Source organism: Acidovorax radicis N35 (assembly GCF_000204195.1).
GTDB lineage: Bacteria > Pseudomonadota > Gammaproteobacteria > Burkholderiales > Burkholderiaceae_C > Acidovorax > Acidovorax radicis.
Genome location: NZ_AFBG01000018.1, coordinates 1 through 56,233 on the forward strand (window position 1 = coordinate 1; position 56,233 = coordinate 56,233).

At 65.2% G+C, this 56,233-nt stretch carries 51 protein-coding genes; 25 read left to right on the forward strand and 26 right to left on the reverse strand.

The annotated features are described in order from the left end of the window. The 3 genes from ARADN35_RS25945 to ARADN35_RS0105555 all read left to right on the forward strand — a co-directional run. Window positions 1-545, forward strand: a 545-nt coding sequence (locus tag ARADN35_RS25945; RefSeq protein ID WP_010459918.1) for an EAL domain-containing protein, incomplete at its 5' end; no start/stop codon positions are given. Between the two features lie 42 nt (window positions 546-587). After that, the gene (locus tag ARADN35_RS0105550) at window positions 588-5,474 is read left to right on the forward strand and encodes a PAS domain S-box protein (RefSeq protein WP_010459920.1); all 4,887 of its coding nucleotides are present in this window, start codon (window positions 588-590) and stop codon (window positions 5,472-5,474) included. A 24-nt stretch (window positions 5,475-5,498) separates the two neighbouring features. After that, the gene (locus ARADN35_RS0105555) at window positions 5,499-6,629 is read left to right on the forward strand and encodes a response regulator (protein ID WP_010459922.1); all 1,131 of its coding nucleotides are present in this window, start codon (window positions 5,499-5,501) and stop codon (window positions 6,627-6,629) included. 36 nt (window positions 6,630-6,665) lie between these two features. Here the strand turns inward: ARADN35_RS0105555 and ARADN35_RS0105560 are convergent, their stop codons facing one another. Beyond that, window positions 6,666-7,622, reverse strand: a complete 957-nt coding sequence (locus ARADN35_RS0105560; protein ID WP_010459924.1) for an inositol monophosphatase family protein — start codon at window positions 7,620-7,622, stop codon at window positions 6,666-6,668. A gap of 174 nt (window positions 7,623-7,796) precedes the next feature. On the opposite strand from ARADN35_RS0105560, the gene ARADN35_RS0105565 reads away from it, so the two are divergent. Then, the gene (locus ARADN35_RS0105565; protein WP_010459926.1) at window positions 7,797-8,609 is read left to right on the forward strand and encodes an RNA methyltransferase; all 813 of its coding nucleotides are present in this window, start codon (window positions 7,797-7,799) and stop codon (window positions 8,607-8,609) included. Between the two features lie 36 nt (window positions 8,610-8,645). After that, complete coding sequence (gene cysE, locus ARADN35_RS0105570; RefSeq protein ID WP_010459928.1) at window positions 8,646-9,425, forward strand: serine O-acetyltransferase; 780 nt, start codon at window positions 8,646-8,648, stop codon at window positions 9,423-9,425. 105 nt (window positions 9,426-9,530) lie between these two features. On the opposite strand, the gene mog is transcribed toward cysE, so the two are convergent. Continuing rightward, entirely contained in the window at window positions 9,531-10,151 is a 621-nt protein-coding gene (mog, locus tag ARADN35_RS0105575; RefSeq protein WP_081474573.1) for a molybdopterin adenylyltransferase, read from the reverse strand. Further along, entirely contained in the window at window positions 10,144-10,815 is a 672-nt protein-coding gene (gene yjgA / locus ARADN35_RS0105580) for a ribosome biogenesis factor YjgA (RefSeq protein ID WP_029413408.1), read from the reverse strand. The genes mog and yjgA overlap by 8 nt, the downstream gene beginning before the upstream one ends. Before the next feature lie 64 nt (window positions 10,816-10,879). Here yjgA and pmbA point away from each other — a divergent pair, with 64 nt between their 5' ends. After that, window positions 10,880-12,322 (forward strand): metalloprotease PmbA, encoded by a 1,443-nt coding sequence (pmbA, locus tag ARADN35_RS0105585; protein WP_010459934.1) that lies wholly within the window; start codon window positions 10,880-10,882, stop codon window positions 12,320-12,322. Between the two features lie 110 nt (window positions 12,323-12,432). Here pmbA and ARADN35_RS0105590 read toward each other — a convergent pair whose 3' ends face one another. Further along, window positions 12,433-13,194, reverse strand: a complete 762-nt coding sequence (locus ARADN35_RS0105590; protein ID WP_010459936.1) for an NAD(P)-dependent oxidoreductase — start codon at window positions 13,192-13,194, stop codon at window positions 12,433-12,435. Between the two features lie 261 nt (window positions 13,195-13,455). Here ARADN35_RS0105590 and ARADN35_RS0105595 point away from each other — a divergent pair, with 261 nt between their 5' ends. Genes ARADN35_RS0105595 through ARADN35_RS0105605 form a run of 3 tightly spaced genes read left to right on the forward strand, consistent with a single transcriptional unit; the run spans window position 13,456 to window position 14,677 of the window. Then, entirely contained in the window at window positions 13,456-14,010 is a 555-nt protein-coding gene (locus ARADN35_RS0105595; RefSeq protein ID WP_010459938.1) for a helix-turn-helix domain-containing protein, read from the forward strand. Further along, window positions 14,010-14,435 (forward strand): VOC family protein, encoded by a 426-nt coding sequence (locus ARADN35_RS0105600; protein ID WP_010459940.1) that lies wholly within the window; start codon window positions 14,010-14,012, stop codon window positions 14,433-14,435. The genes ARADN35_RS0105595 and ARADN35_RS0105600 overlap by 1 nt, the downstream gene beginning before the upstream one ends. Then, on the forward strand, window positions 14,432-14,677 hold the full coding sequence (locus ARADN35_RS0105605; RefSeq protein ID WP_010459941.1) for a hypothetical protein: 246 nt from the start codon (window positions 14,432-14,434) through the stop codon (window positions 14,675-14,677). The genes ARADN35_RS0105600 and ARADN35_RS0105605 overlap by 4 nt, the downstream gene beginning before the upstream one ends. Before the next feature lie 23 nt (window positions 14,678-14,700). Here the strand turns inward: ARADN35_RS0105605 and ARADN35_RS0105610 are convergent, their stop codons facing one another. After that, window positions 14,701-15,588, reverse strand: coding sequence for a LysR family transcriptional regulator (locus tag ARADN35_RS0105610; RefSeq protein ID WP_010459943.1), 888 nt, complete (start codon window positions 15,586-15,588; stop codon window positions 14,701-14,703). Window positions 15,589-15,659: 71 nt separating this feature from the next. Between ARADN35_RS0105610 and ARADN35_RS27835 the strand changes: the two genes are divergently transcribed. The 3 genes from ARADN35_RS27835 to ARADN35_RS25950 all read left to right on the forward strand — a co-directional run bounded on the left by ARADN35_RS27835 (window position 15,660) and on the right by ARADN35_RS25950 (window position 17,128). Next, window positions 15,660-15,884 carry a hypothetical protein gene (locus tag ARADN35_RS27835; RefSeq protein WP_139019172.1) on the forward strand — a complete coding sequence of 75 codons (225 nt, stop codon included), beginning with the start codon at window positions 15,660-15,662 and terminating at the stop codon, window positions 15,882-15,884. A gap of 151 nt (window positions 15,885-16,035) precedes the next feature. Further along, window positions 16,036-16,422 (forward strand): VOC family protein, encoded by a 387-nt coding sequence (locus tag ARADN35_RS0105615; protein WP_010459945.1) that lies wholly within the window; start codon window positions 16,036-16,038, stop codon window positions 16,420-16,422. Window positions 16,423-16,846: 424 nt separating this feature from the next. Continuing rightward, window positions 16,847-17,128, forward strand: coding sequence for a hypothetical protein (locus ARADN35_RS25950; RefSeq protein ID WP_010459949.1), 282 nt, complete (start codon window positions 16,847-16,849; stop codon window positions 17,126-17,128). A 50-nt stretch (window positions 17,129-17,178) separates the two neighbouring features. On the opposite strand, the gene ARADN35_RS0105630 is transcribed toward ARADN35_RS25950, so the two are convergent. Together ARADN35_RS0105630 and ARADN35_RS0105635 are read right to left on the reverse strand one after the other, a co-directional pair. Next, entirely contained in the window at window positions 17,179-17,670 is a 492-nt protein-coding gene (locus ARADN35_RS0105630) for a hypothetical protein (protein WP_100199432.1), read from the reverse strand. Window positions 17,671-17,771: 101 nt separating this feature from the next. After that, on the reverse strand, window positions 17,772-18,869 hold the full coding sequence (locus ARADN35_RS0105635) for a tartrate dehydrogenase (protein WP_010459952.1): 1,098 nt from the start codon (window positions 18,867-18,869) through the stop codon (window positions 17,772-17,774). Between the two features lie 118 nt (window positions 18,870-18,987). Between ARADN35_RS0105635 and ARADN35_RS25955 the strand changes: the two genes are divergently transcribed. After that, entirely contained in the window at window positions 18,988-19,935 is a 948-nt protein-coding gene (locus ARADN35_RS25955; protein WP_050812457.1) for a LysR substrate-binding domain-containing protein, read from the forward strand. Between the two features lie 123 nt (window positions 19,936-20,058). Here ARADN35_RS25955 and ARADN35_RS0105645 read toward each other — a convergent pair whose 3' ends face one another. Next, entirely contained in the window at window positions 20,059-20,505 is a 447-nt protein-coding gene (locus tag ARADN35_RS0105645; protein ID WP_010459956.1) for a GatB/YqeY domain-containing protein, read from the reverse strand. Between the two features lie 211 nt (window positions 20,506-20,716). Beyond that, window positions 20,717-20,929, reverse strand: a complete 213-nt coding sequence (rpsU, locus tag ARADN35_RS0105650; protein WP_005799779.1) for a 30S ribosomal protein S21 — start codon at window positions 20,927-20,929, stop codon at window positions 20,717-20,719. Window positions 20,930-21,357: 428 nt separating this feature from the next. Here rpsU and ARADN35_RS0105655 point away from each other — a divergent pair, with 428 nt between their 5' ends. Further along, window positions 21,358-24,630 (forward strand): EAL domain-containing protein, encoded by a 3,273-nt coding sequence (locus ARADN35_RS0105655; protein WP_010459973.1) that lies wholly within the window; start codon window positions 21,358-21,360, stop codon window positions 24,628-24,630. Between the two features lie 28 nt (window positions 24,631-24,658). On the opposite strand, the gene ARADN35_RS0105660 is transcribed toward ARADN35_RS0105655, so the two are convergent. The 3 genes from ARADN35_RS0105660 to ARADN35_RS0105670 form a co-directional block, all read right to left on the reverse strand. Next, complete coding sequence (locus tag ARADN35_RS0105660; RefSeq protein WP_010459975.1) at window positions 24,659-24,973, reverse strand: hypothetical protein; 315 nt, start codon at window positions 24,971-24,973, stop codon at window positions 24,659-24,661. Between the two features lie 89 nt (window positions 24,974-25,062). Further along, window positions 25,063-26,316, reverse strand: coding sequence for a BaiN/RdsA family NAD(P)/FAD-dependent oxidoreductase (locus tag ARADN35_RS0105665; RefSeq protein WP_010459978.1), 1,254 nt, complete (start codon window positions 26,314-26,316; stop codon window positions 25,063-25,065). A gap of 68 nt (window positions 26,317-26,384) precedes the next feature. Beyond that, complete coding sequence (locus ARADN35_RS0105670; protein WP_010459980.1) at window positions 26,385-27,560, reverse strand: ABC transporter substrate-binding protein; 1,176 nt, start codon at window positions 27,558-27,560, stop codon at window positions 26,385-26,387. A 292-nt stretch (window positions 27,561-27,852) separates the two neighbouring features. Between ARADN35_RS0105670 and ARADN35_RS0105675 the strand changes: the two genes are divergently transcribed. Continuing rightward, a complete protein-coding gene (locus ARADN35_RS0105675) occupies window positions 27,853-28,338 on the forward strand; it encodes a DUF4124 domain-containing protein (protein WP_010459982.1) in 486 nt (161 codons plus the stop codon). 19 nt (window positions 28,339-28,357) lie between these two features. On the opposite strand, the gene ARADN35_RS0105680 is transcribed toward ARADN35_RS0105675, so the two are convergent. After that, window positions 28,358-29,491, reverse strand: coding sequence for a sterol desaturase family protein (locus tag ARADN35_RS0105680; RefSeq protein WP_010459984.1), 1,134 nt, complete (start codon window positions 29,489-29,491; stop codon window positions 28,358-28,360). A gap of 123 nt (window positions 29,492-29,614) precedes the next feature. Between ARADN35_RS0105680 and ARADN35_RS0105685 the strand changes: the two genes are divergently transcribed. Beyond that, entirely contained in the window at window positions 29,615-30,103 is a 489-nt protein-coding gene (locus tag ARADN35_RS0105685; protein ID WP_010459986.1) for an acyl-CoA thioesterase, read from the forward strand. A 69-nt stretch (window positions 30,104-30,172) separates the two neighbouring features. Here the strand turns inward: ARADN35_RS0105685 and ARADN35_RS0105690 are convergent, their stop codons facing one another. The 8 genes from ARADN35_RS0105690 to nirB form a co-directional block, all read right to left on the reverse strand. After that, window positions 30,173-31,612 (reverse strand): cellulase family glycosylhydrolase, encoded by a 1,440-nt coding sequence (locus ARADN35_RS0105690; RefSeq protein ID WP_010459988.1) that lies wholly within the window; start codon window positions 31,610-31,612, stop codon window positions 30,173-30,175. 158 nt (window positions 31,613-31,770) lie between these two features. Continuing rightward, a complete protein-coding gene (locus ARADN35_RS0105695; RefSeq protein ID WP_010459990.1) occupies window positions 31,771-32,484 on the reverse strand; it encodes a methyl-accepting chemotaxis domain-containing protein in 714 nt (237 codons plus the stop codon). Between the two features lie 273 nt (window positions 32,485-32,757). Continuing rightward, entirely contained in the window at window positions 32,758-33,591 is an 834-nt protein-coding gene (cobA, locus tag ARADN35_RS0105700) for a uroporphyrinogen-III C-methyltransferase (RefSeq protein WP_010459992.1), read from the reverse strand. Continuing rightward, window positions 33,588-34,511: a DNA-binding protein YbiB gene (gene ybiB / locus ARADN35_RS0105705; RefSeq protein ID WP_010459994.1), complete on the reverse strand. Its 924-nt coding sequence runs from the start codon at window positions 34,509-34,511 to the stop codon at window positions 33,588-33,590. Before ybiB ends, cobA begins: the two co-directional genes overlap by 4 nt. 166 nt (window positions 34,512-34,677) lie before the next feature. Next, window positions 34,678-37,515: a nitrate reductase gene (locus ARADN35_RS0105710; RefSeq protein ID WP_010459996.1), complete on the reverse strand. Its 2,838-nt coding sequence runs from the start codon at window positions 37,513-37,515 to the stop codon at window positions 34,678-34,680. A 124-nt stretch (window positions 37,516-37,639) separates the two neighbouring features. Continuing rightward, window positions 37,640-38,038 (reverse strand): nitrite reductase small subunit NirD, encoded by a 399-nt coding sequence (gene nirD, locus ARADN35_RS0105715; RefSeq protein WP_010459998.1) that lies wholly within the window; start codon window positions 38,036-38,038, stop codon window positions 37,640-37,642. Between the two features lie 93 nt (window positions 38,039-38,131). Beyond that, window positions 38,132-38,935 carry a type IV pili methyl-accepting chemotaxis transducer N-terminal domain-containing protein gene (locus tag ARADN35_RS0105720; protein ID WP_010460000.1) on the reverse strand — a complete coding sequence of 268 codons (804 nt, stop codon included), beginning with the start codon at window positions 38,933-38,935 and terminating at the stop codon, window positions 38,132-38,134. Between the two features lie 38 nt (window positions 38,936-38,973). Further along, window positions 38,974-41,418 carry a nitrite reductase large subunit NirB gene (gene nirB, locus ARADN35_RS0105725; RefSeq protein WP_010460002.1) on the reverse strand — a complete coding sequence of 815 codons (2,445 nt, stop codon included), beginning with the start codon at window positions 41,416-41,418 and terminating at the stop codon, window positions 38,974-38,976. Window positions 41,419-41,771: 353 nt separating this feature from the next. On the opposite strand from nirB, the gene ARADN35_RS0105730 reads away from it, so the two are divergent. Beyond that, window positions 41,772-43,535: a bifunctional protein-serine/threonine kinase/phosphatase gene (locus ARADN35_RS0105730; RefSeq protein ID WP_010460004.1), complete on the forward strand. Its 1,764-nt coding sequence runs from the start codon at window positions 41,772-41,774 to the stop codon at window positions 43,533-43,535. A gap of 168 nt (window positions 43,536-43,703) precedes the next feature. On the opposite strand, the gene ARADN35_RS0105735 is transcribed toward ARADN35_RS0105730, so the two are convergent. After that, the gene (locus tag ARADN35_RS0105735) at window positions 43,704-44,921 is read right to left on the reverse strand and encodes an MFS transporter (RefSeq protein ID WP_029413424.1); all 1,218 of its coding nucleotides are present in this window, start codon (window positions 44,919-44,921) and stop codon (window positions 43,704-43,706) included. A gap of 517 nt (window positions 44,922-45,438) precedes the next feature. On the opposite strand from ARADN35_RS0105735, the gene ARADN35_RS0105740 reads away from it, so the two are divergent. After that, the gene (locus ARADN35_RS0105740; RefSeq protein WP_010460009.1) at window positions 45,439-47,151 is read left to right on the forward strand and encodes a methyl-accepting chemotaxis protein; all 1,713 of its coding nucleotides are present in this window, start codon (window positions 45,439-45,441) and stop codon (window positions 47,149-47,151) included. Window positions 47,152-47,278: 127 nt separating this feature from the next. On the opposite strand, the gene ARADN35_RS0105745 is transcribed toward ARADN35_RS0105740, so the two are convergent. Continuing rightward, window positions 47,279-48,265, reverse strand: coding sequence for a GlxA family transcriptional regulator (locus ARADN35_RS0105745; protein ID WP_010460012.1), 987 nt, complete (start codon window positions 48,263-48,265; stop codon window positions 47,279-47,281). Window positions 48,266-48,366: 101 nt separating this feature from the next. Between ARADN35_RS0105745 and ARADN35_RS0105750 the strand changes: the two genes are divergently transcribed. From ARADN35_RS0105750 to ARADN35_RS0105760, 3 genes are all read left to right on the forward strand, one after another. Then, window positions 48,367-48,825 (forward strand): tautomerase family protein, encoded by a 459-nt coding sequence (locus ARADN35_RS0105750; protein ID WP_029413425.1) that lies wholly within the window; start codon window positions 48,367-48,369, stop codon window positions 48,823-48,825. Between the two features lie 227 nt (window positions 48,826-49,052). After that, window positions 49,053-49,430, forward strand: a complete 378-nt coding sequence (locus ARADN35_RS27840; protein ID WP_139019173.1) for a hypothetical protein — start codon at window positions 49,053-49,055, stop codon at window positions 49,428-49,430. Between the two features lie 109 nt (window positions 49,431-49,539). Beyond that, on the forward strand, window positions 49,540-49,923 hold the full coding sequence (locus ARADN35_RS0105760; RefSeq protein WP_139019174.1) for a hypothetical protein: 384 nt from the start codon (window positions 49,540-49,542) through the stop codon (window positions 49,921-49,923). A gap of 373 nt (window positions 49,924-50,296) precedes the next feature. On the opposite strand, the gene gntR is transcribed toward ARADN35_RS0105760, so the two are convergent. Continuing rightward, window positions 50,297-51,322, reverse strand: coding sequence for an HTH-type transcriptional regulator GntR (gene gntR, locus ARADN35_RS0105765; protein ID WP_010460021.1), 1,026 nt, complete (start codon window positions 51,320-51,322; stop codon window positions 50,297-50,299). Between the two features lie 204 nt (window positions 51,323-51,526). On the opposite strand from gntR, the gene ARADN35_RS0105770 reads away from it, so the two are divergent. The 4 genes from ARADN35_RS0105770 to ARADN35_RS0105790 are packed head-to-tail and all read left to right on the forward strand — an operon-like array spanning window position 51,527 to window position 54,913. Then, window positions 51,527-52,012 (forward strand): gluconokinase, encoded by a 486-nt coding sequence (locus tag ARADN35_RS0105770; RefSeq protein WP_010460024.1) that lies wholly within the window; start codon window positions 51,527-51,529, stop codon window positions 52,010-52,012. Further along, window positions 52,009-52,536, forward strand: coding sequence for a TRAP transporter small permease (locus ARADN35_RS0105780; RefSeq protein ID WP_010460026.1), 528 nt, complete (start codon window positions 52,009-52,011; stop codon window positions 52,534-52,536). Before ARADN35_RS0105770 ends, ARADN35_RS0105780 begins: the two co-directional genes overlap by 4 nt. A 5-nt stretch (window positions 52,537-52,541) precedes the next feature. Beyond that, on the forward strand, window positions 52,542-53,837 hold the full coding sequence (locus ARADN35_RS0105785) for a TRAP transporter large permease (RefSeq protein ID WP_029413435.1): 1,296 nt from the start codon (window positions 52,542-52,544) through the stop codon (window positions 53,835-53,837). A gap of 56 nt (window positions 53,838-53,893) precedes the next feature. Then, a complete protein-coding gene (locus tag ARADN35_RS0105790) occupies window positions 53,894-54,913 on the forward strand; it encodes a TRAP transporter substrate-binding protein (RefSeq protein WP_010460030.1) in 1,020 nt (339 codons plus the stop codon). Between the two features lie 154 nt (window positions 54,914-55,067). Here ARADN35_RS0105790 and ARADN35_RS0105795 read toward each other — a convergent pair whose 3' ends face one another. Then, the gene (locus tag ARADN35_RS0105795; protein WP_029413438.1) at window positions 55,068-55,361 is read right to left on the reverse strand and encodes a hypothetical protein; all 294 of its coding nucleotides are present in this window, start codon (window positions 55,359-55,361) and stop codon (window positions 55,068-55,070) included. An 80-nt stretch (window positions 55,362-55,441) separates the two neighbouring features. Then, a complete protein-coding gene (locus tag ARADN35_RS0105800; protein WP_010460034.1) occupies window positions 55,442-55,732 on the reverse strand; it encodes a hypothetical protein in 291 nt (96 codons plus the stop codon). Between the last annotated feature and the right edge of the window lie 501 nt (window positions 55,733-56,233).

Here is a 56,233-nt window from a genome sequence, read left to right on the forward strand (position 1 = left end):
GCGAACAACTGCAGCGCTGGGGCCAGCACGAAGCCACCGCCCACCTGTCCATCTCGGTCAACGTCAGCGCCCGGCAGTTCCGGCAACCGGGCTTCGTGGCAGAAGTGCTGCAGACCCTCAAGAGCCACAACGCCGACCCCCGCAAACTCAAGCTCGAACTCACCGAAAGCCTGCTGCTGGGAGACATCGAAGACACCATCGCCCGCATGGTGCAGCTCAAAAGCGAAGGCGTGGGGTTTGCGCTGGATGACTTCGGCACCGGCTACTCCAGCCTGAGCTACCTCAAGCGGCTGCCGCTGGACCAGGTCAAGATCGACCAGAGCTTCGTGCGGGACGTGCTCTCGGACCCGAACGACGCGGCGATCGTGAGGACGATCCTGGCGCTGGCCAAGAGCCTGGACCTGGAGGTGGTGGCCGAGGGGGTGGAGACGACGGGGCAGCTGAGTTTTCTGAGGCTGCATGGGTGCGAGGGGTTTCAGGGGTTTCTTTTTGGCCGGCCCGGGCCGGTGGGGGATATTGATGCCTTGTTGTACCCCACGCGTTAAGTTTTGCCAGATATGTTTCTTGGGCCTGGTCGGAGGTTCGGAGTGACGCGGGTGGGTGAGGGCGTAGGCGGGTTTCTGGACAAGGTGTTGGACCGCAATGCCCCTGGCGTGCGTGGCCTGGTGCTGGTAGTGGCCGCGGCGCTGGTGGGGGCGTGGCTGGTGGTGTTGGGGGCCATGCACTGGCAAGGCGCCGAGCGCGCGGCCGAGCGCGCCAAGTTGCTGCAGCAGACGGTGGACACCCTGCAAGCCCGGATCACGGGTGGTGGCATGCTGGGCGCGGTGTCGCTGCTCGGGCTGAGCGAACCGATGCTCAAGGCCATGGCCCTGGGTCAGCTGGCGCCGGATGACCCCGAAGCCCTTGCGCGGCTGGGGGTAGCGCGTGGGCGGTTTCTGGTCAACGGGGTTTATGTCATGTCCGCCGACGGCACCGTGGTGGCCCACGAGACGCCGGGCACCCGCTCCACCGGTCTCAACCTGGCGTTCCGCCCATATTTCCAGCAGGCCATCAAGGGGGCCATCAGCGTGTACGCCGCCATCGGCAGCAACTCGCAGGAGCGGGGGCTCTACTACGCTGCACCTCTGTATGAAAACGAGACGCCGTCCAGCTCCATCATCGGCGTGGTGATGTTCAAAGTGGGTTTCGAGTTGTTTGACGAGGTGCTCAAGCGTACCGAGATGCCCACCGTGCTGCTGTCTCCCCAAGGCGTGGTGTTTGCCTCCACGCGGCCCGAGTGGCTGTTTGCCGTGGCCCCGCCGCTCACCCAGGCGCGCATTGATTCGATCCGGGCGTCCCGCCAGTTTGGCAGCCACTTCGACAAGGGGCTGGCTTCTTCCCTGCCGTTTGCGCCGGATGCGGGCGAGGTCGTCCTCAACGGGGTGTCCTACGCGGTAGAGCGCCGCCACATCGACTGGGGTGACCCGGGAGGCCAGTGGCAACTGGCGATGCTGGACGATGTGAGTGTCCTGGTGCCTTGGTCTGAGCGCATGAAGGTGGGAGGGGTCGCCTTCGTGCTGTTGTTCCTGCTGGGCTTGCTGCTGCTGGATCTGCTGCGCAGCCGCGCCCGGATGGGTGCTGCGCTGGAGCGCTTCAGGGTTGTGGGCGCCGCGCTCGGGAGCAGCCCGGTCTCGGTGGTCATTACCGACGGAGAAGGCCGCATCGACTGGGTCAATCCGCAGTACGAGCGCAGCTCGGGCTACACGCTGGAAGAGGTGCGGGGCAAGAAGCCGTCGGTGGTGGCCAGTGGCCAGACCCCCGCGCAAACCTACCAGGAGATGTGGTCCACGCTGCTGTCAGGCCGCTCGTGGCAAGGGCAGTTTGTCAATCGCCGCAAGGATGGGGGCATCTACCACGATGAGGCCACGCTGTCGCCGGTGTTTGACGAGCGTGGCAACCGCATTGCCATTGTCGGCCTGCATGAAGATGTCTCCGGGCGCATCCAGGCCCAGAAGGAGCTGGAGCGGCGCGAACGACTGCTCAACGAGTTGCTGGAGCAGCAGACAGCCATCTTTGACAACGCGCCCCCCATCGCGCTGGTGGGAGATGGCAAGTTCCGGCAGTTCAATCCCGCGTTTGTGGAACTGATGGGAGGCTCCGCGGCAGACCTGCTCGGACTGAGCGTGGCGGCATTGCTCGGACGCGGTGAATTTGCAAAGCGTTTTTACGCCGATGTGGGCCCGGTGCTGACTGCAGGGCGGGCCGTGCGCCAAACCACAACGCTGTGCCGACTGGACGGAAGTCGGTTCGAAGCGCGGATGGCGGGCCGCAACCTGCAGATGGATGGTTTCCGGAGTGCATCCATCTGGGTGATCGAAGATGTCAGCGAGCAGCGGCGGGCAGAGATCGCCATGCAGCAGGCCAAGGACCGTCTGGAGCTGGCACAGGAGGCTGGCAAGATTGGCGTGTTCGACATTGATCTGGTCGCAGACGAGGTGCTGTGGAGCGAAAAACTGGTCGCCATGCTCGGCTTGCCGCCCCAGGCGCAGGGGCGCAGCAAGCGCGACTGGATGGAGTGCCTGCACCCGGACGACAGGGACCGCGCAGCGTCGTACTTTGATCAATGCCTTGCGAGCGGCGCCCCCGATCTGCGCGATTCCTGGCGCATCGTGCGGCCCGATGGCGAAGTGCGCTGGTTCCTGTCTGCCGCCCGAATCTTCCGCGACGATGCCGGCAAACCCGTGCGGGTGGTGGGTGTCAATGTGGACATCCACGACCAGAAGCTGCTGGAGGCCCGTGTGGCCGAGCAGCTTGATTTTCAGCAGGCACTCATTGACGCCATCCCCGTGCCGCTGTTTTACAAGGACGCAGATGGCCGCTACATCGGTTTCAACCGCGCCTATGAGCAGGCCTTTGGCGTACAGCGCGAGGCCTTGATCGGCAAGACCGTGCTGGACCTCAAGTTCCTCCCTGAGGCTGAGCGGGAACGCTTTGATGCAGATGCCCAGGAGGCCCTGCATGGGGTCCAGTCGGTGCACAAGGAGGTGGACCTGCCGTATGCGGACGGAAAGGTGCACCACACCTTGTTCTGGCTGCACGGTTTCTCGCGGCCCGATGGCTCGCCGGGTGGGGCCATCGGCACCTTTGTCGATATCACCGACCGGCAGCGCGCCGAGCAGGACCTGCGCCGCGCCAAGGAACTGGCGGAGGAGTCCACCGCACTCAAGTCGAATTTTCTGGCCAACATGAGCCATGAGATACGCACGCCCATGAACGCGATCATCGGCATGTCGCACCTGGCGCTCAAGTCTGGCCTGACAGAGCGCCAGCACGACTACGTGAGCAAGATCCAGCAGGCCGGCCAGCACCTGCTGGGCGTGATCAACGACATCCTGGATTTCTCCAAGATCGAGGCGGGCAAGCTCATGGTGGAGAAGCAGCCCTTCGTGCTCGACCGCATGCTGGAGAGTGTGTCCGACGTGGTGGGCTACAAGGCCGGTGCCAAAGGCCTGGAGCTGGTTTGCGATGTGGCGGCCGACGTGCCCCCCAATCTGGTGGGCGATTCGCTGCGCCTGGGCCAGATCCTCATCAATTTTGCCAACAACGCCATCAAGTTCACTGAGACGGGCGAGATCAGCATCGCCGTGCGGGTGCTGGAGGCCGCGGGCAATCGGTTGATGCTGCGTTTTGAAGTGCGCGACACCGGCATCGGGCTCACGCCGGAACAGATGGGGCGGCTGTTCCAGAGCTTCCAGCAGGCAGACACCTCCACCACGCGCCGCTATGGCGGCACGGGCCTGGGGCTGGCCATCTGCAAGAGCCTTGCGGAGTTGATGGGGGGCGAGGTCGGTGTGGAGAGCACCTATGGCCAGGGCTCCACGTTCTGGGTGGCCGTGCCGCTTGAACGCGGGGCGCCCGCGCGCGTGCTGCTGCCACCCCCTGACCTGCGGGGCCGCCGAGTGCTCGTGGTGGACGACAACCAGACGGCGGCCACCGTGCTGTCCGACATGCTGCTGGCCATGGGCTTTGAGGTGGAGCAGGCCCATTCGGGCCTGGAAGCCCTTGAGCGCCTGCGCGAATCCATGGCACGGCACCAGCCGTTTGGCCTGCTGCTGCTCGACTGGCACATGCCGGGCATGGACGGCATCCAGCTGGCGGGCCACATCCGGGGCCTGGGCATGGCGCAGGTGCCCAAGATGCTCATGGTGACAGCCTACGGGCGGGAGGACGTGATGCGCGCCGCCCGCGCGCAGGGCATCGACACGGTGCTGATCAAGCCCGTCAACGCCTCGCTGCTGTTCGACACGCTGATGCAGCCGCTGGAACACTCCACCTACAGCCCACGCCGCGTGGTCACCCCCGCGCCTGCGGCAGACGAGCTGCCGCTGGCAATCCGGGGTGCGTCGGTGCTGCTGGTGGAGGACAACGAGCTCAACCAGATGGTGGCGGTTGAACTCTTGCTCGAAGCCGGTTTTGCCGTCGATGTGGCCGAGAACGGCCAGATCGCCCTTGATCGCATTGAGCGCAAGGCCTACGACGTGGTGCTTATGGACATGCAGATGCCTGTCATGGACGGCGAAACCGCCACGCGGCAACTGCGCCGCGACCCGCGCCATGTTCACCTGCCCATCGTGGCCATGACCGCCAACGCCATGGAGGCTGATCGCCAGCGCTGCTTTGCCGCCGGCATGAACGACCATGTGGCCAAACCCATCGAGCCTGCGGCGCTATGGGCCGCATTGGGCCGATGGATTCGGCCCCGGCCGGGATTGGGCCAGGCGTTGGTGGGCGGTGCGGTCCGCACCGGCGCAGGCACGGAGGCTGACGCCATGGCTCCGGCCACCGCCAACGCTGCCCCGGCGCCGTCCTTCCCCACCGTGGCGGGCCTGGACACGTCGCTGGGCCTGGAGCGCGCCCTGGGCAGGCCGGGGCTCTATGCCGAGATGCTGCGGCGGTTTGTGCAAGGGCAGTCGCCGGTGCTTGCGGACCTGGAGCAAGCCGTCGCCAACGGAGACACGGTGCTGGCAGAGCGCCTGGCCCACACCCTGCGCTCGGTGGCGGCCAACATTGGCGCGCAGGAGGTGTCGGCCCACGCGCAAGCGCTGGAACAGGGCCTCCGCAGCGGGGCCCCTGTGGATGTGATCGTCGGACTCGGGGCCAACCTGGGCGCCGCGTTGCGGCCCGTGCTGGCGGGATTGCAGGCGTGGATGCATGGGCCGCAAGCCGGGCAGCCGCACGGGCCGGACGCCTCTGCAGCGGCGGGGCTGAAAGCGCTGGATTCCGAAGGGGCCCTGCAACAGTTGCGCGGCCTGCTGGAGCAGGACGACCCAGCGGCCTCCGAGTTTTTCCAACACAATGTCCAGGTGCTCAAGCCCGCGTTGGGGCACACCTTTGCGGTGGTCGAGATGCACACCCTGAATTTTGATTTTGAGCAGGCACTGGAGGCGATGGCCGCCGTGTCAGGCCCCGAATACCCTGCCGTTCATACCCCTTGAGCGGCACCACACCCAGGAACTTCCATGGATAACGCGCCCTTTGCCTCCCCGCAGGCCGTTCTTGTTGACAAGCCGATCGCCACGGTGCTGGTGGTGGACGACACGCCCGACAACCTCACCCTCATGGGCAGCCTGCTGCGCGAGCATTTCCTGGTGAAGGTGGCCAACCATGGCGAGAAGGCCCTGAAGATTGCGCAGTCGGGCACACCTCCCGACCTGATCCTGCTGGACATCATGATGCCGGAGATGGATGGCTACGAGGTCTGCCGGCGCCTGAAGGCAGCACCGGCTACGCGCGACATCCCGGTGATCTTCCTCACGGCGCGCTCCGATCCCGATGACGAACGCATGGGCCTGGCCCTGGGCGCGGTGGACTACATCACCAAGCCCATCAGCCCGCCCATCCTGCTGGCGCGGGTCAATACCCATCTGGCGCTCAAGGCCACGGCGGATTTCCTGCGCGACAAGAGCTCCTACCTGGAGCGCGAAGTGGCCATGCGCACGCTGGAAGTGCAGGCCATCCAGGACGTGACCATCATGGCCATGACCTCGCTGGCCGAGACCCGCGACAACGAAACCGGCAACCATATCCGCCGCACCCAGCTGTACGTGAAGACGCTGGCCGAGCGGCTGCGCCACCACCCGCGTTTCGAGCCGGTGCTCAACGACCGCATGATCGAGCTGCTGTACAAGTCCGCTCCGTTGCACGACATCGGCAAGATCGGCATCCCCGACAGCATCTTGCTGAAACCCGGCAAGCTCACGGTGGAAGAGTTCGAGATCATGAAAACCCACACCACGCTGGGCCGCAACGCCATTGATGAAGCCGAGCGGCGCCTGGGCATGCGCGTGGCGTTTTTGAGCGTGTCCAAGGAGATCGCCTACAGCCACCAGGAAAAGTGGGATGGCTCAGGCTATCCGCAAGGCCTGGCGGGGGATGCCATTCCGGTGTCGGCGCGCCTGATGGCCGTGGCCGATGTGTACGACGCGCTCATCAGCAAGCGTGTCTACAAACCTGCGTTTTCGCACGACCAGGCCTGCAACACCATCGTGCGGGGCAAGGGCACGCACTTTGACCCCGACATGGTGGATGCGTTTGTGGACATTGCGGAAGATTTCCGCAGCATTGCCCAGAAATATCCCGACCCGAACTGAGCACAGTCCCGATAGGGGACGGTGCTCAGGCATACATCAGAACGGCGCGTCTTCGCTCTTGGGGGTGTCGGCCTGTGGGGCGGCACCCGTGGTGTCGGACTCCACATCGGCTGCAGCCTCAGCTTCAGCGCTGGCGGGTGCGTCTGCGGCAGCGGCCTGGCGCACGGCCGCCTTGTCGCCAGCGCTCGCAAACTTGCTGTACTTGCCCAAAATCGGCACCAGCTGGCCGTAGATGCGGGGGTTGCCCGCCAGGCATTCGCGCTGCTCCAGAAAGTCGGCCTCGCCCGTGAAGTTGCCCACCAAGCCACCGGCCTCGGTCACCAGCAGCGAACCCGCGGCCACGTCCCAGATCGACAGGCCGGTCTCGAAGAAACCATCGGTGAAACCAGCGGCGACATAGGCCAGGTCCAGCGCGGCGGCGCCGGGGCGGCGCAGGCCAGCCGTGCGCTGCATCACGTCGCTCATCATGTTGAGGTAGCTCTTGAAGTTGTCGCCCGGGCGGAACGGGAAGCCGGTGGAGACCAGGCAGTCCTTGAGCTGGGTGCGCTTGCTCACGCGGATGCGGCGTTCGTTCAGGTAGGCGCCACGGCCCTTGGTCGATGTGAACAGGTCGTTGCGCGAGGGGTCATAGATGACGGCCTGCTCGACCTTGCCTTTGACGGCCAGGGCGATGCTCACGCAGTACACGGGGAAGCCGTGGATGAAGTTGGTGGTGCCGTCCAGCGGGTCGATGATCCAGACGAATTCCGAATCCTTGGCGCCGTATTCGGTGCCCGACTCTTCGGCCAGGATGCCGTGGCCGGGGTAGGCCGTGAGCAGCGTCTCGATGATGATTTTTTCGGACGCGTGGTCCACTTCGGTCACAAAGTCGTTGATCTGCTTTTGCGAGATCCGCACCGATTCCACGTCAAGGGCCGCGCGGTTGATGATGGCGCCGGCGGCGCGTGCGGCCTTGATGGCCACGTTAAGCATGGGGTGCAGATTGGACGACATAAATTGTGGTGGTGAGCAGGGTGCCCGCATGCAACGGTGGCATGGGCAGCCTGCGAATCAGGAGCGGTGCGATCCGACCCGGCGATGCGGGCGGCGACAATGAGGGCAGAATTTTACCCGCAGTGTCCCTTTTCGCCTAACCGCCCGCCCTTTGCCCTCGTCCTGCCTTTGCCCATGAAGACCCGTTTTGTCCTGATCAACACCAGCCACGCCGGCAATGTGGGCGCTGCCGCCCGCGCCATGAAAACCATGGGTTTTGACGACCTGGTGCTGGTGGCCCCGCGCTGGCCCAACGTGTTGCGGCGTGAGGAGACCATCCAGCGCGCCAGCGGCGCCCTGGACGTGCTGGAGAACGCCCGCATCGTGGCCACGCTGGACGAGGCGCTGGACGGCATCAGCCACCTGTGCGCCACAGCGATGACCCCGCGCGACTTCGGGCCACCCACGGCAGCGCCGCGTGCCCATTTCGAAATGCTATTAAAACAAGAGCTATTAGCGATTGAAGGACAAGCGCTAGAGGCCAAAAACACTCAAAATTCTGAGGAACCAGCACCCAACCCATCGGTGGCAGCCCGCCAGGCGGGTGTGGCCTTCCTGTTTGGCTCCGAGCGTTTTGGCATGACCAACGAAGACGTTTACCGCTGCCACGTGGCGCTGTCCATTCCCACCAATCCCGGCTTTGGGTCCCTCAATCTGGGCGCCGCCATCCAGGTGATTGCCTACGAATGGCGCATGGCGCTGGGCGGGTTCCCGGTGTTGGATGCCACGCCCGCGCGCGCCCTGGCCGACGCCGCCCAGGTGGCGGGCATGCTGGGCCATTGGGAGCAGGCGCTCACCACCATCGGCTTTCTGGACCCCGCCGCGCCCAAGAAGCTCATGCCCCGCCTTAACCAGCTTTTCAACCGCGCGCAGCTCAGCCCTGAGGAAATCCACATCTTGAGAGGTGTCGCCAAAGCCATGATCGAGACGGCGCAGGCGAAACGATAGACTGTGCAGCCCATTTACAAATAACCATAACAACCAATGTTCGCCCGCCTGCGCTCCGATATCCAGTGCATCCTCGACCGCGATCCTGCCGCGCGCAGCACGTGGGAGGTGATCACCTGTTATCCGGGCTTGCACGCGATCTGGCTGCACCGGCCGGCGCACTGGTGCTGGCACCACGGCCTGAAGTGGTTGGGGCGCTTCATCTCGCACTTTGCGCGCTGGTTCACGGGCATCGAGATCCATCCCGGCGCCAAGATCGGCGAGCGTGTGTTCTTCGACCATGCCATGGGCGTGGTGGTGGGCGAGACTGCCGAGATCGGCGACGGCTGTACCATCTACCAGGGTGTCACGCTGGGCGGCACATCGCTCTACAAGGGCAGCAAGCGCCATCCCACGCTGGGTAAAAACGTGGTGGTGAGCGCGGGCGCCAAGGTGCTTGGCGGCTTTGAAGTGGGCGACGGCGCCAAGATCGGCAGCAACGCGGTGGTCATCAAACCCGTGCCTGCAGGCGCTACGGCGGTGGGCATTCCGGCACGCATCATCCCGTCCAAAGAAGGCCAGAGCGCCGACGTGACGGAGCCCCAGCAGACCCCCAAGTTCACGGCCTATGGCATCACACAAGAGGACGATCCGCTCTCGCAGGCCATGCGCGGGCTGATCGACAACGCCTCGTCGCAGGAGCACCAGATTGCACTGCTGTGGCAGGCCATCGAGAAACTGTCCACCAACCCGCAGAACAAGGACTGCGTGCCGTGCGATGCGGCGCTCAAGGAGCAGTTCGAGGCGGGCAAGCTCAACGAGCTGGTGGGCAAGTAGCGGCTTGCCGGCGCTGTATTCAAAAATCAGATTGCTATAAAAAATATAGCTGCTAGCGCTTGTGAGACAAGCACTAGCAGCTATTTTTCTTTGAATCTTGAGAAATCAGGCCGGGCGGGGCGCTCGCACCGCGTTCTTGGGCCGGAACGCCTTGCAGACTTCGTCGCGCGTTTCCAGATACGGGCCGCCAATCAGGTCCACGCAGTACGGCACGGCGGCAAAGATGCCGGGCACGATCTGCTTGCCGTCGGCGTCCTTCAGGCCTTCTAGCGTTTCGGCAATCGCCTTGGGCTGGCCGGGCAGGTTGATGATGAGGCTCTGGTCGCGCACCACGGCCACCTGGCGTGACAGGATGGCGGTGGGCACAAACTTCAGGCTGATCTGGCGCATCTGCTCGCCAAAGCCCGGCATCTCCTTGTGCGCCACGGCCAGCGTGGCCTCGGGCGTCACGTCGCGCAGGGCGGGGCCGGTGCCACCGGTGGTCAGCACCAGGCAACAGCCTGCGTTGACCAGCTCGACCAGCGCGGCGCTGATGCCATCCTGTTCATCGGGGATCAGGCGTGATTCGAACGCGATGGGGTTGTGCAGTGCGCGCGTGAGCCAGTCCTGCAGCGCAGGCAGGCCCTTGTCTTCATAGACACCGGAGCTGGCGCGGTCGCTGATGGACACGATGCCGATCTTCACGGCGTCGTGGTGGGGCGCAGGGCTGCCCATGGGCTCACTCATCGCCGTTTTCCCCGCCGATGTCGCTGGCATCGTCCGTGCCCGTGCCGCCCAGGTGCTCACGCACCAGCTGGAACAGCTCTCGGTAGGCGCGGCCCTTGCGGGGGGCCAGGCCTTGCGAGACCTGGACATTGGCCTCCTTGCCGGCGGGCTGTGCGTCCTTGCGGGCCTGGCGGATCAGGGCGCGCAGCTGCTGGGTGTCGGTGCCGGGGTGTTCGGCCATCCAGGGTGCGAGGGCCTCGTCATCCACAATCAGGCGGTCGCGCCAGTGTTCGGCCAGGTGCAGCTGCATCTTTTCGGTGGCCGAGCCCTTGTGCTGCTCCTCCAGCGCCTGGCGGGCTGCTTGCACCAGCTCGGGTTCAAGCTTGCGCATGATCTTGCCCACGTACTGCATCTGGCGGCGCTTGCCTTCAAAGTTGGTGATGCGCTTGGCCTCGGCCAGCGCGTCCACCAGCTTGTCGGGCAGGCCCACCGCCTCGAACAGGTCGGCGCGCAGGCTCAGCAGCTCTTTGCCGAGATCCTGAAGTTCGTCGCTTTCGCGCTTGAGATCGGTGCGGCTGGCATCGGGCGTGCCTTTGAGTTCGGCCTTGAGCTGAATGTCCATTTCGCTGCCTTCGGCAACGAACTGGCCTCGCACAAAGTAGCCTTTTTTGGGTTTGCGTGACATGGGTGGGGGCAAAAAGAGAAGCGGCGCAGAGCGCGCCACAGCGGCAAGTATCATAGCTGCCGCTATGAATAAACCCTCCACCCGCGCCGCGCGCGCCCAAAGCGCGGCTTCCGCTGCGCCAGCGCCTGCCACCTCCCGCACCCCTGACAACGGCTTCAGCTACAGCCGCGCGTTCTTTGAAGACCTGGTGGACCGCGCCCTGGCCCATGCCAAAAAGCTCGGCGCCACCGACGCAGGCGCCGAGGCGTCCGAGGGCTGCGGCCTGTCGGTCAGCGTGCGCAAGGGCGAGCTGGAGAACGTGGAGCGCAACCGCGACAAATCCCTGGGCGTGACGGTCTACCTCGGCAACCGCCGTGGCAATGCCAGCACTTCCGATTTCTCCAACAAGGCCATCGAGCAGACCGTGCAGGCCGCGTACGACATCGCCCGCTTCACGGCCGAAGATCCCGTGGCGGGTTTGCCCGATGCCGATGACATCGCCCCTGCGGACACACACCGTGACCTAGATCTGTTCCACCCCTGGGCCATCACGAGCGAAGAGGCCGCTGAAATCGCCAAGGCCTGCGAGGCCGCCGCGCTCAAGACCCACCGCCGGATCACCAACAGCGAAGGTGCGGGTGTGTCGGCGCAGCAAAGCCATTTCTTCAGCGCCCACACGCGCGGCTTTCGCGGCGGCTATGCCAGCTCGCGCCACAGCTTTTCGGTGGCGCCCATCGCATCGCTGCCCGGCCGCAATGCCGAGATGCAGCGCGATGCCTGGTACAGCTCCATGCGCGATGCCACTGAACTGGCATCGCCCGAGGCCGTGGGCCGCTACGCCGCGCAGCGCGCGTTGAGCCGTCTCGGATCACGCAAGATCCCCACCACCCAATGTCCCGTGCTGTTCGAATCCACCCTGGCCGCTGGCCTGCTGGGCGGTTTTGTGCAAGCCGTCAGCGGTGGCTCGCTGTACCGAAAGAGCAGCTTCCTGCTCGACTCGCTGGGCAAGATGGTCTTCCCCAAGCACATCGACATTCTCGAAGACCCGTTTGTGCTGCGCGGCAAGGGCAGTTCGCCGTTTGACGAAGAAGGCGTGCGCGTGGCGCCGCGCAAGGTGGTGCAGGGCGGCCGTGTGCAGGGCTACTTCCTGTCGAGCTACTCGGCCCGCAAGCTGGGCATGAAGACCACGGGCAACGCCGGGGGCTCGCACAACCTGACCATGACTTCGCGCCTGACGCAGAGCGGTGACAACCTGGACGCCATGCTGCAAAAGCTGGGCACGGGCCTGTTTGTGGTGGAGTTGATGGGCCAGGGCGTGAACTACGTGACGGGCGACTACTCGCGCGGTGCGAGTGGCTTCTGGGTCGAGAACGGCAAGATTGCCTACCCGGTGCACGAGATCACCATCGCAGGCAACCTCAAGGACATGCTCAAGGGCATCGAAGCCGTGGGCGCCGATGCCTACAACTACGGTGCCAAGACGGTAGGGTCGATCCTGGTGAACCGCATGAAGGTGGCGGGGAGCTGACGCTCACAGAGACGGGACGCCGTCGTGTGGAGGCTGGAACGCAAGCCTTCCACCCCAAAAGGCCCTTGCCATGGCTGCCATGGCGAGGGCCTTTTTTTGTCCGCAAGGTGTCAGGCAGTGCTGCCGGGCCGGGCCGCCCAAGTGTCTTTTTTACCGCGCATGCCCACGGGCAGCGCGAGCCCCACCCGGTGGCGCGACATGGCGTCCCGGGGGGTGAGGTGCGCCAGCATCACGGCGGCCGCATCCGCATAGGGGATGATCATCTGCGGCACCTTCGACGCAAACAGCAGCAACATCAGCAGGCTCGGCAGCTTGCCGGCAAAAGCCGGGATGGGCATCGGCAGCTGGTCTGGCGCCATGCGCAGGTTGGCGGTGCCCAGTGCTGGCTGGTCCACCATCGGCCCGGGGCACAGCAGGCGCCAATCGAGCGACGAGGCGCTCAGGCGCTCGAAGTTTTTCAAGTGCGGCCAATAGGTGTCGCGGACCTTGGGCAGCTCGACGCCCCGCCGCCCTGTTGGGCCGATGTCCAGCACGGCGGCACCACCGAGAAACCAGCATGTGGGACGCTCGGCCGGGGCCAAAGATTCAACGCTGGAAACAATCCGGTCCACGAGGTCCACAAAAACCCGCCCTTCGGTGACCAGGCCGGCGCAGTTGATCAGTGCCTCGTGGCCACGGATGATGTCCGCCAGGGCGCCGATGGCCACGGTGCCGAGGTCCACCTGGTACACCGTAATGTGTGAACGCATGTCGGGGGGCAGCTTGGCGGGGTTGCGGACCAGCACCGACACCTGGTGGCCTGCCGCAACGGCCTGCTGCAGCACGTGGCGGCCCAGGGAGCCCGTGGCTCCGAGAATCAGAAGACGCTTCATGAGGAATCGCGAAGAAGAGAGGAGATGTTGCCTGCCGACGGCCCTATGGTCATCGATGGGTGGTGTGGCGATGATTCCATGCAACCGGTCAAGCGCCAAGGTCTGCGGGTGTGGCGGATCGGGCAGACGGTGACTTTGTTCACGGGCTGCTGGCTTGAACGAAGAAAAAGGGATCGTGGCCATTCATGGCGTGCTGGGGGCTGTCCGCCAGAGGGGGGAGGCGCCAAGGGATAGCGTGGATGGAGGCGATATGCTTTGCGCATGCCTTCTGTGCCCTCGAAGTCCCCGCCCCTTCGCGAAGCCACTCGCAATCCGAATCCTGCGCCGAGCGACCCCGTTGCCCCGCAGGACCCCGCCCTCCTGCGCCGCCTGCTGCGCGCCAAGGACCGCATGGACGCCGCGTCGCACGAGGCCTGGCCGGTGCAGCGACTGGCCGAGGTCAGCGGCGTGTCGGAGGCGCACTTCGCCCGCTCATTCCGGCAGGCGTTCGGCATTCCGCCCCACCGCTACCTGCTGACCCGCCGCATCGAGCAGGCCACCACGCTGCTGCGTGATACAGACTTGCCCGTCACCGAGATCGCCTTTGCCACCGGCTGGGAAAGCCTGGGCACCTTCGGGCGCATCTTTCGCGACATCACGGGGCAGAGCCCCAGTGCGGTACGGCTGGAGGCCCAGGCTACCGCCACGCCCCTGGACCAGGTGCCCGCCTGTGTGTTGAAAGCCGCACAGCGTCCCGACCTCACCACAGCAGTTTTGGAGAAGCGCCGCCGCCTGGCCCAAGGTACAAACCCGTCATCAGCAACCAAGGAGATCTGATGACGAAGAACCAGGGCATTGGTGTGGTGGGTGTGTATGTGGACGACCAGGACGAAGCGCTTGCGTTCTATGTTGGCAAGCTGGGGTTTCGTGTGCACACCGACGTGCGCAACGGGCCGTACCGTTGGCTGACGGTGCAGCACCCCGATCAGCCGGACTTTCAGCTGGGGCTGTTCACACCCGGTCCGCCCATCCACGATGCCGCCACGGCGCAGACGTTGCGCGCCATGGTGGCCAAGGGCGCCATGCCGCCGCTGGTGTTGCATGTGGCGGACTGCCGCGCTGCGTATGCCCGGCTGCGCGACCAGGGCGTGGAGTTCACGCAAGAGCCCGTGGACCGGTACGGCAACGTGGATGCGGGTTTTCGTGACCCGGCGGGCAATGGCTGGAAGATGATCCAGCTCGCCGCCGGAGATGCGCAATGAGCGCCGGCGTGGGCATTCGGCGCCTTCACCGCTGGGTGTCGATGGCGTTCACGCTGGCCGTCGTCGCCAACTTTGTGGCCCGTGCGCAGGGCTCGGGCAACCCGCCGGATTGGGTGACGTATGCACCCCTGCCGCCACTGGCACTGCTGCTGTTGACGGGGCTGTACCTGTTTGTGCAGCCCTATTTGCGGCGGTCTGCGGTGCGGCGTTCTCCCGACGCTCAGGGCTTACCGCCCGCGTGATGGCGGGCGGCGGCGCGCAGCCATTAGTCTGCGAAGACGGCCAGCAGTTGCAGCACGCCCTCCACCGCAGGCGAGGGCGGTGGCTGGTGGCGGTGCGCCACGGCCATGGGGCGCATGAGCGGCGGCTGCAGGTGACGGACCTGCACGTCGGCGGCGCCTTGCAGGTCCTCCACCTCTTCCAGCGGTAGCAACGCAGCGCACTGGCTGGCCACCGCCAGGCTCTTGAGCGCGCCGGGGTAGCTCAAGGCCAGGAAGGGGCGAGGGTGGTGGCCCGCCTGACCAAACCAGTTGGCAATCAGCCCATGCATCTGTGTGGCGGGCGCAAACGATGCCCAGCGGCGGCTGGCCAGCCAGTCAGGGGTCACGAACTCGGGCGCCTCCCACGCTGCGGGCAGCAGGGCCACCATGGGGTCGTTGCGCCAGGGGGCCTGTCGTACCTCGGCCAACGGCGGTTGCGGGCTGGCGACAATGGCAATGTCGAGCGTGCCCGCCTTGAGCCGCTGCATCGAATCGGCAGAGCCCACGGCCTCCAGACGGATCTCCACACCGGGGCAGCGTGCCGCCAGCGCCTCCAGCATGCGCGGCAGCAGCTGCGTGCTGACACCCGCCGATACCCCCACGCGCACGATGCCTTCGCGCCCCGAGGCGCGGCGGCGCACGCGCTCCATCAGGTCATCGCAAGCGAGCAGCAGCTGGCGTCCTTCCTGCACCAGCACCTCGCCGGCGGGGGTCAGCTCGGCCTGCCGCCGGCCCCGCACCACCAGGTCGGCCTGCAGGCGGGATTCCAGCTCCTTGATGTGCAGGCTGATGGTGGGTGGCGCCAGGTGCAGCGCCTGCGCGGCCGCTGCAAAGTTGCCCAGGTCGGCAATGGCGATCAGCGTCTGCAGGTGGTCCAGGTTGAAGTTGCGCATCAGTTTTTATGAATTGAGGCTTCATTGAATTCAACTTTACAGATGGTAAGCCAAGCCCGAGCATGCGGGCCATGTTGCATTCCCCCCGTTTGAACCCTCGTACTTCCGATGACGTCACGGCCCATTCGCCCGCAGACGCTGTGCCGAAGGCACCCCCCACCTCGGCAGGACAGGGCCGCTGGCTTCGGCGCGCACGCATCGTCTGCCAGCGGCGGCTGGCGGCGCTGGGCGCCGCCCTGGCGCGGGCTGAAAAACACATCACCGAGAACTTCAGGGTGCCACCCCATGGGGGGTGATGGAGGCGCGCATCTGCACTGTCTGCACTGGTGCTGCCGTGGGGATCGGCCTACACTGCAAAACCGGTCGGACGGCCTTGGACCGGAGCCTGGTGCCCACCAGGAGGCGCTAAGACCGAATGCAGGGCCGGATTGAGCGAAAGGACTTTGTATGTTGTCCGATTCCTCCGTAACCACCATGCTGCCGGTGATGGACATGGACCGCGCCCGTGCCTTCTACGAGGGTTGCCTGGGGCTGAAGCCCGGCGGGTTCCGGTCCGATGGCAAGTTCATCTATGCGGTAGGTGGCAGCACACTGGCGCTGTTCCCCAAGCCGGAAGGTACCAAGGCCGACCACACGGCCATCAGTTTCCAGGTGGCAGACATAGCGGCCACCATCGACGCGCTGAAACGCGCGAAGGTGGTCTTTGAGGACTACGATTTCCCCGGCCTCAAGACCGTGAATCACGTGTGCGTTCTCGGGGCCGAGAAGGCGGCGTGGTTCAAGGACACCGAGGGCAACTACCTCTGCCTCCACGAGGATATAGCGTCGGCTTGAGAGTACGCTGGTGGCGTCCCTGTGTTGGAGCGCCAGGTCTTTTTGGTTCAACCACCCCTGGGGCACCTTGGCATTGATCGTTCCCAGGAGTCCATATGTCTGTTTCCGGGGCGGAGATTCTGGAAGATGTGCTTTTCACCAGCCTTGAAGAAAGCAGAGAAGCTGCTTCCTGTCTGTGCTTCATTCATCGACCTTCATACCCAGCCTCTTGGTTCGCAAGAAATCGGGGCGCCACAATCCCCGGCCTTGTTGCGCCGCCTGCTCCGCGCGAAGGACCGCATGAATGCAACCCAGAACGAGGATTGGTCGGTGCAGCGGCTTGTGCAGGCCACTGGGTGTTACAAGCGCTTGTGCTTGTTCATTTCGCGAGACCTTTAGCATCCCGCCTCGCCGCTACCTGCTGACACGCCGCATCGAGCAGGCGATGACGCTGCTGGGTGCCACCGTCCTGTCCATCATCGAAATCGCCCATACCAGGGGCAGGGAAAGCTTGGATATGGGTATCTGCGGCCGTACGCTCCGGTATGTCTTCGGGAAAACCGCGAATACGCTGCAGGCCGATGCCCCGATCGACACGCGGCTGCTGGGCCTCGTCTCCGCCTGGGTTCTCAAAGCGGCGCAGTACCCAGCCATCACCGCTGCAGTTTCGGAAACGCGTCGCCGCATGTCCGAAGGTGTAGGCCAGCGTTCAACCAAGGAGATGTAGTGAACCGAGGTATCGGGGTGGTGCGGTTGTGTACTTGTTGGAGACTGACCCTATTGCAACTTGCGACTGATCCACAGGCCAGCGACACCGAGCGCCACCACAATCCAGCCCACCGTGTAGCCGCTACTGTTGGCCTCGACGAGTTTGTGTTTGTACGCAGCTGTATCGCGATAGTTGATCAATTGGCGGCTAGGCGTGCTGAGGCTGAACACCGCCTTTTCGTCTTTGGGGTCGAATTTGGCAGTCACGGTTTCACCGCTCAGGCCAGTCAGTACACGCTCGGAATTGGGCTCCCCCACACGCACGGTGACAATGCCCTCGGCACCCTTGATGTCGAGTTCGGTAAAGCGGCTTGCCAGCACGTTCTTTTTGCTCTTACGTTCAATGACGCGGGCGTTGATCGCCTTGCCGGAAACGGTGCTCAGCTCTGCTTCCGTAGGAACCGTCAGTCGCGAAGGCCGCTTGCGGTTCTCTGCGTACTCGGCGCCGAGCCAGACGAGGCCGCCAATGATCAACAAAAGAGGAATGGTTTTAAGGCTCAAAGCAACTCTCCTGGCAGGTGTTGGAATGGAGGCCCATAGTCTGCCATCGGATACGCGGAGCGCTCTCTTGAGCGTCTGGCCTTTCAGAAACAGGGCGGCGTTCAGTGGCGCCCAACCAACGCTGCGACCGCCTGTCCCACCTGCGTGGTGCTGGCCGCTCCCCCCAGGTCCGGCGTGCGCGGCCCGCTCTTGAGGGTGTCTTCAATCGCCGCCACGATGGCATCGTGCGCCAACCTGCCCGCCCCCTGGCCCTGGGTGAGGAAGTCCAGCATCAGCGCGCCGGACCAGATCATGGCAATCGGGTTGGCGATGTTCTTGCCGTAGATGTCCGGCGCCGAGCCATGCACGGGCTCGAACAGGCTGGGGAAGTGGCGCTCGGGGTTCAGGTTGGCCGAGGGGGCCAGGCCAATGGTGCCGGTGGTGGCCGGACCCAGGTCCGAGAGGATGTCGCCAAACAGGTTGGTGGCGGCCACCACGTCAAAACGGCCGGGCTGCAGCACAAAGCGCGCGGTGAGGATGTCGATGTGCTGCTTGTCCAGCGTGACCTCGGGGTAGTCCTGGGCCACATCGTCCGCCCTCTTATCCCACCAGGGCATGCTGATGGCGATGCCGTTGCTCTTGGTGGCCAGGGTCACGTGCTTCTTGGGGCGGCTCTGGGCCAGGTCGAAGGAGAACTTCAAGAGGCGGTTGGCACCGTGGCGCGAGTAGACCGACTCCTGGATCACGATCTCGCGGTCGGTGCCCTCGTACATGATGCCGCCCAGGGACGTGTACTCGCCCTCGGTGTTCTCGCGCACCACGTAGTAGTCGATGTCACCGGGCTTGCGGCCGGCCAGGGGGCAGGGCACGCCCTCGAACAGGCGCACGGGGCGCAGGTTGATGTACTGGTCGAACTCGCGGCGGAACTTGAGGAGAGACCCCCACAGGGAGATGTGGTCCGGCACGGTGGCAGGCCAGCCGACAGCGCCAAAGAAGATGGCGTCCATGCCCGAGAGCTGCGCCTTCCAGTCGTCGGGCATCATCTGGCCGTGGGTGGCGTAGTAGTCGCAGCTGGCCCATTCGAAGGTGTGGCATTCGAGTTCGAAGCCAAAGCGTGCTGCGGCGGCTTGCACCACGCGCAGGCCTTCGGGCATCACTTCCTTGCCTATGCCGTCTCCGGCGATCAGGGCAATCTGGTACTTTTTCTGCTGCTGGGTCACTGGGTAGGTCCTTCCGGGAGGGGTGGGCTGAAAAGGATTTTCGGCCTCAATGGTGTGATTGTTTCAAACGCCAGCGAAAACTACAATCTGGCAACTGTGGCTTCATTCTTCACGAATTGTGCATAAACATCCCGCCGCTGAGGACCTGCGCGTTTTTACGGCGGTGGTGCGCAAGTCCAGCTTTGGGGGTGCCGCCACCGAGCTGGGCACATCCCCCGCCTATGTGAGCAAGCGCATCCGCCTGCTGGAGCAGGATCTGCAGGTCAAGCTGCTGCACCGCACCACGCGGCGGGTGGCGGTGACGGAGGAGGGTGAGCGTGTCTTCCATTGGGCACAGCGCATCCTCGACGACATGGAGCAGCTGCTGCAGGAGGTGGCCGTCACGCGCAGTGAGCCGCGCGGGCTGCTGCGCGTGAGCAGCAGCTTTGGTTTTGGGCGGCAGATCGTGGCGCCTGCGGTGTCGCGCCTGGTGGAGCGGCATCCGGGCCTACAGGTCCGGCTCGAAGTGTTCGACCGGCTGGTGGACGTGGCGGGCGAAGGGTTTGACCTGGACGTGCGTGTGGGCGACGAGATTGCCCCACACCTGATCGCACGCCGCCTGGCCGACAACCACCGTGTGTTGTGCGCGGCGCCCGCCTACCTGGCGCGCAAAGGCATGCCCCGTGTGGTGGCCGATCTGGCCGCACACGACTGCCTGGTGATCAAGGAGCGCGACCACCCGTTTGGCGTGTGGCGCCTGCGCAGCGGCGCGCAGGAAGAGTCGGTGAAAGTGCGTGGCCCGCTGTCGGCCAACAACGGCGAGATGGCCGTGCAGTGGGCGGTGGATGGGCGTGGCGTGGTGCTGCGCTCGCTGTGGGATGTGGGTGCGCACCTGCAGGCCGGGCGCCTGGTGCAGGTGCTGCCGCAGTGGCAGCAGGAGGCCAATGTGTGGGCCGTGTACCCCACACGGCTGGAGCGGTCGGCGAAGGTGCGCGTCTGCGTGGAGTTTCTGCAGGAGCACTTTAGCGCTGGGGGGATGGCTCCGGCGGCGGGAAGTGACGGCGCCAGTGAAAACGGTGCGGTTTGAAGTAAAAATAGCCGCCAGCGCTTATCTGGTAAGCGCAAGCAGCTATCAAAATGATATTGACCGCCACGCAGGCCGCCGCGCGGCCCACCGTGTGGCGTTATCGAGGTTCTGGCCGTCGGTGGATCAGCCTGCCAGCGCGGCCTTCACCGCTGCCGACACCTGGCCCATGTCGGCCTTGCCCGCCAGGCGGGTCTTGACCACGCCCATGACCTTGCCCATGTCGCCAGGGCCAGCGGCGCCCAGTTCGGCCACGATGGCTTTCACGGCAGCCAGGGTTTCTTCGGCGGACATGCGCTCGGGCAAGTAGGCCTGCAGCACCACGAGTTCCGACTTCTCCTTGTCGGCCAGGTCCTGGCGCGCTGCCTGCTCGAAGGCCGCGATGGAGTCCTTGCGCTGCTTGATCAGCTTGTCCACGATGGCGACCACGGCCACATCGTCCAGGACCACGCGCTCATCCACTTCTTTTTGCTTGAGTGCAGCCAGCAGCAGGCGGATGGTGCCCAGGCGCTCGCTGTCCTTGGCGCGCATGGCGGTCTTCATGTCTTCGGTGATCTGGTCCTTGAGGCTCATGAGGGCTTCCTTTTTATGGTCAGGCTGAGACAAAGGGTCTGCCAAAAGGCTTTCTGGCTAGGCGTCAACGCCGCAGGCAGTAGTGTTGCTACGACAAGGCGTTGCAACGACGCCAGAAAGCCTTTTGGCAGACCCGAAAAAACAAAAACCCGCGCTTGGCGTCCCTAGCGCGGGTTTTGGGACCCAAGCGAACAAGGCTTGGGGCCGAAGATCAGTACATCTTCTTGGGCAGTTGCATGCTGCGAACGCGCTTGTAGTGGCGCTTCACGGCGGCTGCCTTCTTGCGCTTGCGCTCGGCGGTGGGCTTTTCGTAGAACTCACGGGCGCGCAGGTCGGTCAGCAGGCCGAGCTTTTCAATGGTGCGCTTGAAGCGGCGCAGTGCAACGTCAAAGGGTTCGTTTTCTTTTACGCGGATCGTAGTCATTAGCTAATGGTTTTCCAAAATGTTGCTCGCAGAGGGGCTTGGGGAGATCGGGCCTCAAGTCCGTACAAAGCGGTTTCCCCGTCTGTAACTAGTATTTGGCCGACGGGGCATTGCCAGCAAAGCCGGAGATTATAGCCTTTGTGGCGTGAATGGGAAGCACCCCCGGTGCAGCTTCGCGGCTTCTCCTTCTCTCGCTGCGCGGGAGGAGGAGGACGCCGGTGGCCTGGCAAAGGCAGTTCCACGGTGGCACTGGCCAGGGGCTTGCCAGTCTTACCGGGTGTCGGCAGCCTCAACGACTGCGCATCCCTGCATCCGTGGCTGGGAAGGCCGTAAATGGCGTGGAAATTGCTTCACGTTGTAACAATCATTTTCCACCGTCGGTGGGCTGCCCAGGTCATCCGCCCGGGCAGGCCTTCGCCGCAGACACCATGGCATTCATGCACCGCGTATCGGGTTGGCTGGGCCGCCTCAGTGTGGGCCGCAAGCTCATGCTCATCTATCTGCTGGACCTGTCGGCGGTGATCTATGTGTCCAGCATCCTGATCCACGAAAAGTACGTGGCCATCGATTTCACGCGCAAGGAAATCGTCGGCACCACGTATGCGGCGGTGCTGCGCGACGGGCTCATGGGGCAGTTTCTGGATGCGTCCCAGCAGCCGCCGCTGGCGGCCGAAGTGATTGCACGGCTGACGGGGGTGCGCAAGGCCCATGACGAGCAGTTGCGCACGCAGGAAGTGGGCGAACGCTTCAGCACCGTGCTGGAGCAGCTGGCCTCCCAGCCGCCGTCTGCAACGGATGCGCAGGTTCTGACCGGCATGCGCAGCCAGCTGCTGCGCGAGGGCCGTGAGTTGCTCACCACGGTGGGCAACCAGTCCAACCTGATCCTGGACCCGGACCTGGACAGCTACTACGGCATGTCGCTGGTGGTGCTGCGTTTTCCGGAGTTGCTCCAGGCGGTGCACGACACGGTGGTGTTTTTGAACGCAGCGCAGACCGGGCGCGGGCCGCAGTGGTCCTTTGATTTGCTCACGCTCGTGGGGCGGCTGGACGCGGTGATGCAGGGTATCGAGTCGGACTACAACCAGGCGTTCATCGCGGGCTCGCCCGAGATGCGGGCGGCCCTGGGGGGGCAGCGCGAAGCGCTGAAGGCCTCGCTGGAGGGTTTTCAGGCCTTGCTGCAGGGTGTGGCAGCCGGGGAGTCGCGCCTGACGCTGGCCCAGGTGGGCGCGCAGCAGGCGCAGGTGCTGGGCGCCCTGCGCGATGCCTGGGGCGTGGGCATCACCGACCTGGAGCGGCTGCTGAACCGCCGCGTGGACGGACTTTATGCCCGCATGTGGCTGCACCTGGGCACCGCGCTGGTGTTGCTGGGCTGCATCCTTTCTCTGGTGACGTTGGTGGCCCGGCAGATCGCCAAGCCGCTGCAACAGCTGGCGCGGGTGGCCGACCAGGTGCGCCAAAGTGGCGACCATACCCTGCGCGCGCACTGGTCGAGCCGCGACGAGATCGGCCGCCTGGTCACGGCCTTCAACGAGATGCTGTCCCAGCTCGACCGCGACCGCCTGCTGCAGCAGGAGCTGGCCGCCAGCGCCCGCGCCGCCGAGGCGCAGCGCGAGCTGGTGGAGGCGTTCCCGATCCCGATGGTCGTCACCTCGGTGCCCGAGCACGAGGTGCTGCATTCGAATGCGCCGGCCAGCCACTGGCTGGGTGGCCGCAAGACCGACCCCTGGGCCGTGGGGCTGGAGCCTGGCGTGCGGGCGCGATTCTTCCAGCGCCTGGCGGACCAGGGCTCGGTGGATGAATTCGAGGTGCGCTGGAAGGGCACTGCCGAGCCTTCCTGGGCCGTGCTGTCGGCGCGGCGCCTGCAGTTCCAGGGGCGCGACGCGGTGCTCACGGCCTTCACGCCGATCAATGTGCTCAAGGTGATGGAGCAGCGGCTGGAGCTGTGGGCCAAGGTGTTCGAGGCCTCGTCCGAGGGCATCATCATCATGAACGCCGAGCAGCAGATCATCAGCGTGAACAAGGCGTTCTGCCGCAGCACGCACTATGACTTCTACGAGGTCATCGGCGAGGACCTGGGCTTCTTGCTGGAAGAAGCCGCTGGCGAGCCACTGTCGACGCAGATCAACCGCACCATGCTCGACAAGGAGTCCTGGCAGGGCGAGGTGCGTTTTCGCCGCCGCTCGGGCGAAACCTACCCGGCCTGGCTCATGGTGTCTGCGGTGCGCGAGACCAAGGGTGGCGCGGTGGCCAACCACATCGGCATCGCCATCGACATCACCGACCGCAAGCGCAGCGAAGAGCGCATCCAGTTCCTGGCGCACCATGACGTGCTGACCGAGCTGCCCAACCGCTCGCTGTGTGTGCAGCGCCTGCAAATGGCGCTGGCGCAGGCGCCGATCACCGGTGAAAAGGTGGCCGTTCTGTTTATCGACCTGGACCGCTTCAAGGCCATCAACGACACGCTGGGCCACCACATCGGCGATGGCCTGCTGCGCTCGGTGGCCGGGCGCCTCACGCAGGCTGTGCGCAGCCGCGACACCGTCAGCCGCCTGGGCGGGGACGAGTTCGTGGTGGTCATGCGCGATGTGGCAGGGCGCGAGGACGTGCAGCAGCTGGTGGAGCGGCGGCTGATCCCGCTCATCCGCCAGAGCCACCCGGTGGAAGGGCACGAGCTGAACGTGTCGTGCAGCGTCGGCATCGCCGTCTACCCCGAGGACGGCAGCGATATCGACGAGCTCATGCGCCGCGCCGACGCGGCCATGTACGAGGCCAAGACCACGGGCCGCGACATGGCGCTGTTCTATTCGGCCGAGACCGACCAGCGCGCGCTGGCACGCCAGACCCTGGAGCAGCAGCTGCGCCGCGCACTGGAGCGCCAGGAACTGAGCTTGCACTACCAGCCGCGCCTGGCCGCCAAGGGCGGCAGCCTGCTGGGCGTGGAGGCCCTGCTGCGCTGGAGCAGCCCCACCCTGGGCAACGTACCGCCCAGCGAATTCATCCCCATTGCCGAGGAGACCGGCATGATCCGCGCGATCGGCGGCTGGGTGCTGCAGCAGGCCTGTGAGCAATGGGCGCGCTGGCAGGCGCCGCTGGCGGGCCATCCAGCACGTGCGCTGGCCCATCCGCTGGCGAATGTCTCCATCTCGGTCAACCTCTCGGCCGCGCAGCTGGCCGACCCGGTGCTGGTGACGGACATCGAGGCGCTGTTGGCGCGCACCGGCATGCCGGCCCACCGGCTGGAGCTGGAAATCACCGAATCGCAGCTGATGGACAACGCCCATGCGGCCGAGCAGCAACTGGCCGCGCTCAAGTCGCTGGGTGTGCAACTGTCCATCGACGACTTTGGTACCGGGTATTCGAGCCTGGCCTACCTCAAGCGTTTTGACATCGACCGGCTCAAGGTGGACAAGTCCTTCGTCCACGACATGCTGAGCAATCCCGCCGACATGGCGATCACGCGCGCCATCATCGCCCTGGGCCACACGCTGGGCCTCAAGATCGTGGCCGAGGGCGTCGAAGATCTGGCCACGGCGCAGGTGCTGAGCGCGCTGGATTGCGAGGAGCTGCAGGGCTACCACTTCAGCCGCCCGCTGCCGCCCGAGGCGCTGCACGCCTGGGCCCTGGAGCACGGCGTGCTTCAGGCCGCATCGGTGCGGGGGCCGGGTTTTGGCAGCACACAGCCTGCACCGCTGTGGGGGTGATCCGGCCCTCAGCGCCCGTCCGCACCCGTCAGGCAAGCCGGATGTGCAGCGCGACGGCCAGTCCGACCAGGATGGCGCCCGGGGCCATATTGCCCAGCCATAGTGAGGTGCGTGAGGTCGAGCGGCCCGAGATGCGCGAGTCTGCCCGCAGGTAGGCATCGCCCTCATCAGTGCACAGCCACCAGACCATCACCGCGCCCCCGGCCAGCGAGCCCACGCCCAGGGCCGCGAGGATCGCGATGAAGATGTTTCCGCCAATGCTTGCTGCAGGGACGAGGGCAATCAGTGCGCCCACGGCCGTTGCGGCCGCTTGGTACTTTTCTGCGCGTTCGAATCCATCCATGCCGTGGCTCCCGCCGTGTCACCGGTAAAGCGATGTGTTGTTGCCGGGAGTTTAGGTGCGATGCCCCTCCCGATTGCGAACGGAGTGCGTCAGTGGTCCGCTGGCGGCAGTGCCTGCGCGCACGCCGCGGCGCTGGCCCAGGCCCACTGAAAGTTGTAGCCCCCCAGCCAGCCCGTCACATCGACCACTTCGCCAATGAAATACAGGCCTGGCTGCGTCTTGCACTCCATGGTCTGCTGCGACAGCACCCGCGTGTCCACACCGCCCAGCGTGACCTCGGCCTTCTTGTAGCCCTCGGTGCCGGTGGGCGTCAGCTCCCAGCGCGCCAGCTGTTCGGCCAGCCGCGCCAGAGCCTTGTCGCTGGCCTCGTTGATGGGGCGCTGCCAGTCGGGCTCGCGCTGGGCCCAGGCATCGGCCAGGCGGCTCGGGACCAGGGTGGCCAGCTCGTTGGCAATCAGCTTGCGCGAGCGGGCTTTGCCCTGCGCCAGCGCAGCTGGCAGATCCACCGTGGGCGCGAGGTTGATGGCCAGCGGCGTGCCCTCCTGCCAGTAGCTGGAGATCTGCAGCACTGCGGGGCCCGAGAGGCCGCGGTGGGTGAACAGCAGATCCTCGTCGAAGACCATGCGGTTCTTCTTGGAGCCGGTGCTGATCTGCACCGGCAATGCCAGCCCGGCCAACTGCGCATACGGCGCCCAGAGAGCGCCATCAAAGGTCATCGGAACGAGGCCAGGGCGGCGCTCGATGAGTGGGATGTTGAACTGCTGCGCCAGGCGGTAGCCAAAGTCGGTCGCACCGATCTTGGGAATGGACAACCCACCCGTGGCGACGACCAGCGAGCGCGCCCGCACCGGGCCTCGGTCAGTATCAATTTGATAGCTGTAAGCGCTTGATGGATCAGCGCCAGGGGCTGAAAACACTATATTTTTGACCGCACAAGGCTGCCAGTGCGTCACCTGGCCCGCCGCGCACTCGGCCAGCAGCATGGCGATGATGTCCTCGGCCGAGCGGTCGGCAAACAGCTGGCCCTTGTGTTTTTCGTGGAACGCAATGCCGTGTTTTTGCACCAGCGCAACGAAGTCGGCGGGCGTATAGCGCGACAGCGCCGAGCGGCAGAACTGCGGGTTCTGCCCCACAAAATGTTTGTGGGGCGCGGCAGGGTCCAGGTCGCGGTTGGTGAAGTTGCAGCGCCCGCCGCCCGAGATGCGGATCTTCTCGGCCACCTTCTCGGCATGGTCGATCAGCAATACCTTCAGGCCCCGCTGGCCCGCCTGGGCGGCGCAGAACAGGCCGGCGGCACCGGCGCCGATGATGACGGCGTCAAAAACAGAGGGGGTGTGGGGCACAGTAATGAACAGGCAGCGGTGGCGGGGCCGCCATTGTCGCCGCAGCGTTCATCGGGGCGATCACGCCGTCATTGCCGGTACACCCCGCCGGAGCCCACCACCGCAATGTCCACAAAATTCGAGCCGTGGTGGTTCTGTGCGCTGAACTGGTAGCTGTAGCCGCCCAGGTCGAGGTTGCCCAGGCCTTCCATGGCCTGGACCAGGCTGGCCCGGGTGACGCCGGGCCCTGCCGCGCGCAGGCCTTCAATGAGCACGCGCGCATCCATGTAGCCGGTATAGCGGTCGTAGTCCACGGGCTTGTCGTGGCGCTTCATGGATGCCTGGAATTCGCGCGTGAGTGCAATCGTGGGCTTGCTCGGCGATGGGCCGGTGCGCGCTACGGCCAGGCCGCGCGCATCGTCGCCCAGCGCCTTGAGCACCGCTGTGCCCGCGCCCAGGGACAGGGTGTAGACCGGCACGCCCAGGTTCGCACGGTTGGCGCGTACATAGGCCACCACGGGCGGGCCTGCCGCCACCAGCAGCACGGCTTGTGGTTTCTGGGCGGCCAGGGCCTTGGCGGCTTCGTTGGCGTCTTCTCCGGTCGGGGCGAGGGCATGCGAGCCGGCCAGCGTCGCGCCCTCGGCGGCAAGGGTCTTTTCGACCAATGGCAAAAGCAGCTTGCCAAAGTCATTGTTCTCGTAGGCGACGGCGATGCGTGCACTTTGCACGGCCACCAGGTTGCGCACAATTTTCACCAGCTCATCGGCGTAGCTGGCCCGGGTGGTGAACAGATAGGGGTGCTGCTGTGCCCGGATGGCGGGGCTGCCGGTGTACACCGAGATCAGCGGCAGCCTGGCTTGCGCCAGGTAGGGCAGCAGCGCCATCACCTGAGACGTGCCGGACACGCCAAACAGGGCCAGCACACCCTCTTTTTCGCTCAGCTGCTTGGCGTTCTCCAGCGTGCGGCGTGGATCGAACCCATCGTCCAGCGACACCAGCCGGACCTTGCGCCCGCCGATGCCGCCCTTGGCGTTGGCGTCTTCCACCGCGGCGTCCTGTCCTTCATGGATGGGCGCGAGAAAAGGGGCCATGCCACCCGACAACGCGGTAGACCGGCCAATGAGAATGTCGCCCTTGCCTGGAGTGGGTTGTGCTCTGGCGGACAGGCTGGCGAGGGCCGCACCGCCTGCCAGCGCCAGCACGAGACTGCGGCGGCGCGCCAGGGAAAGCCGCTGGCTAGCGGACAGGGCAACGTGGGTCTTCATCAAACAGCTCCTCCTGGTGTCGGCCACCGTGGCCACAAGGTGCGGCGATGGTAGGAGGGCGGTGGCTGCGCACCCACCGGGTTTTTACCGGGGCTGCGTCAAGTTAGGGACAGGCGCCTATCCCTATCCCTTGCGCAGGAGCGGAAACCTGGACGGATGTCCAAAGCCATGGGGCACGCAGCCGCTCCGCACGCCGTGCTTCGCGGGCCAGGGCCCGGTGTGATCGCGGAGGCGGCGGGCAGGTTGCGCGCGGCGCGTTAGCATGTCGCATCCACCCGCCAAGGACTGCTCCATGAAACCGATCCACTGTGCCGCCTGCGCCCTGGCGCTGGGCTTTCTGGCCCCGGCGTGGGCCATCAACAAATGTACGGACGCCAATGGCAAGGTGTCGTTCCAGGACGAGCCCTGCGCGGGCCAGGGCGAAAAGATCGAGGTACGGCCTGCCATGCAGGGCGCCAGCCCCGTTCAGCCCGGCCCCTCCACCGCAAAGGAAGGCGCCTTCGGCGCAACCTGGCAGCGCAAGCACTATCTGCAGAACCAGGGCGTGCCCCAGGCGCGCGCGGCCGTCGAGCGCAACCAGCAGGAATGCGCTGCAATGGCACCGGATACCGCAGTGGCCCATGCGGGCCCGCTGCGGCGCAGCACCCTGGCGTCAGGCTCCCAGTTCGCGCAGGAGCGTGCGGCCGGGGCCGACAAGGACAAGGCCGCGTGTGAGGCGCGAACCAACGAGCTGCGCAACCAGCTGAAGTCGCTCGAAGCCGAACTCGGCAAGCTGTAGTGCTTCGGGCGGGCCTACCTCAGCCCTTCCAGGTGAACGGAAACTTGAACTGCTTCACAAACCCGTTGGGCACATAGTCGCCCAGCACGCCGTAGTGTTCGGGCCAGAGCTTGGTGCTTTTCACGGCGGTACCAAAGAGGTAGTCAAGGAAGGCAAAGTGCGCGGCGTAGTTCTTGTCCAACGCCTCCTGGTCCTGGCTGTGGTGCCAGTGGTGGAAGTTGGGCGTGACCAGCACGTAGCGCAGCGGGCCCAGGCGCACGCTCACGTTGGCGTGGTTGAACACGGCCTGGAAGCCGACGATGACGATGTAGGCGTCGATCACTTCCTTGGAAAACCCCAGCACGTAGATGGGGGCCAGCACCAGCGTGCGCGTGATGATCAGCTCCAGGATGTGCTGGCGCGATCCCGCCATCCAGTCCATGCTCTTGACGCTGTGGTGCACGGCGTGCAGGCGCCACAACACAGGTACCTCGTGGTAGGCACGGTGGGTCCAGTACTGCACCAGGTCGGCCACCAGCACGATGAGGAACAGCGCCACCCAGAAGTTCAGGCCCTGCACCCAGCCGCGAATACCGTCGTTGGCCGCCCAGCCAAAAAACCGGTGCACGATGAGGTTGGTGGCCAGCAGCACGAAGCCCACCACCATGTGGTTCACGATGAAATGGTGGAAGTCCGTCTGCCACTCGGCGCGGAAGATGGGTTGGTCCTTGCGCAGCGCGAACAGCTTCTCGATGAAGATGAAGATCAGCGAGCTGCCCAGCAGGTCAAGGATGAACCAGTCCAGGCCGATGTACGGGGTGTTGTCGGGGAAGTTCGGGTCCACCTCGACCTTGTGGCCGCCCAGGAACGCCGCCAGCGCCACCATGGCAAAGGCAAACGTGGCCAGCCAGCGCGAGCGGTTGAAGAGGATGTTGACGAGGGAGATGCCCCCTGCGATGGCCATGGCGGTCAGCATGATGTAGCGGATCACCGTTACGTCGTAGCTCTTGCGCAGTTGTGGCGTGGTCAGGTATTCGGGGAAGTGGAAGGCCAGCACGCCCAGAAAACACAGGATGGCCAGCGTGAGCGCAATCACGCCGGACACGAGGCCCCGCCCGCGCCGCAGCGCACCATGGCTTTCGGTGAATTCATTGAGTTTGTCGATTTCGAGCATGCTTTCCCCTCTGGCCTCCCGGCCTGCTTGGCTTTTTGATGGGCCGCGATCTGGCTTGTGTGGCGCGAGTGTAGCGGCCTGCGGCGTTGTGCCTGCAACACGGTGGAGCCCTAAAATCGTGGCATGAACATCCCTTCACACCAACTCAGCATGACGGTGCTGATGTCTCCCGACATGGCCAATTTCTCCGGCAATGTGCACGGCGGGGCCATTCTCAAGCTGCTGGACCAGGTGGCCTATTCGTGCGCAAGCCGCTATTCGGCCTGCTATGTGGTGACACTGAGCGTAGACCAGGTGATGTTCCTGCAGCCCATCCATGTGGGGGAGCTGGTGACCTTCCTGGCCAGCGTGAACTACACCGGTTCCTCGTCGATGGAGGTCGGCATCAAGGTGGTGGCCGAAGACATCCGCTCGCAGGTGGTGCGGCATGTGAACAGCTGCTTCTTCACGATGGTGGCCGTGGACGAGGCGCGCAAGCCGGTGCAGGTGCCGCCGCTGTCGCCTTCCACGCCCGACGAACGCCGCCGCTGGGATGCGGCACTGCTGCGCAAGTCCTTGCGCAAGGAGCTGGCGGAGCGTTTCAGGCAGGTGCGCGAGACCGCTGGCGGGTAGGCCGGGAACCCGGAACAAAAAAGGGCCCCTGCATGGCAGGAGCCCTTGTTCAATGGGGGAAAAAGTTGCTTAGCGCGCGGCGCAGAAACCGAATTCGGCCGCTGCCCCGGGGGCGAGGGTCTTGTTCCAGTCCACACCGGACGCGTTCAGGTTGCTGCCCGCCTGCGACCAGGTGGCATTCCACAGGTTGTTGACGGTGCCGCTCACGGGGATGGTTATGGCCCAGTTGCCCGCGGCAGTACCTTGGTTGGTGACCCGAACCCGCTGGCAATAGCCTGAGTTCCAGACGCTGTCCATCATCTCCTGCACCGAGAAACCGCCGGCAGGCGTTGGCGTGGTGGGCGTGGTTGGGGTCGTGGGAGTGGTTGGTGTTGTCGGGGTGGTGGGCGTCGTGCCATCGCCCCAGAGCCGCTGCAGCAGCTGGACCTTGTCGGTGCGCACGGTGGTCCAGTCGTCATCCAGAATGCCGCCGGTGTCGCCACTGTTGGGGTTCCACGACCAGTAGAAGCCGCTGCGCATGCCCTTGCCGACCATGTAGTCCACCAGCGCGTTCTGCCACAACACGTCGCGCGCATCGCCACGGCCAAACTTGCCGCCGAACTCGCCCAGCATCACGGCATAGCCCGCCTGCACGAACTGGCCGAAATGCTGGTCCCAGATGGCCGGCATGTTGCTCGGGAAGTTGGAGGCGTTGAAGTAGGGCTGCACATAGACATCGGGCCCATAGGTGTGCGGCGCCAGCAGCAGGCGGTTGGCCGGAATGTTCAGGGGCGTGCAGGCCAGGGGTTCCAGGTTGCCACCCCAGAAGTGCGCGTTGCCGCCCGAGCAGCTGGGGTTCTCGCCGATGCCTTCCACGGCGATCAGCCATTGAGGCGCCACTTGCAGCACGGCCGCTGCGGCGCGCTCGGCCGCGCGGTTCCAGTCCGTGGCGTTGTTGCCGGTGCCCCAGGTGGCCGCGCCGTGGGGTTCGTTCTTGATGTCCAGGCCGATCACGCCGGGCACGCCTGCGTAGCGCTGCGCCACAAAGGTCAGGTCGCTGATCCACTGCTGCTCGCTGTAGCCGGGGGTGTACCAGAGTTCACTGATGGTCTGGCAATCGGGGGTGTGGTGGTCCAGCAGCACATACATGCCACGGTTGCTCAGCTCGCTGACGACCTTGTCCATCACCTGGATGGCTGACAGGCCCTGCAGATCGGCATTGCGGCCGTAGTCGATGCTGTCGGGCGGGGCCGAGCCGTGCAGGGTGGCGGGGCAAAACGGCAGGCGCACGGCATTGAAGCCCTGGGCCTGCATCTGCGTGATCATGTCGGTCCAGTTGCGTGCCCACAGGCCATGCACCACGTGGTTGTTGGTCTCAAAGCCAAACCAGTTCACGCCGCGCAGCTGGATGGCCTTGCCTGCACCGTCCAGCACCTTGCCTGCATTGATTTCGTAGCTCCAGGCCATGCTGGTGCTTGCCAGCAGGCAACCGGCCAACGCCAGGCTCTTGCACAGGGTGGTGATCTTCATGGCTTACGCGTCTCCCGAAAGTGTTGTGTGTCTGGCGTGAAAAAGGGGCCGGTCCGCTGCAGCCGGGCTACCGCCTGTCCGTGGGCGGAGTGTGGGCGCTCTGCCCATCCGCCGCCGTTTCCAATGGCTGTCAATTGTAAGTGCCTGTTGCACCCATTTCAGGCGGCTCCACGGCTGCGTCCGGCCAGCGAGACCGCCTGCAGCGAAAGTCCGTCGATTTCGTTGGTGATGCCGGAAAGTACGTTCGCCACCACGGCGAATTCCCGTCCGTGCTGGCCTGCGCGGGCCGCCATGACCTGGGCATTGAAGCTGACCACCTTGGCCTCGCGGGCCACCGTCTGGATCGACGCCACAATGCCTGCCAGCTCCTTCATGAGGGTTTCGGACTTCGCCTTGCCCACCTGGTCGAACACCGTGGTGGCGGTATTGAGCGCCTCCAGCACACTGTCGGTGGTTTGTACGAGCCGGTCCAGCACTTCCTCGACGCGTGGGCTGCGGCGTTCCGTGAAGTCCAGCGCGGTGCCTACCTGTTGTGCAAAGGCGTCGATGGTGGCGCCCACGCCGCTGGGGCCTTGGTACACCTTGCGGATGCGGTCGGCATCGGCGGTATCAAGGTGGCGCGGCGTATCTACCAACGTGGCCTGGCTGGTGGTGAACAGTGCCAGCGTGCTGCGTGCTGCTTTCAGATGCAGGTCGCTGCCGCCCGCTGCCAGCACGGTCTGCAGCACCATGCGTTGGGACAGCATGCGCTGGCGCGCTGCGAGGTTGACCAGCGACATCTCGTTGTCGCGGGGTGCCGATGACGGGGCCACGGAGGGGGTGAAGGGCGCTGGAGTGGTGCCGGTGCGTGGGGAAAGGGAATAGGCTGCCATGGGGGTCCTTTCGCGCATTGCATTCAGATACATGTTTCAAGCAATACCCGGGCCAATGTGCTGGATGCGCGTTGCAAAAAAGGGAGTTTTCTGTGCTTGCCGCGCGTCTCTGTGGCGGCGCTAGGCGGGGCAGTCCAGGTGCCTCGTCGCAAAGGGGCAAGCAAGGCCTGCTCCGGCCAACAAGCGTGGGAAGCGGGCCAGGATGCACCGGCATGGCGCGCACCCCGTGCACCAGAGTTGCCGGTACGTCGGGAGACCCTGCCTTGCGGGGTTCTACACGGCGCGCCGCGCCAGCGGGGCGTCAGCGGCGGCATCCTGCGATGCCAGGGCCACGCCGCGCACCACATCGCCCACCACGATCACCGACGGGCTGGCCAGCCCGTCGCGCGTGATGGTGGCGTGCAGCGCACCCAGGGTGGTGACCGCATGCCGCTGGTGTGGCAGGCTGGCGTGCTGGATGATGGCCACGGGTGTGCTGGCGGGCAGGCCGGTGAGCAGTTCCTGCTCGATGGTGGCAGCGCCACTCACGCCCATGTAGATCACCAGCGTGAGCTTGGCGTCGCGGGCCGTGGCGGCCAGCTGGCGCCAGTCGGTGCCCGCGTCGCCGGGCTTGGCGTGGCCGGTGACAAACACCACGCCGTGGGCATGCTCACGGTGGGTGAGCGGTGCGCCCAGCGAGGTCAGGCCCGCCAGGCCCGCCGTGATGCCGTTGACCACAGTGACGGGCACACCAGCGGCGCGCAGGTGCTCCACTTCTTCACCACCACGGCCAAAGATGAACGGATCGCCACCCTTGAGACGCACCACGTTCTCGCCTTCGTTCACCGCCATCAGCATCAGTTTTTCAATGAAGGCCTGGGGGGTGCTCTTGCAGCCGCCGCGCTTGCCCACGTAGATGATGCGGGCCGTGGGGGATGCGTGTGCCACGATGGCATCGCTCACCAGGTCATCCACCAGCAGCACGGTGGCCGCCTGGATGGCCTTGAGCGCCTTGATAGTCAGCAGCTCTGGGTCGCCCGGGCCTGCGCCGACCAGCGTGCAGCTGCCGCCGGTGCCCAGGTGGGGTGTGGAGGGGGGCAGGGTGGTGGTGGGCGTGGGGCGGCTCATGGGGATGTCTCCGAAACTGTTTGATCGGCAAGTCGCAAGATATGTTCCACCTGCCGTTTGATGGCCGGCGGGATCGGCAACTCGCCGGCCATCACGCAGCGCGTGTAGGCCGCCGTGGTGGCCACGTCGATCTCTGCAGGCAGGCCGGGCACTTCGCTGGCCGTGCCAGGCTGCTGGGATTCCAGGACCTGGTGCACGCCGCGCACAAAACCGTCGTAGCGGGGCGTGCGGCGGGGGTCGGTGGCGACCTCGCCTTCCAGGCCACGCGAGAGCAGTGCTGTCATGCCCAGCGTGCCGAACGTGGTTTGCAGCATCTCGAAGTATTCGGGGTGCGTGTAGGCCGTGACCACGACCGAGGGCCCTGCGCACGGGCTCATCAGCTTGACCACGCTGTGCCCCGGGTTGCGCAGGCCTACCACCTCGCGCACCGACAGCAGGCGCGCCAGGCCCGCGTGCAGGTGTTGGGTGTGGATGTGGCGCACCGTGCCATTTGCTATCTTTTCAGGAGCTTTTAGCGCAGGTATATCAAGCGCCAGCAGCACATCCGATGCCAAAATGCGGCGCGCCTCGGTGCGCATGCCATGCAGCAGCACGGGCAGGCCCTCACGTGCCAGCAGCAGGGCCAGTAGCGGTGTCAGCACCGGCAGCTTGCGCGCACCGTTGTAGCTGGGCAGCACGATGAGCGGGCGGTCGGTGGCGGGCAGCAGGGCCAGGCGCTGGTGCGTGGCATCGAGAAAGCCGCACATCTCCTCCGAGGTCTCGCCCTTGATGCGCATGGCCAGGCAAAAGGCGCCGATCTCCAGGTCGCTCACCTGACCATCCAGCACTTGGCCGAACAGATCCGTGGCCTGCTCACGCGTGAGCGGCTTGGCACCGCGTGCGCCACGGCCGATCTCTTTGATGTACTGGCTAATGCCCATGGTCTTTTTTTGGCGGATCGGTGAAACAGGGCTCCAGCGTCGTTATCTCGGCTTGCCGTACGCAAGCACTGTCTGCGCCGAGATGCCTAGCTGGAGCCCAGTTGCACCAATCCTGGTGTCTTGGGGGATATGTTCGCTATTTTCCTGCAACCTAGAGAACTTTTCGTTATATGGCGGCCTGTGCCAGGGGCTTGGACGCCAGCGGCCCCGTAGCGCGCACCATGCGCTTGAGTTCGGGCAGGCACGAGCCGCAGTTGGTGCCGCAGCGCAGCTTGCCCTGCAGCTGGGCCAGGCGGTCGTCGTCGGTGCCGTGGCAGCGCGCCAGCTCGGCGGTGATGGCGGTGTCCGTCACGTTGAAGCAGGTGCACACCGATTTGCCGCGCGACTGCACGGCCACGGGTGCCTTGGCGCCGGGGACCAGCAGCAGGCGGCCATAAGTTTGCGCGGGCAGCTCTTCCTGCAGCAGGGTCTTGAGCCAGCCCTCGGCGCTGGTGTCGCCTGCCAGCACGATGCCTTCGAGCGTGGTGGTGTCACCGTGGCGTGCCAGCCGCGCGGCGCGGCGCTGGCCGCGTTTTTTGTCGGCGTAGCGCAGCGTGTCGGTGGTGGCCAGTCCCATCAGGGCTTCGATGCGTTCCACCGTGGCGTCCGGCGGGGCTTCGTGCGCGGCGGCGCGCAGCAGCACACCCACGCGCTCGCGCCCGGGTTCGCCCAGCGGCGTGTTGTTGCTGAAGGGCACACAACTGGCAAACGGGAACTGCGCCATCAGTGCGGACAGCGCCTCGCGCGTGGCCTGGGCGCTGCTGGCGGGCAGCCAGGCCATCGCCAGCAGCGTCCAGGGCAGCTCGGCCTTGAGCACCTTCACGGCCGCGTGCTTGAGCTCGGGCTGCTTGGACGTGGGGCAGTAGGCCGAGGTGGTGAGCGCGTTCACGCCTGCCAAGCGCTCGCCGGTGGACGAGCAGCCGCTCAAGAACTCGCTGCCCCAGTGCATGGCCATGAAGGCCTGCGACAGGCCCACGGTGGTGTCGGCCTGCGCAGGCACCACGATGGTGCCGCGCTTGCTCGTCACATAGACCAGGTCGCCGTTCTTCAGGCCGCGCCGCTCCATGTCCTGCGGGTGCAGCTGCACGCTGGGCTCGGCCACATGGCCAAACAGGCGGCCCAGCGTGCCGGTGCGCGTCATGCCGTGCCACTGGTCGCGCAGGCGGCCCGTGGTCAGGCTGAAGGGGTAGCGCGATTCGCGTTGTTCGGCCGTAGGCAACCAGGCGTGTGCTGCAAAACGTGCGCGGCCGTCGGCGGTGGGGAAAACGCCGTCTTCGTACAGGCGGGCCTTGCCGGTGGTGGCGCCCTCGGGCAGCGGCCACTGTTGTGGCCCTTGGGATTCGAGCATGTCCCATGACAGGCCGGTGATGTCCAGGTCGCGGCCGCGCGTGCTTTCGCGGTGTTCGTTCCACACGGTTTCGGCGCCCTGGTCGGCGTCGTCAGTGGTGTAGGGGAACAGCGTGGGCTGGCCGGGGCGCAGGCGTGCCTCCAGCTGGTGCGCAAACTGCACCGCGATGGCCCAGTCGTGGCGTGTTTCGCCGGGGGCGGACACGGCAGAGCGCACGCGCGAGATGCGGCGCTCGCTGTTGGTCACCGTGCCGGTTTTTTCACCCCAGGTGGTGGCGGGCAGCAGCAGGTCGGCATAGGCGCAGGTGGCGGCGGTGGCAAAGGCCTCCTGCACCACCACGAACTCGGCGCGCTGCAGTGCGCGGCGCACGGTGGCCTGGTCGGGCATGCTCTGCGCGGGGTTGGTGCAGGCGATCCACAGGGCTTTGATCTCACCATCGGCGGCGGCCTGGAACATCTCCACCGCTGTCTTGCCGGGCTTGCTGGGCACATCGGCCACGCCCCACAGCGCGGCCACTTCGGCGCGGTGCTGCGGGTTGGCCAGGTCGCGGTGGGCGGTCAGCAAATTGGCCAGGCCCCCCACTTCGCGGCCGCCCATGGCGTTGGGCTGGCCCGTCAGGCTGAACGGGCCTGCACCGGGCTTGCCGATCTGCGCGGTGGCCAGGTGCAGGTTGACGAGCGCTGCGTTCTTGGCCGTGCCGCTGCTGCTCTGGTTCAGGCCCTGGCAGTACAGGCTCAACGTAGCCTTGGACGTGGCAAACCACTTGGCGGCTGTGGTCAGGTCGGCCACCGAAATGCCACACACCTGGGCCACACGGTCGGGCGTGGCTTCGCGCACCAGGGCCTTGAGTTCGTCAAAGCCCGTGGTGTGCGCGCCGATGTAGGCGGCGTCGATCCAGCCTTCCCACAGCATGATGTGCAGCATGCCGTTGAACAGCATCACGTCGCTGCCGGGCTGGATAGGCAGGAACAGGTCAGCCATGCCGGCCGTGTCGGTGCGGCGCGGGTCGGCCACGATGACCTTCATGCCGGGGTTGGCGGCGCGTGCGTCTTCGATGCGGCGAAACAAGATGGGGTGCGCCCAGGCTGCGTTGCTGCCCACGATGAACAGGCACTGCGCGTGTTTTACGTCGTCGTAGCAGGCGGGTGGCGCGTCGGCGCCCAGCGTCTGCTTGTAGCCCGCCACGGCGCTGCTCATGCACAGGCGCGAGTTGGTGTCGATGTTGTTGGTGCCGATCAGGCCCTTGGCGAGCTTGTTGAAGACGTAGTAGTCCTCGGTCAGCAACTGGCCGCTCACGTAAAAGCTCACGGCGTCGGGGCCGTGCTGCTGGATGGTGTGGGCAAACTTCTCGGTGGCCAGGCCCAGGGCCGCGTCCCATGAGATGGCGCGTGGAGCATCGCTGCGTTGCAGACGTTGCTGCGGCTGCAGCAGCCGGGTCTGCAGCGTGATGGGGCTGCTGGCCGTGAGGTGCAGGGTCGAGCCCTTGGTGCACAGGCGGCCAAAGTTGGCGGGGTGGTTTGGGTCGCCCCGCACCCCAGTGATCTGGGGGCCGTCGCTTTCGATGATCACGCCGCAGCCTACGCCACAGTAGGGGCAGGTGGATTTGGTTTCTTGCATGGCGTGGATTCCAGATATTTTTGGACTCCAGCGCTTATTGATAAAGCGCTGGAAGCTATTTATTTGATAGCGTTGGTGGTCGATGGGCCTTTGGACCTGCGGACAGAGGGGGCGGGGCGGGTGTTCAGGCCGCCAGGCCGCGCCGCACCGGCCCTGCCAGGGGCCGTGCCAGATCGAGCGCATGCGAATCCAGCTCCAGGGCATCCAGGTACACCGCGCCATCTTCCACCTTCACGGCGAACTTGGGCGTGCAGCCTTCGTCGGGCGCGGACGCCTGCCCGTCGCACAGGCCGATGGTCCAGTTGTGCAGCGGGCAGGCCACGTGGGTGCCAAACACGATGCCCTGCGACAGCGGGCCGCCCTTGTGCGGGCAGCGGTCCAGCAGCGCGAACACGCCCCCGGCGTCGTTGCGGAACACGGCCACATCCAGGCCCTGGGGGCGCGCCACGCGGCGCGAGCCCAGCTCGGGGATGTCCTCCACGCGGCAGATCAGCTTCCATTGCGGGGTGTGGGTCGTGGTCATCGCGGTTCCTTCGGTGTCTTTGGATGTTGTTGGGGAGCCTGCCAGGGTCTTCGTGGGGCGGCTCGTTATTTGTTGGGGGCTTGTGGCAGTTTCTCAGGCCGCCAGCGCCGCGTACATACCAGTCACACGGTCCATGCTGGAGAGCAGGTTCTCGCTGGCCACGAACACCTCGGCCACCTGGCGGTTCACGTTGCCGCCACCCTGCATGCGCTGCAGCGCGGCGTCAAAAAACACCCACTGCCCGTCGGCCAGCTGCAGTTCCTGGCGGATGCGGTTGGTAGCCTGGGGGGCGTTGCGCAGCAGCTCGGTGGCTGCGATGAATTCGCCGCGGGCCTTGGCGATCTCGGTGGTGGCGGTGGCCGCGTCCACGGGCAGCATGGCGGCCAGGTAGAACTTGGCCATGCGCTGGCTCAGCATGCGCTGGCGGCCCGCAACGTTGACCAGCTGGCCCACGGGCTTGCCCAGGGCCGCCTCGTACTGCGTGGTGCCCAGATGGGCCAGGGCCAGCACCTTGGCATCGGCCTGCAGCATGGCGCTGGCGTTGTCGGTGGACGAGGTTTCGGCCGCCAGCGTGACCTTGTGGGCGGCCCACGCGGTCTCCAGCTTCAGATAGGTCTCGCGGATGGCGGGCGAAGGCGCAAAGGCCTTGAGCTCTGCCAGCTGGCGCTCGAACAGTGCCATGGACTGGTCCAGCACCTGGCGTGCCGTGGGCGTGTCGGCCTTGTGGGACAGGGCCAGCCAGGCCTTGCCCACACGCTGGCTCAGCATGCGCTGGCGCCCGGCCTTGTTGATGGCGTCGTTGAGGTCGCTGATCTGGGCGTGGGCGTTGCCCAGCGGGGCCAGGGCGCTGCACGCGGCGGTGCAGCTGGCGGCGGTCAGGAGGGTTCTGCGGTCCATGGTGGGGTTCTCTATGGGCTCGGGCGATCAGGTGCCCATCAGGCGCCCAAGGGGGCAAACTGGCGCGTGTCCACCGCCGCCTTGTCAAATTCAAACCAGGGATCGGGCTCGCCGTCCAGCGCAAACTGCAGCTGCTCCCACAGCGCCTTGCGGCCCGCGTGGTCGTCGAGGATGCGCTTTTTCACGTAGTCCAGCCCCACGCGGTCCACGTAGTGCACGGTGCGCTCCAGGTACCAGCCTTCCTGGCGGTACAGCTCGCAGAACGCGCCGGTGTACTCCAGCACTTCTTCCGACGTCTTGAGCTTGGTGAAGAAGTGCGCCACCTCGGTCTTGATGCCGCCGTTGCCGGCCACGTACATCTCCCAGCCCGAGTCCACGCCGATGATGCCCACATCCTTGATGCCGGCCTCGGCGCAGTTGCGCGGGCAGCCCGATACCGCGAACTTCACCTTGTGCGGCGCGTACATGCGCCACATGGCGCGCTCCAGGTCCTTGCCCATCTGCGTGCTGTCCTGGGTGCCCATGCGGCACCACTCGCTGCCCACGCAGGTCTTCACGGTGCGCAGGGCCTTGGCGTAGGCGTGGCCGCTGGGCATGCCGATGTCCTTCCACACGTTGACCAGGTCTTCCTTCTTCACGCCCAGCAAATCGATGCGCTGGCCGCCCGTGACCTTGACGGTGGGGATCTTGTATTTGTCCACCGCATCGGCAATGCGGCGCAGTTCGTCTGCCGTGGTCTCTCCCCCCCACATGCGCGGGATGACGCTGTAGGTGCCGTCTTTCTGGATGTTGGCATGGCTGCGTTCGTTGATGAAGCGGCTTTGCGGGTCGTCCTTGGCCTCCTTGGGCCAGGTGCTGATGAGGTAGTAGTTGACGGCGGGGCGGCAGCTGGCGCAGCCGTTGGGCGTCTTCCATTCCATGAACTTGAACACGTCGGCGATGGTCACCAGCTTGCTGCTGCGGATCGCGTCGCGCACGGCCTGGTGGCCGTGGTCGGTGCAGCCGCACATGGCCTTGGTCTTGGGCGTGGCGCTGTAGTCGCCGCCCGCTGTGAACATGATGATCTGCTCCACCAGCCCGGTACATGAGCCGCAGGAGGCGCTGGCCTTGGTGTGCTTGCGCACTTCATCCAGCGTGAACAGGCCTTTTTCCTTGATGGCCTTGCAGATCGCGCCCTTGGTCACGCCGTTGCAGCCGCAGACCTCGTCGCTGTCTTGCATGGCGGCAGCCTTGCTCTGGCCCTGGTGGCCCGTGTCGCCCAGGTGCGATTCGCCAAACATGAGCTTGTCGCGCAGGTCGGTCACGCTGCGTCCGTCGCGCAGCAGCTTGAAGTACCAGCTGCCGTCCACCGTGTCGCCATACAGGCAGGCGCCCACCAGCTTGTCGTCCTTGATGACGAGCTTCTTGTACACACCGCCAAAGGGGTCGCTCATCACGATTTCCTCGGTGCCTTCACCGCCCTGGAAGTCGCCGGCCGAGAACAAGTCGATGCCGGTGACCTTGAGCTTGGTGGAGGTCAGCGAGCCCTGGTAGCGGCCGATGCCGAACTCGGCCAGGTGGTTGGCCAGCACCTTGCCCTGCTCGAACAGCGGGGCCACCAGGCCATAGGCGATGCCCCGGTGCGCGGCGCATTCACCCACGGCGTAGATGCGTGCGTCGGTAGTGGTCTGCAGCGTGTCACTCACCACAATGCCGCGGTTCACGTGCAGGCGCATCTTTTCAGCCAGCGCGGTGTTGGGGCGGATGCCCACGGCCATCACCACGAGGTCGGCGGGCACCTCGGTGCCATCCTTGAACTTGATGCCCGCCACGCGCCCGTCGGCGTTGCCCACGAGTTCCTGCGTCTGCGCGCCGATCAAGAATTGCATGCCGCGCTGCTGCAGCGAATCCTGCAGCATCTTGCCGGCCACATCGTCGAGCTGGCGTTCCATGAGCCACGGCGCCACGTGCACCACGGTGACCTGCATGCCGCGTTTCATGAGGCCGTTGGCAGCCTCCAGGCCCAAGAGGCCGCCGCCAATGACCACGGCGTGTTTGTAGGTGGCTGCGGCGTCGATCATGGCCTGGGTGTCGGCAATGTCGCGGTAGGCAAGCACACCCTTCAAGTCCTTGCCCGGCACGGGCAGGATGAACGGGTTGGAGCCGGTGGCCATGATCAGGCGGTCGTATTCGGCGGTGATCACGTCGCCTGCGGCACTGGTCGCGCTGACCACGCGGCGCACGCGGTCCACGTCGGTCACCGTGAAGCCGGTGTGCAGCGTGATGTGGTTGTCGGCATACCAGGACCAATCGTTCAGAATGATCTCGTCGATGGTCTGCTCGCCGGCCAGCACGGGCGAGAGCAGGATGCGGTTGTAGTTGGGGTGCGGCTCGGCACCGAACACCGTGATGTCGTACAGATCGGGGGCAATCTTGAGCAGCTCTTCCAGCGTGCGCACACCGGCCATGCCGTTTCCTACCATCACCAGCTTGAGCTTTTTCATCGTGACTCCGTCGGTTCTATCGCCTGGGCGATTCGAAAAACAAAAAAGGCGTCCACACGATGCTGCTTCGACTTTCATTCGAAACCGCATGTGCGGACGCCTTCGTCCGTACAACCCATCAGTGCGCCATTGCACGGATGAATTGCGTGACCTCGTGAGGTCGTTGCTGGGGTTAAGCAATGCTTGTGCCAGTCGGTTTGCACTGATGTGGGGCGGCGTTTGGGGGGTGAAGGGGCCTGTGTGCGGGTGGGCGGTGCAGGGCTGCCCCGGCGCCGCGCAGCGGCCGTGGGTGTGCGCCCTGGCCTGGCGCGGCGCGCACCACCTTGGGCACGGAACCTGCATGGAGCTGGTGCATGAGTTTTGAACTGGATTTCGGCCACGCCTCGCAGGCCGGGCGCAACGAGCTGAACGAGGACTTCGCCGCGCTGGTGCAGGGCCAGGGACGCGACCGCGAGCGCGGCGCGATTGCCGCCATTGCCGACGGCGTGAGCACCGGAGGCAATGGCCGCGAGGCCGCGCAGACCTCGGTGAACACGCTGGTGAACGACTACTTCGCCACGCCCGACACCTGGGACACCACGGTGGCGCTGGACCGCATCCTGTCCGCCCACAATGGCTGGCTGGCCTCCATGAACCGGCGGCGCCAGCCTGCGGTGGGGCTGACCACGCTGACCGCGCTGGTGCTGTGCGGCCAGTCGTACACGCTGGCCCACGTGGGCGACACGCGGGCCTACCTGGTGCGCGAGGGCCGCCTGCAGCAGCTGACCACCGACCACGTCATGTCGCAGCGCGACTTTGCCCACCAGCTCACCCGCGCCATGGGCCTGGATGACCATGTGGTGGTGGACTACAGCCAGGGCGAACTGCGCAGCGGCGACCTGTTTGTGCTGCTGTCGGACGGCGTGCACGGCAGCCTGCCCGAGCGCGAACTGCGCCAGCTGCTGCGCCAGGACCTGGCGGCCCAGGCGCTCTGCGACGAGCTGGCGCAGGCCGCGCTGCGCCGTGGCAGCAGCGACAACGTGACTGCGCTGGTGGTGCGGGTGCAGGGCGCGCTGGAGGCCACACTGCAGGACGAATCCCGCCGCGCGCAGGATCTGCCCGTGCTGCCCCTGCTCAAGGTGGGCGACACCGTGGATGGCCTCACGGTGACGGCCCTGGTGGCCGACAGTGGCATCCACCGCATCTACCAGGTGCGCGACGGGGCCACGCAGCGGCTGTATGCGCTCAAGACTCTGCTGCCCGCGCGTGCCCACGACGTGGAAGAGCGCGCCACGCTGGCGCACGAGGCCTGGGTGGCGCGGCGCATGCAGTCGGGCCAGGCCGCAGCCCATCTGGCGCGGCTCAACGACTGGCCATTGGGCGCCACCGGCACGGGCGATGGCGCGGGGGCCAGCGCGTTTTACCTGCTGTACGACTGGCATTCCGGCGACACGCTGGGGCAGCGCCTGCGCCACCGCCAGCACCTGGCCGTGGGGCAGGCCGTGACGGTGACCGTGCAGACCGCGCGCGTGCTGGGCTGGCTGCACCGCCAGGGCGTGGTGCACCGCGACATCAAGCCCGACAACCTGCACCTGGGCGACGATGGTGTGCTGCGCGTGCTGGACCTGGGCGTGGCCCTCTCCGGCCGCGAACCCGAGGCCACCCGCCGCCTGCACGCGGGCACCCCCAGCTACATGAACCCCGAGCAGTGGCCGGGCTACGAACGCAACGGAGACCCGTCCGGCCAGTTGCCCGATGCGGGCAGCGACCTGTTTGCGCTGGGTGTCACGCTGTACCAGCTGCTCAGCCAGGGGCGCCTGCCTTATGGCGAAGTGGTGCAGTACCAGCTGGGCCGCTACCACCGCGACCCCGTGGCCCCCAGCCGCCACAACCCGGGCGTTCCCATCTGGCTCGACCAGATCGCCTTGAAGGCCGTGGCCCGCAACCGCACGCAGCGCTTCGAAACGGCGGAGGAGCTGCTGCTGGCCCTGGAGCGCGGTGCCTCCCGGCCCTTGTCGGCCTCCGGCCCGCAGCCGCTGATGCAGCGCGACGCCACCGCCTTGTGGAAGATCGCGCTTGCGGTGAGCGTGCTGGTGAATCTGCTGCTGATCTACTGGTTGCTGTTCCTGCCCCGGTAAGGGCCGGTGGTGGTGATTTGCTACTGAAAATATAGCTACTAGCGCTTATGGGATAAGCGCTGGGTCCTGTTTTTGCTTGATTTCAGAGTGCCGAGGTGGTGCGCGGCCTCTGAAACCGGCGCGGCCCATGCCCCCACGCCAGAGGGGCAGGCAGGAAGCCGCAACGCCTCAGGAAGAAGTCCTGGCCCGTCCGCCGCGTTCGGCCCAGGTCCGCGTCCAGCGGATCTGCATCACGCGCAGCAGCAGCAGCATGGCCAGTGCACACACTGCGATGCCCACAAAGCCCCACAGGTACGTGCCGGTGTACTGGCGCGAAATGCCCATGCCGTTGGGGATAAGGCCACCGCCCAGCGCGCCGATCTCGCCGATCATCGAGCCCGCCACCGCCGTGGTCAGTGGCCAGCGCAACGGCACCAGCTGGAACAGTGCGCCGTTGCCAGCGCCCAGCGCTGCAAAACACACCAGGAACAGCAGCATGGTGATGGGCAGTGAGTTCTCTGCCAGGCCGCACAGCACCATGCTCACGGCCGTGATGGCGAGCACGCCCGTCAGTGTGTTGACGCCGCCCCAGTGGTCCGACAGCCAGCCGCCAAACACGCGCAGGGCCGCGCCCAGAAAGGCCGCCATCATCGTGAGCTGGCCTGCCTGCACCTTGCTCACGCTGAACTGGTCGTAGAAGTAGCTGGGCAAAAAGGCGGTGAGGCCGATGAAGCCGCCAAACGTCACGGCGTAGATCAGGCTGAAGGCCCAGCCGTCCTTTTCGAACAGGCAGGCAATGTGTTCACGAAAGCTGCTGTGGGCCGCAAGGTCTGGAGGTTCTTTGGCGTAGATGGCCATCACCAGCGCGGGGATGGCCACGCTCACGGCGGCAAAACCATACACGGCCTGCCAACCGAACTTTTGCGCCAGCGCGGGGGCCAGCAGTGCGGCCACCGCCGTACCCACGTTGCCGGCACCCACGATGCCCATGGCCAGGCCCTTGTAGCGCGGCGGAAACGAGCCCGAGCCCAGCGACAGCGCCACACCAAAGCTGGCTCCCGCCACGCCCAGCAGAATGCCCATGGCCAGCAGGTCGTTGTAGGTGTGCACGAACAGGAAACCGTAGCCCATGGCCAGGAAGATGCCCGCCATCTCGACCAGCGTGGCGTTCTTGCGGCCGATGTACTGCGCCAGGATGCCCAGCGGAAAACGCATGAGCGCACCCGCAAAGATGGGGATGGACAGCATCATGCCCATCTGCGTCGGCGTGAGCTGGAAGGCCTCGCGGATGAAAGGTGCCATCGCGCCGTTGATCACCCAGATTGCACACGAGAAGCCGAAATAGAGGAACGACGACCACAGCGTGGGGGCGTGGCCTGACTTGAGAAATTCTCGAAATTGAAGCATGGCGATCTTGCGCAAAGAAGCTGCAGTGCTGTTGCCAGCACACCCGCAGCCGGGCAGAAAACAAAAAGACGCCAACACGGGCTCTGCGGGCTTGGTTGTTTGCCAGCCCCAGCACACCCCATGAAGACGCCAACGTCTTGTTCGCCCAATCCGCCGTTGCACCGGGCTGTCACGCAGCCTGCGTTGGCTGCGCAGGTGATCAAGCAATGGTTATGCCAGCGCCTGTGGGTATGGATTTTTGAAAGGAAACGGACCCTGGCGCTTATCTGTTATCGATTGTTTGCTATATAAATCATAGTAATTGGTGAGCAAACCCCTGGAATGGTGCGTGGCTGCGTGGAGGGTGGGCATGGTATTGGTGCGGTGCACCATGTTGGTGATATGTGGCGGGCGCGTCCGCCATGCGCATTCAGTGTTTCCCTATTGCCAATCCTGGGCCTAGCATGGCAACGGCTTTTTTAGTTGAATGGCCGCGTGCTCCGGGCGAGCGCAAGGCACCTCCACGAAAGGGTTCTCCATGCGCGTCAATCTTCCGGTCAGCACGCAGGAATATGCGTTTCCCAAAGGCCAGACCCTGGTGTCCACCACCGATCTCAAGGGCCGCATCCTGTACTGCAACCCGATGTTCATCGAGGTCAGCGGGTACGAAAAACAGGAGCTTCTGGGGCAACCCCACAACATGATCCGTCACCCCGACATGCCCGAAGAAGCGTTCCGGGACATGTGGGAAACCATTGCCAGCGGCAACCCCTGGTCGGCCCCCGTCAAGAACCGGCGCAAGGATGGAAGCTTTTATTGGGTGATGGCCAACGTCACGCCGCTCATGCAGGGCGACCAGCCCACGGGTTTCATGTCGGTGCGCACGGAAGCCACCCGCGAGCAGGTCCAGGCTGCTGAGCAGCTCTACCGCCAGATGCAGGTTGAAAAACAGGCCGGAACCCTGGTGCACACCCTGCGCGAAGGGCAGGTGATCACCCGCAGCCTGCCAGGCCGCATCGCCCGGGCGCTGCAACCGGGGCCCCTGGGCAAGATCATGCTGTGCACACTGCTGCTGGTGGTCGCGTCCTGGTGCGCAGCGCTGCTGGGCGGGCACACGATGACCCTGGCGGGCGGGGCTGCCTGGCTGGGTGTGGTGCTGCTGGCCCTGGGCATGGCCGTGTACCTGCACCGCGCCACCGTGGCGCCGCTGCTGCAGATGCTGCGCTGGGCCAACCGCATGGCGGCGGGTGACCTCACCCAGAAGATCGCGGCGTCCCGCAACGACACCGTGGGCCAGCTGCAAAAAGCGCTGGCCCAGCTCAACGTGAACCTGTTGTCCATCGTGCGGGACGCGCGCCAGGAGAGTGAGCACATGCAGGTCTCCACGCGCGAGATCGCGCAAGGCAACCAGGACCTCTCATCGCGCACGGAGGCGCAGGCCAGCAACCTGGAGCAGACAGCGGCGTCGATGGAGCAAATCACTGGCACCGTCAAGCAGACGGCTGAATCGGCGCGCCAGGCCACGGTGCTGGCCACCCAGGCCACCCAGGTGGCCGAGCGCAGCAGCGAGGCCGTGGACGGCGTGGCCAGCACCATGAAGCAGATCCAGGCCGCGTCCGGGCGCATCAGCGAGGCCGTGGACGGCGTGGCCAGCACCATGAAGCAGATCCAGGCCGCGTCCGGGCGCATCAGCGAGATCACGCAGCTCATCGACTCCATCGCGTTCCAGACCAACATCCTCGCGCTCAACGCTGCGGTGGAGGCCGCGCGCGCCGGCGAGCAGGGCCGGGGTTTTGCGGTGGTGGCGTCTGAAGTGCGCAGCCTGTCGCACCGCACGTTGTCGGCCGCCAAGGAAATCCGCCAGCTCATCGACGACTCGGCCGCCAAGGTGAGCGAAGGGCACCAAAAGACCGACGCGGCCCAAAAGACCATGACCGAGTCACTGGAGCTGGTGCGCCGCGTGAACACGCTGATCGGCGAGATCCACAGTGCGTCCGACGAACAGCTCAGCGGTATCTCGCAGGTCAACGCCGCCGTGGCGCAGCTGGACACCATCACCCAGCAGAACGCCGCGCTGGTGGAGGAAAACGCAGCGTCTGCGATGGAGCTGAACGGCCAAGCCCAGACGATGACCGAGACCGTGAAGGTGTTCCGCGTCGATGCCTCGGCGCCTGCGCAGGTGCGGGATGCGGTGGCGCTGCGCAAGGAGATGAAGGCAGTGTCGTCGGAGCGGGCGCTGGCAGCGGTGTAGTGTGAAGAACTTGTGGAGTGGTTTGGGCCTCCAGCGCTTTTGCAGAAAGCGCTACCCGCTATGGTTTTTGCTGTGGTTGTGGGGCGGGGTGGTTGGTTGTTGGTGACATTGGGTCGGGTTATCCAGTTCAGTCGGTGATTGTTTTGTTCGCTCCCCGGAACTGGCTCGGGTTGGCCCCCGTCACCTTGCGCACCATCCGCCTGAGTGCTGTCGCGTCCTCGTAGCCTACGGATGCGGCAATCTGGTCCATGGTCATGCGGCTGCTCTCAATCAGCAGGCGCGCCTGTTGAAGCCGCGCGTTCTGCACCAGTGCCAACGGGCCATGCCCTGTGTACGCGCGTACGCGGCGCGCCAGCGTGCGCTCGGACATGGCAAATTCCCTGGCCAGCTCCGAGATTTTGGGTGGGTGCGGCAGGGAGGATTCGATCCGCCGCATCAGCCGGCCGATCAACTCATGTCCGTTGGCCAGCATCGACGGCACCACAAACGGCGCTTGGGCTTGGCGCCCTTCGATCAAAAGCAACTTGCCAACCGCCTGGGCAAGGCTTGATCCAAAACGCAGTCCCAGCAAATGCAAAATCAGGTCCGAATGCCCAAATGCGGCACCAGCCGTGATCACCTGGCCGTCACTGACGATCATGCGATCCGCATTGACCGAGCATTTTGGTGCCATGCGCTGTAGTTCTGTGGCCAGCCACCAGGAGGTCGTAGCGCGGCGCCCTTGCAGCAGGCCCGCGTGCTCAAGCAGGAAGACCGCTGAGCAGGACGCGGCCACGATACCCCCAGCAGCAGAGTGCTGCCTCAACAAGCTAGCTGCCCGCTGAGCATCTGCTTGTGCCAAGCGCGGCACAACAGCTTCGATGCTGTCGATGCCCAGGCCAGGCACGACCCAGATGGACGTGTCCCGGCCAGCCCGAAGCGGCGCACGGCGCGTTTCAATGCACAGGCCACCGCTGAGTGCACTGGAGCCGCCATCCGGGGAGACCACCTTCCACGCTGGTTTGCGATCGCCCATGCGGGGTGCCAATACCGAAGCCGCGTGCAGCATGTCTTGCGTTGCGGCGACGCTGGCTGCGTAGGCCCCTGGAAGCACCAGGATGGTGAAATCGAGCATGGCTGATTTGGCGTGAAAAATGTCAAAAAAGACACTTTAAGCGCATTCGGAAATTCGGTTCAATGGTTGTCTTCTACAACCCCGTGATCCCGCGACCCACCATGCCAACCATCCTGATCCATGTGCCAGAAGGTTCTTTTTCCGGCGATGCCCGAGTCTCTTTGATTCGCCGCGTCAACGAAGCCGCAGCCCATGCCGAGCAAATTCCTGACGAGCCGCGCAAACGCGCACTGTGCTGGGTGTTGATCCGCGAAGTTGCCGTCAGCAGCTGGACGTGCGGTGGCACTGATGTGGGTTCTCAGATGTTGCCCTGCATGGCGATGATTTACCTGCCTGTGGGTGTGCTCGACAAGGTGTCGCGAGCCGACTACGTGCGCTTGATGCACGAAGCGTTCAAGCAATCGATGCCGCTGGATGAAAAGCGCCATCTCGCCACTTCCGTCGTCCTGCATGAAGTCGACGATGGCTCCTGGGGTGTCAATGGCGCCGTCTGGACGTTGCCAAGCTTTGCCCGGGCTGCGGGGTTTGCACATTTGCAGCATCTGGTCACACCGCTGTGAAAGCGGGCGCTGGCGCCCTCGCAAGATAATCCAGCAGAATTCTTCGGCCCCGCTATCTCAAAGGGGGCGGACGATGGCCGGGGGATGATGCTTTTGTCATCACCCAAGCATGGGCGGTGTTGCAGATCCCTCTTGGCCCGCGGCGCGGCGCGAGCTGCGCCAGATGGGATGGGATGGGTAGCTGAAAGCAAAGCACAGTTCGACTTCGAGAATTTCATTCACCCACTATGCGATTGTTCTTTCGTCATGTCCCGATCACGGCGCTGTGCCTCCTGCTTGCAGGATGCTATGAGACATTCACTCCGATTGCATCGGCACGTGTGACCCATTGGCAGGGTGGCGCACCCCAAACTGACGCCCAACCACTCTCGGCGGAACAAGTCGCGCAATGGTCCGCATGGCTGCAGAGCCATCGTTGGGGGTGGCATCCCATCACCGCCACTTACCGTCCTGGGGTCGTGATTTTGCTGACGCATTCCGACGGCACCACGTCCACCGTCAACCTCATGCAACAGGTGTTGGTCGCTGGGATGCACCAGCGCGATCTCTCCAAGGTGGAGTGCCAAGAGCTGCATTCGCTGATGGGGATGAAAAATGCTTGCTAGAACCTGCAAGCCATACCGGGGCTTGTTCCATTCACCTTGGGTGCTGGTGTCGCGGCGGTTTGCGGTGTCTGCGGCTTTGTCAGTGCTGGCTGCTTGTGGTGGATCTTCGGTGTCTGACCACATCGGCGCCCAAGCGCGCAGCACGGGTGTGGTGGACATGACCCAAGCCGCGGACTTTGCGTGGACACAATTGCGCGTCTACACGCCTTACACGTCCCGGGAAAAGGTGTGCAAGGACTTGGGCGGGCTGGCACCCGATTGCCTCAAGGACGCTCCGCCATCGGTTCCTGAAGGCAAATATCTCCTGGTATTTATCAACGAGGGCAAAGAGGCTCAGTACGTGTTTCATTCCCGTCGCAATGGAAACTTTCAGACCAGCACGGGGGTGCTGGTTCTGCAGCGTGATGCTGCCGTGTTCGAGGTGCTCCCCACCAAGTCGCCACACCAAGGGGACGCCATTTACCTGCAGGTCCGCGCGCAAGCGCGGCCCTGACGACAAACGGGGGGGCAAGCTTCTTGAGCGCCGGAGCCAGGGGGCATCCAGAAATTTCCAGGCGGTCGGGTGACAGCCCGATACCCCCTAAGAACCTGTTCAAAATCTTTTCGGGGGTCGCGTTGGAGTGCAATCGGGATGAGTGGATGCCTTGGATGCGCCGCATGGGCTCATGCCCATGCAAGCAGCCGGGGCGCCAAAGCTCCGAGGTCATTGGCCCGATTTCACCCCAACCCTTCGGGCAAGTGCCTTGCCGGGCGGTCTGCGGCGTTGCGGCGCTTGCCCATAGCACGGGCTATCGGCTGCGCACCGCGCCTTGCATCCCATCCCGGCAAGGCGCTTGCGCGACCCCGAAAAGATCTTGAACAGGTTCTTACGTACTCCCCCGCACCGTCAATTCAAACCCCAGATCCACCGAATTGCGCTCCGGCACCTCACCGCGCATCAGCGCCAGCAGCATCCCTGCGCTGGCCTCGCCGACGGCGGAGCGGGGCGTGCGCACGGTGGTCAGGGGCGGCAGCATCTGGTCGCTGCCCGCCAGGTCGTTGAAGCCTGCAATCGCCACCTGACTGGGCACCGACAGGCCCAGCCGTTGCGCGGCCAGCAGGCCGCCCTGGGCCAAATCGTCGTTGCAGAAGAACACGGCGTCCACGCAGGGGCGGGTGTGCAGCAGCTCGTCCAGAAGTTCACCGCCCAGGCGCATGGATGAGGGCTGGGGGCTGAGAAGCTCCAGCTTGGGGTCGTACAGGCCTGCTTCCCTGAGGCAGCGGCGGTAGCCTTCGGCGCGCTGCATGGTGCGCGGGTCGAGCTGGGCGGCCACAAACGCGATGTGCCGGTGGCCCCGGTCCAGCAGGTGGGCCGTCATGCTGTGGCCCGCCTCCTGCTGCGAAAAGCCGACGCAGTACACGCCGGTGGCCGAGGTCATTTCCATCAGGTGCACGCAGGGCACGCCGCTGGCGCCAATCATCTGGCGCGCGGCCTCGGTGCGGTCAAAGCCGGTGACCAGCAGGCCCGCCGGGCGGTGGGCCAGGTAGGTGCGCAGCAGCTGTTCCTCTTCCTGGGGGTCGTAGTGGGTCACGCCGATGAGCGCCTGGTAGCCAAGGGGGAACAGCGTGCGGTGCACGGCCTCCAGCACATCCACGAACAACGCGTTGGACAGCAGGGGCACCAGCACCGGCACTTGCACGCTGCGCTGCGATGCCAGTGCGCGGGCGGCAGGGTCGGGCACGTAGCCCAGTTGCTGGGCGGCGTCCTTCACGCGTTGCACCAGGTCCTGGGCCACGCCGCGCTCGCCGCGCAGTGCGCGGGATGCGGTGATGGGGCTCACGTCGGCGGCCTTGGCCACGTCGCTCAGCGTGATGCGGCCGCTGGAACGGCGTTTTGTCTCGGGTTTGCTCAAGGGTTAACCCTCGGTGATGTAGGGGTGAATTTGGTTAGGATAGCGCTGTCCAAACAATGGAGCAACGCAATGCTTGCCATTTTGGACGAAGTTGCATCAATTGCCACAGTTTTGGCGGCATCCGGATCGGATGCCTTTTTTACGGGTTGTTTGGATAGCGCTACCAATATGAGTGTTTTGCCGTCAACGGTTTATCTGGTGGTCATGGGGGTGGCAGGCTGCGGCAAGTCCAGCCTGGGTTCCGCCCTGGCGCGGGCCGAGGGCCTGGCCCTGATCGAAGGGGACGACCACCACAGTCCCGCCAGCCGCGAAAAGATGCGCCAAGGCGTCGCGCTGACCGATGCCGACCGCGAGGGCTGGCTCGCCACGCTGGGCCAGCTGCTGCAGGCGCACCCGCAGGGCGTGGTGTTGACCTGCTCGGCCCTTAAAAAGGCGTACCGCGACCGCCTGCGCGCTGCATGCCCCGGCCTGCGCTTCGTGTTCCTGGAGATCGACCGCGCCAATGCCGGCCAGCGCGTGGCGGCACGGGCTGGCACCCATTTCTTCTCGACCGCGCTGGTGGACAGCCAGTTCGCCACGCTGGAGTCGCCTGCGGGCGAGCCCGGTGTACTGCGGCTTGATGCCACGGTGGACCTGGCGACCCTTCAACAGCAGGCGTCCGCCTGGATTGCAGCCACGGAGGCAGCATGAGCAACACACCACACCCGCCCGATTCCCCCACACCCCGGCCGGTGGGCCGCTTCACCCGGACGGCCGAGGCCCTGATGGCCGCCTGCCTGGGCGTGATGGCCGTGGCGGTCTTCGTCAACGTGGTGCTGCGCTATGGCTTTGGCAGCGGCGTGGTGGCCAGCGAGGAGCTGTCGCGCCTGCTGTTCGTGTGGATGGTGTTCATTGGCGCGGCGGCGGCCTACCCTGCGGGTGAACACATGGCCTTTACCAGCCTGGCCGGGTTGCTGGCCCGGCGGCCGCTGGCTTTTGCACTGCTCAGCGCCCTGATCCGGCTGCTGGTGATCGCTGCCTGCGCCATGCTGGCCTGGGGAGCGTGGCAGCAGGTGGTGGTGGGTCTGGGCAGCCACTCGGTGGTGCTCGGCTACTCGGCCGCGCTGCTGCCGCTACCGGCCTTCCTTTGCGCGATGGCCATCGGTGTGATGGCCTTCATCGAACTGATTCAACGCAAGCCGCTGGACCTGGGTCACGGCGCAGAAGTGGAGTGATGCACATGGGTCCCGAAGCTCAGGCTTTCATCGTCTTTTCGCTGGGCATGCTGGTGTTCATGGGCACCGGCATGAACATGGGCCTGGCCCTGGTGCTCACCGGCGCCGGCATGGCCTGGGTGCTCGACTTCTTCGACACCCAGCTGCTGGCCCAGAACCTCGTGGCCGGGGTCGACAGCTTCCCGCTGCTGGCCGTGCCCTTCTTCATCCTGGCCGGCGAGCTGATGAATTCCGGCGGCATCAGCCGACGCATCATCGACATGGCGCAGGCCTGGGTGGGCCACATCCGCGGCGGGCTGGGCTACGTGGCCATCGGCGCGGCGGTGCTCATGGCCAGCATGAGCGGATCGGCCCTGGCCGACACGGCGGCGCTGGCCACCATCCTGCTGCCCATGATGCGCCAGCAGGGCTACCCGATGAACACCTCGGCCGGGCTGATCGCCTCGGGTGGCATCATCGCGCCCATCATTCCGCCGTCCATGCCCTTCGTGATCTACGGCGTGACCACCAACACCTCGATCTCGGCGCTGTTCGTCTCGGGCATCGTGCCGGGCCTCATGATGGGTGTGGGCCTGATCTTCGCGTGGCGCTGGGTGCTGCGCGGAATCGACCTGCCACCGAGCCGCGCGCCGCTGCCCCTGCGCGAGCGTCTGCGTGCCACGGTCAAGGCCTTCTGGGCCATGCTGATGCCCCTCATCATCATTGGCGGCATGAAGTCGGGCGTGTTCACGCCCACCGAAGCCGCCGTGGTGGCTGCCTTCTATGCACTGGCCGTGGCCCTGTTCGTGCACCGCGAGATGAAGGTGCCCGAGATCTATGGCGTGCTGGTGCGCGCCGCCAAGACCACGGCCATCGTGATGTTCCTGTGCGCCGGAGCCCAGGTGGCCAGCTACATGATCACGCTGGCCGACCTGCCCACGGTACTGACGGGCTGGCTGGGTCCCCTGGTGGACAACCCGCGCATCCTGATGGCCGTGATGATGGTGGTGCTGGTGCTCATCGGCACGGCGCTGGATCTCACGCCCACCATCCTGATCTTCGCGCCCGTGATGCTGCCGATCGCCGTCAAGGCGGGGATCGACCCGGTGTACTTCGGCCTGATGTTTGTGCTCAACGGCGCCATCGGCCTCATCACCCCGCCCGTGGGCACCGTGCTCAACGTGGTGGCGGGAGTGGGTCGTATCTCGATGCACAGCGTCATCAAGGGCGTCAATCCCTTCCTGTTCACCTACGTGCTGATCCTGGCGCTGCTGGTGGCATTCCCGCAGATCGTGACCGCGCCCGTCCTCTGGATGCGGTGATGCCGGTGAGCCCCCGTTTTTCCGTGCCTTTCTTTCCCTTGCCAATGGAGACAACCATGAAGACTTTCCGCCGTACCCTGCTGGCCGCCCTGTCGGTGGCCGCCCTTGCTGCCTCGTTCCAGGCCGCCGCCCAGGACTTCAAGCCGCGCATCATCCGCTTCGGCTATGGCCTCAACGAGGTGTCCAACCAGGGGCGCGCCACCAAGTTGTTCGCAGAAGAAGTCGAAAAAGCCTCGGGCGGCAAGATGAAGGTGCGCGCCATCGGCGCCGCGGCGCTGGGCTCGGACGTGCAGATGCAGCAGGCGCTGATCGGCGGCGCGCAGGAGATGATGGTGGGCTCCACCGCCACGCTGGTGGGCATTACCAAGGAAATGGCGATCTGGGACACGCCCTTCCTGTTCAACAACGCCAAGGAAGCCGACGTGGTGCTCGACGGCCCGGTGGGCCAGAAGGTCATGGACAAGCTGCAAGAAAAAGGCCTGGTGGGCCTGGTGTACTGGGAGAACGGTTTTCGCAACCTGACCAACAGCAAGCGCCCCGTGACCAAGCTTGAGGACATGAACGGCATCAAGTTGCGGGTGATGCAAAACAACGTGTTCCTCGACAGCTTCAAGACCCTGGGCGCCAACGCCGTGCCGCTGCCGTTCTCGGAGCTGTTCACGGCCCTGGAAACCAACACGGTCGACGGCCAGGAGAACCCGTACAACACCATCCTGTCGAGCAAGTTCTACGAGGTGCAGAAGTACCTCACCGTGACGAACCACGTCTACAGCCCCTGGATCGTGCTGGTCAGCAAGAAGTACTGGGACGGCCTCTCGAAGGCCGAGCAGAAGGTGCTGCTCGATGCCGCCAAGAAAAGCCGCGACTTCGAGCGCCAGGACACGCGGGCCGAGGCCGACAAGGCGCTGGCGGACCTGAAGGCCAAGGGCATGCAGGTCAATGAGTTGCCTGCCACCGAGGCCAATCGCATGCGCGAGAAGCTGGGTGCCGTGAACGCCAGCATTGCCACCAATGTGGGGGAAGCGCTGTGGAAGGACGTGCAGGGTGCTGTGGCCCAGGCACGCGCTGGTAAATAAACCGGTGTGGTGACGGGGGGGCTGCAGGGCAGTGATGCCCGCGTGCATCCCTTAGCCCCTCAGCACGAAAGCAAAAAAAGGCCGGGGCTCCCAAAGGAGCCCCGGCCTTTTCCATGGGCAATTGTCCACCTGCACCTCGGTGCAGGGCGGCAAATTACAGGGAGCCGATTTCGCCGGAAGAGATCTTGCCGGTGCGCAGGGCATCGACAGCCTGGGCGCTCACTGCGGCGCGGTCAGCCGTGGAGGTGAAAGACAAGACACGCGAGCCCACGGGGATGGTGCTGCTGGTCAGTGCCACCGTCGAGGCTTCAGCAGCCACTTCAGCACGGGTGCGGTTCGTGTCGAACTTGGTGGCAAATTGCGAAGCATCGGCTTCGTCAGCCTGGGCTCCGAAAGAAGCGAAAGCGGCAACGGCGGCGATAGAGAGGAAACGTGCGGTGTTGTTCATGGTGAAACTCCAGTGAAATTCAGAAAATGGGGTGAGGTACTTGGAATACGCAAAGGGAAAAGCCGTGGATTCAGAAAGAATCAACCGCCTTCAGCGGGGCCAACACGGCCCGTGCGCATGGCTTGTGCAGCCGCTTCGGCACGCACTGCAGCGCGGTCGGCCGTGGACTTGTAGGTCACCACGCGGGAGCCAGCAGGCTCCTGGCTGCGCATCTGGACGGAGGATGCGGCTTCGGAAACCACTTCAGCACGGGTGCGGCTGGTGTCGAACTTGGTAGCGAACTGCGAAGCATCGGCTTCGTCGGCTTGGGCACCAAAAGAGGCGAAAGCGGCCACTGCGGCCAGGGAGAGGAAACGTGCGGTCTTGTTCATGATGAAAATCCTTGAAGTTAAAAAAGCGTCTCAAAAAAACCGGAGCAAAGAACAAAAATGAAAGCTGCTTCAAACCGGGTTCGGTGAGTCGCCTTGCGGGTTCGGCTCATCGATGGGATGAACTGTACGCCGCAGGGGGGTAAAGAAAAACCAGCTGGTCGCAAACTAACTGTTCCAGTTTTGGAAACAATCCAGGCGCCTGTTTCCTGCCTGTGGCCAAAGGCCCGCAGCCGGTCGCAAGCGATCGATCCGAGGCAAGAAGGGTGGGCGTTGATTCCTTTGGAAATGCGTTGGACATGGGCTGTATCGTGCCCGGCCACCGCCCCGGCGTCGTCTCGTCGCGGTTTCGGTTCTTTTCAGTTTGTTTCGCGTCCGGCCGAATGCAACAGAGCCGAAACATATGCATCGCCATTGCCACACCTGGCCCAAAAGCGTGACAAATCGGGCTTGCGCGGGTTGCGCCCGTTGGGCTTATGGGCTGAAATCTCTCTACGCCTGTTT

Coding starts and splice junctions, on each gene's coding strand:
- ARADN35_RS0105590 (WP_010459936.1), bottom strand. CDS start 13,194: ATGAAGCGTCTTCTGATTCTCGGAGCCACGGGCTCCCTGGGCCGCCAC.
- ybiB (WP_010459994.1), bottom strand. CDS start 34,511: ATGGGCATTAGCCAGTACATCAAAGAGATCGGCCGTGGCGCACGCGGT.
- ARADN35_RS0105660 (WP_010459975.1), bottom strand. CDS start 24,973: ATGGATGGATTCGAACGCGCAGAAAAGTACCAAGCGGCCGCAACGGCC.
- ARADN35_RS0105680 (WP_010459984.1), bottom strand. CDS start 29,491: ATGCTCGAAATCGACAAACTCAATGAATTCACCGAAAGCCATGGTGCG.
- ARADN35_RS0105750 (WP_029413425.1), top strand. CDS start 48,367: ATGCCAACCATCCTGATCCATGTGCCAGAAGGTTCTTTTTCCGGCGAT.
- pmbA (WP_010459934.1), top strand. CDS start 10,880: ATGAATAAACCCTCCACCCGCGCCGCGCGCGCCCAAAGCGCGGCTTCC.
- ARADN35_RS25950 (WP_010459949.1), top strand. CDS start 16,847: ATGACGCTGCTGGGTGCCACCGTCCTGTCCATCATCGAAATCGCCCAT.
- ARADN35_RS0105685 (WP_010459986.1), top strand. CDS start 29,615: ATGAACATCCCTTCACACCAACTCAGCATGACGGTGCTGATGTCTCCC.
- ARADN35_RS0105780 (WP_010460026.1), top strand. CDS start 52,009: ATGAGCAACACACCACACCCGCCCGATTCCCCCACACCCCGGCCGGTG.
- ARADN35_RS27835 (WP_139019172.1), top strand. CDS start 15,660: ATGTTGCATTCCCCCCGTTTGAACCCTCGTACTTCCGATGACGTCACG.
- ARADN35_RS0105610 (WP_010459943.1), bottom strand. CDS start 15,588: ATGCGCAACTTCAACCTGGACCACCTGCAGACGCTGATCGCCATTGCC.
- ARADN35_RS0105655 (WP_010459973.1), top strand. CDS start 21,358: ATGGCATTCATGCACCGCGTATCGGGTTGGCTGGGCCGCCTCAGTGTG.
- ARADN35_RS0105770 (WP_010460024.1), top strand. CDS start 51,527: ATGGGGGTGGCAGGCTGCGGCAAGTCCAGCCTGGGTTCCGCCCTGGCG.
- ARADN35_RS0105560 (WP_010459924.1), bottom strand. CDS start 7,622: ATGTCGTCCAATCTGCACCCCATGCTTAACGTGGCCATCAAGGCCGCA.
- ARADN35_RS0105595 (WP_010459938.1), top strand. CDS start 13,456: ATGCCTTCTGTGCCCTCGAAGTCCCCGCCCCTTCGCGAAGCCACTCGC.
- ARADN35_RS0105615 (WP_010459945.1), top strand. CDS start 16,036: ATGTTGTCCGATTCCTCCGTAACCACCATGCTGCCGGTGATGGACATG.
- ARADN35_RS0105670 (WP_010459980.1), bottom strand. CDS start 27,560: ATGAAGACCCACGTTGCCCTGTCCGCTAGCCAGCGGCTTTCCCTGGCG.
- ARADN35_RS0105790 (WP_010460030.1), top strand. CDS start 53,894: ATGAAGACTTTCCGCCGTACCCTGCTGGCCGCCCTGTCGGTGGCCGCC.
- cysE (WP_010459928.1), top strand. CDS start 8,646: ATGTTCGCCCGCCTGCGCTCCGATATCCAGTGCATCCTCGACCGCGAT.
- ARADN35_RS0105675 (WP_010459982.1), top strand. CDS start 27,853: ATGAAACCGATCCACTGTGCCGCCTGCGCCCTGGCGCTGGGCTTTCTG.
- ARADN35_RS0105730 (WP_010460004.1), top strand. CDS start 41,772: ATGAGTTTTGAACTGGATTTCGGCCACGCCTCGCAGGCCGGGCGCAAC.
- ARADN35_RS0105795 (WP_029413438.1), bottom strand. CDS start 55,361: ATGAACAACACCGCACGTTTCCTCTCTATCGCCGCCGTTGCCGCTTTC.
- ARADN35_RS0105735 (WP_029413424.1), bottom strand. CDS start 44,921: ATGCTTCAATTTCGAGAATTTCTCAAGTCAGGCCACGCCCCCACGCTG.
- nirB (WP_010460002.1), bottom strand. CDS start 41,418: ATGAAAAAGCTCAAGCTGGTGATGGTAGGAAACGGCATGGCCGGTGTG.
- cobA (WP_010459992.1), bottom strand. CDS start 33,591: ATGAGCCGCCCCACGCCCACCACCACCCTGCCCCCCTCCACACCCCAC.
- ARADN35_RS0105800 (WP_010460034.1), bottom strand. CDS start 55,732: ATGAACAAGACCGCACGTTTCCTCTCCCTGGCCGCAGTGGCCGCTTTC.
- ARADN35_RS27840 (WP_139019173.1), top strand. CDS start 49,053: ATGCGATTGTTCTTTCGTCATGTCCCGATCACGGCGCTGTGCCTCCTG.
- ARADN35_RS0105740 (WP_010460009.1), top strand. CDS start 45,439: ATGCGCGTCAATCTTCCGGTCAGCACGCAGGAATATGCGTTTCCCAAA.
- ARADN35_RS0105555 (WP_010459922.1), top strand. CDS start 5,499: ATGGATAACGCGCCCTTTGCCTCCCCGCAGGCCGTTCTTGTTGACAAG.
- nirD (WP_010459998.1), bottom strand. CDS start 38,038: ATGACCACGACCCACACCCCGCAATGGAAGCTGATCTGCCGCGTGGAG.
- ARADN35_RS0105745 (WP_010460012.1), bottom strand. CDS start 48,265: ATGCTCGATTTCACCATCCTGGTGCTTCCAGGGGCCTACGCAGCCAGC.
- ARADN35_RS0105645 (WP_010459956.1), bottom strand. CDS start 20,505: ATGAGCCTCAAGGACCAGATCACCGAAGACATGAAGACCGCCATGCGC.
- ARADN35_RS0105720 (WP_010460000.1), bottom strand. CDS start 38,935: ATGGACCGCAGAACCCTCCTGACCGCCGCCAGCTGCACCGCCGCGTGC.
- yjgA (WP_029413408.1), bottom strand. CDS start 10,815: ATGTCACGCAAACCCAAAAAAGGCTACTTTGTGCGAGGCCAGTTCGTT.
- ARADN35_RS0105605 (WP_010459941.1), top strand. CDS start 14,432: ATGAGCGCCGGCGTGGGCATTCGGCGCCTTCACCGCTGGGTGTCGATG.
- ARADN35_RS0105565 (WP_010459926.1), top strand. CDS start 7,797: ATGAAGACCCGTTTTGTCCTGATCAACACCAGCCACGCCGGCAATGTG.
- ARADN35_RS0105695 (WP_010459990.1), bottom strand. CDS start 32,484: ATGGCAGCCTATTCCCTTTCCCCACGCACCGGCACCACTCCAGCGCCC.
- ARADN35_RS0105600 (WP_010459940.1), top strand. CDS start 14,010: ATGACGAAGAACCAGGGCATTGGTGTGGTGGGTGTGTATGTGGACGAC.
- mog (WP_081474573.1), bottom strand. CDS start 10,151: ATGAGTGAGCCCATGGGCAGCCCTGCGCCCCACCACGACGCCGTGAAG.
- ARADN35_RS0105690 (WP_010459988.1), bottom strand. CDS start 31,612: ATGAAGATCACCACCCTGTGCAAGAGCCTGGCGTTGGCCGGTTGCCTG.
- rpsU (WP_005799779.1), bottom strand. CDS start 20,929: ATGACTACGATCCGCGTAAAAGAAAACGAACCCTTTGACGTTGCACTG.
- ARADN35_RS0105785 (WP_029413435.1), top strand. CDS start 52,542: ATGGGTCCCGAAGCTCAGGCTTTCATCGTCTTTTCGCTGGGCATGCTG.
- ARADN35_RS0105710 (WP_010459996.1), bottom strand. CDS start 37,515: ATGCAAGAAACCAAATCCACCTGCCCCTACTGTGGCGTAGGCTGCGGC.